Origin of the sequence: Micromonospora sp. NPDC000663, from assembly GCF_042898105.1 — a bacterium.
In the GTDB taxonomy this organism is placed as follows: domain Bacteria; phylum Actinomycetota; class Actinomycetes; order Mycobacteriales; family Micromonosporaceae; genus Micromonospora.
This window is the reverse complement of the sequence record NZ_JBIAYR010000006.1, coordinates 112,864-170,212: the sequence shown is the minus strand read 5'-3', so window position 1 is coordinate 170,212 and position 57,349 is coordinate 112,864. Positions and strand designations below refer to the sequence as shown.

The 57,349-nt window shown below is 71.4% G+C and carries 49 protein-coding genes, 1 tRNA gene and 1 pseudogene (2 of these 51 running past the window's edge); 16 read left to right on the top strand and 35 right to left on the bottom strand.

Translation table 11 applies throughout. The features are described from left to right. Window positions 1–1,832, bottom strand: partial view of a protein meaA gene (locus tag ACFY1S_RS21345; protein WP_387120671.1) — the 5' portion only. 169 nt of this gene lie to the left of the window's left edge; only the first 1,832 of its 2,001 coding nucleotides appear in the window; its start codon is at window positions 1,830–1,832; its stop codon lies beyond the left edge, outside the window. 150 nt (window positions 1,833–1,982) lie between these two features. On the opposite strand from ACFY1S_RS21345, the gene ACFY1S_RS21340 reads away from it, so the two are divergent. Both ACFY1S_RS21340 and ACFY1S_RS21335 read left to right on the top strand, forming a co-directional pair. Then, complete coding sequence (locus ACFY1S_RS21340; RefSeq protein ID WP_387120667.1) at window positions 1,983–2,834, top strand: ABC transporter ATP-binding protein; 852 nt, start codon at window positions 1,983–1,985, stop codon at window positions 2,832–2,834. Next, on the top strand, window positions 2,831–3,676 hold the full coding sequence (locus tag ACFY1S_RS21335; protein ID WP_387120664.1) for an ABC transporter permease: 846 nt from the start codon (window positions 2,831–2,833) through the stop codon (window positions 3,674–3,676). Before ACFY1S_RS21340 ends, ACFY1S_RS21335 begins: the two co-directional genes overlap by 4 nt. 39 nt (window positions 3,677–3,715) lie before the next feature. On the opposite strand, the gene ACFY1S_RS21330 is transcribed toward ACFY1S_RS21335, so the two are convergent. Next, window positions 3,716–4,564, bottom strand: coding sequence for a 3-hydroxyacyl-CoA dehydrogenase family protein (locus ACFY1S_RS21330; RefSeq protein WP_364373865.1), 849 nt, complete (start codon window positions 4,562–4,564; stop codon window positions 3,716–3,718). 444 nt (window positions 4,565–5,008) lie between these two features. On the opposite strand from ACFY1S_RS21330, the gene ACFY1S_RS21325 reads away from it, so the two are divergent. After that, window positions 5,009–5,419 (top strand): hypothetical protein, encoded by a 411-nt coding sequence (locus tag ACFY1S_RS21325; RefSeq protein ID WP_387120661.1) that lies wholly within the window; start codon window positions 5,009–5,011, stop codon window positions 5,417–5,419. On the opposite strand, the gene ACFY1S_RS21320 is transcribed toward ACFY1S_RS21325, so the two are convergent. Next, window positions 5,410–6,843 (bottom strand): serine/threonine-protein kinase, encoded by a 1,434-nt coding sequence (locus ACFY1S_RS21320; protein ID WP_387120658.1) that lies wholly within the window; start codon window positions 6,841–6,843, stop codon window positions 5,410–5,412. The genes ACFY1S_RS21325 and ACFY1S_RS21320 overlap by 10 nt on opposite strands. A 44-nt stretch (window positions 6,844–6,887) precedes the next feature. Between ACFY1S_RS21320 and ACFY1S_RS21315 the strand changes: the two genes are divergently transcribed. Next, window positions 6,888–7,436 (top strand): RNA polymerase sigma factor, encoded by a 549-nt coding sequence (locus tag ACFY1S_RS21315; protein WP_387120655.1) that lies wholly within the window; start codon window positions 6,888–6,890, stop codon window positions 7,434–7,436. Window positions 7,437–7,456: 20 nt separating this feature from the next. Here the strand turns inward: ACFY1S_RS21315 and murA are convergent, their stop codons facing one another. Then, complete coding sequence (murA, locus tag ACFY1S_RS21310) at window positions 7,457–8,899, bottom strand: UDP-N-acetylglucosamine 1-carboxyvinyltransferase (RefSeq protein ID WP_387120652.1); 1,443 nt, start codon at window positions 8,897–8,899, stop codon at window positions 7,457–7,459. Between murA and ACFY1S_RS21305 the strand changes: the two genes are divergently transcribed. Both ACFY1S_RS21305 and ACFY1S_RS21300 read left to right on the top strand, forming a co-directional pair. Then, the gene (locus ACFY1S_RS21305) at window positions 8,898–9,470 is read left to right on the top strand and encodes a cob(I)yrinic acid a,c-diamide adenosyltransferase (RefSeq protein WP_387120649.1); all 573 of its coding nucleotides are present in this window, start codon (window positions 8,898–8,900) and stop codon (window positions 9,468–9,470) included. The genes murA and ACFY1S_RS21305 overlap by 2 nt on opposite strands. Next, complete coding sequence (locus ACFY1S_RS21300) at window positions 9,467–9,871, top strand: VOC family protein (protein WP_387121099.1); 405 nt, start codon at window positions 9,467–9,469, stop codon at window positions 9,869–9,871. Before ACFY1S_RS21305 ends, ACFY1S_RS21300 begins: the two co-directional genes overlap by 4 nt. A gap of 133 nt (window positions 9,872–10,004) precedes the next feature. Here the strand turns inward: ACFY1S_RS21300 and ACFY1S_RS21295 are convergent, their stop codons facing one another. From ACFY1S_RS21295 to glyA, 13 genes are all read right to left on the bottom strand, one after another. Beyond that, on the bottom strand, window positions 10,005–10,460 hold the full coding sequence (locus ACFY1S_RS21295; RefSeq protein ID WP_364373881.1) for a DUF2550 domain-containing protein: 456 nt from the start codon (window positions 10,458–10,460) through the stop codon (window positions 10,005–10,007). A 12-nt stretch (window positions 10,461–10,472) separates the two neighbouring features. Then, on the bottom strand, window positions 10,473–10,754 hold the full coding sequence (locus ACFY1S_RS21290; RefSeq protein WP_112584025.1) for a F0F1 ATP synthase subunit epsilon: 282 nt from the start codon (window positions 10,752–10,754) through the stop codon (window positions 10,473–10,475). 88 nt (window positions 10,755–10,842) lie between these two features. Continuing rightward, window positions 10,843–11,985 carry an LCP family protein gene (locus ACFY1S_RS21285; RefSeq protein ID WP_387120644.1) on the bottom strand — a complete coding sequence of 381 codons (1,143 nt, stop codon included), beginning with the start codon at window positions 11,983–11,985 and terminating at the stop codon, window positions 10,843–10,845. Window positions 11,986–12,208: 223 nt separating this feature from the next. After that, on the bottom strand, window positions 12,209–13,645 hold the full coding sequence (gene atpD / locus ACFY1S_RS21280; RefSeq protein WP_387120641.1) for a F0F1 ATP synthase subunit beta: 1,437 nt from the start codon (window positions 13,643–13,645) through the stop codon (window positions 12,209–12,211). Further along, on the bottom strand, window positions 13,645–14,574 hold the full coding sequence (locus ACFY1S_RS21275; protein ID WP_364373889.1) for a F0F1 ATP synthase subunit gamma: 930 nt from the start codon (window positions 14,572–14,574) through the stop codon (window positions 13,645–13,647). The genes atpD and ACFY1S_RS21275 overlap by 1 nt, the downstream gene beginning before the upstream one ends. A gap of 4 nt (window positions 14,575–14,578) precedes the next feature. After that, a complete protein-coding gene (atpA, locus tag ACFY1S_RS21270; protein WP_387120638.1) occupies window positions 14,579–16,231 on the bottom strand; it encodes a F0F1 ATP synthase subunit alpha in 1,653 nt (550 codons plus the stop codon). Window positions 16,232–16,348: 117 nt separating this feature from the next. Then, window positions 16,349–17,170 (bottom strand): F0F1 ATP synthase subunit delta, encoded by an 822-nt coding sequence (locus ACFY1S_RS21265; protein WP_387120635.1) that lies wholly within the window; start codon window positions 17,168–17,170, stop codon window positions 16,349–16,351. Beyond that, window positions 17,170–17,709, bottom strand: a complete 540-nt coding sequence (locus ACFY1S_RS21260) for a F0F1 ATP synthase subunit B (RefSeq protein ID WP_364373897.1) — start codon at window positions 17,707–17,709, stop codon at window positions 17,170–17,172. Before ACFY1S_RS21260 ends, ACFY1S_RS21265 begins: the two co-directional genes overlap by 1 nt. 26 nt (window positions 17,710–17,735) lie before the next feature. Continuing rightward, window positions 17,736–17,969 carry an ATP synthase F0 subunit C gene (locus ACFY1S_RS21255; RefSeq protein ID WP_030488047.1) on the bottom strand — a complete coding sequence of 78 codons (234 nt, stop codon included), beginning with the start codon at window positions 17,967–17,969 and terminating at the stop codon, window positions 17,736–17,738. A 67-nt stretch (window positions 17,970–18,036) separates the two neighbouring features. Continuing rightward, on the bottom strand, window positions 18,037–18,834 hold the full coding sequence (atpB, locus tag ACFY1S_RS21250; RefSeq protein WP_357989463.1) for a F0F1 ATP synthase subunit A: 798 nt from the start codon (window positions 18,832–18,834) through the stop codon (window positions 18,037–18,039). Window positions 18,835–18,845: 11 nt separating this feature from the next. Continuing rightward, on the bottom strand, window positions 18,846–19,082 hold the full coding sequence (locus ACFY1S_RS21245; RefSeq protein ID WP_387120630.1) for a hypothetical protein: 237 nt from the start codon (window positions 19,080–19,082) through the stop codon (window positions 18,846–18,848). A 192-nt stretch (window positions 19,083–19,274) separates the two neighbouring features. Beyond that, window positions 19,275–19,700, bottom strand: coding sequence for a hypothetical protein (locus ACFY1S_RS21240; RefSeq protein WP_364373902.1), 426 nt, complete (start codon window positions 19,698–19,700; stop codon window positions 19,275–19,277). Continuing rightward, window positions 19,693–20,982 (bottom strand): serine hydroxymethyltransferase, encoded by a 1,290-nt coding sequence (gene glyA / locus ACFY1S_RS21235; protein ID WP_387120626.1) that lies wholly within the window; start codon window positions 20,980–20,982, stop codon window positions 19,693–19,695. The genes ACFY1S_RS21240 and glyA overlap by 8 nt, the downstream gene beginning before the upstream one ends. Window positions 20,983–21,017: 35 nt before the next feature. On the opposite strand from glyA, the gene ACFY1S_RS21230 reads away from it, so the two are divergent. Continuing rightward, window positions 21,018–22,481, top strand: coding sequence for an SDR family oxidoreductase (locus ACFY1S_RS21230; protein WP_387120623.1), 1,464 nt, complete (start codon window positions 21,018–21,020; stop codon window positions 22,479–22,481). A gap of 115 nt (window positions 22,482–22,596) precedes the next feature. On the opposite strand, the gene ACFY1S_RS21225 is transcribed toward ACFY1S_RS21230, so the two are convergent. The 4 genes from ACFY1S_RS21225 to prmC form a co-directional block, all read right to left on the bottom strand. After that, window positions 22,597–24,711 carry a transglycosylase domain-containing protein gene (locus ACFY1S_RS21225; RefSeq protein ID WP_387120620.1) on the bottom strand — a complete coding sequence of 705 codons (2,115 nt, stop codon included), beginning with the start codon at window positions 24,709–24,711 and terminating at the stop codon, window positions 22,597–22,599. 106 nt (window positions 24,712–24,817) lie between these two features. Beyond that, complete coding sequence (locus ACFY1S_RS21220; protein WP_364373914.1) at window positions 24,818–25,429, bottom strand: phosphotyrosine protein phosphatase; 612 nt, start codon at window positions 25,427–25,429, stop codon at window positions 24,818–24,820. Further along, window positions 25,430–26,077: an L-threonylcarbamoyladenylate synthase gene (locus ACFY1S_RS21215; RefSeq protein WP_139582721.1), complete on the bottom strand. Its 648-nt coding sequence runs from the start codon at window positions 26,075–26,077 to the stop codon at window positions 25,430–25,432. Then, entirely contained in the window at window positions 26,077–27,024 is a 948-nt protein-coding gene (prmC, locus tag ACFY1S_RS21210; protein ID WP_387120617.1) for a peptide chain release factor N(5)-glutamine methyltransferase, read from the bottom strand. Before prmC ends, ACFY1S_RS21215 begins: the two co-directional genes overlap by 1 nt. Before the next feature lie 73 nt (window positions 27,025–27,097). Here prmC and ACFY1S_RS21205 point away from each other — a divergent pair, with 73 nt between their 5' ends. Next, entirely contained in the window at window positions 27,098–28,645 is a 1,548-nt protein-coding gene (locus ACFY1S_RS21205; protein ID WP_387120614.1) for a diguanylate cyclase domain-containing protein, read from the top strand. An 18-nt stretch (window positions 28,646–28,663) separates the two neighbouring features. On the opposite strand, the gene prfA is transcribed toward ACFY1S_RS21205, so the two are convergent. Together prfA and rpmE are read right to left on the bottom strand one after the other, a co-directional pair. Next, window positions 28,664–29,752 carry a peptide chain release factor 1 gene (prfA, locus tag ACFY1S_RS21200; protein ID WP_387120611.1) on the bottom strand — a complete coding sequence of 363 codons (1,089 nt, stop codon included), beginning with the start codon at window positions 29,750–29,752 and terminating at the stop codon, window positions 28,664–28,666. A 114-nt stretch (window positions 29,753–29,866) separates the two neighbouring features. Then, window positions 29,867–30,091: a 50S ribosomal protein L31 gene (rpmE, locus tag ACFY1S_RS21195; RefSeq protein WP_007464546.1), complete on the bottom strand. Its 225-nt coding sequence runs from the start codon at window positions 30,089–30,091 to the stop codon at window positions 29,867–29,869. A gap of 275 nt (window positions 30,092–30,366) precedes the next feature. Here rpmE and ACFY1S_RS21190 point away from each other — a divergent pair, with 275 nt between their 5' ends. Beyond that, a complete protein-coding gene (locus tag ACFY1S_RS21190) occupies window positions 30,367–31,263 on the top strand; it encodes an AAA family ATPase (RefSeq protein ID WP_387120608.1) in 897 nt (298 codons plus the stop codon). A 50-nt stretch (window positions 31,264–31,313) separates the two neighbouring features. Here the strand turns inward: ACFY1S_RS21190 and ACFY1S_RS21185 are convergent, their stop codons facing one another. The 10 genes and pseudogenes from ACFY1S_RS21185 to argS all read right to left on the bottom strand — a co-directional run bounded on the left by ACFY1S_RS21185 (window position 31,314) and on the right by argS (window position 49,834). Beyond that, window positions 31,314–34,826: a phosphodiester glycosidase family protein gene (locus tag ACFY1S_RS21185; protein WP_387120605.1), complete on the bottom strand. Its 3,513-nt coding sequence runs from the start codon at window positions 34,824–34,826 to the stop codon at window positions 31,314–31,316. A gap of 285 nt (window positions 34,827–35,111) precedes the next feature. Beyond that, window positions 35,112–37,229, bottom strand: a complete 2,118-nt coding sequence (rho, locus tag ACFY1S_RS21180) for a transcription termination factor Rho (RefSeq protein ID WP_387120602.1) — start codon at window positions 37,227–37,229, stop codon at window positions 35,112–35,114. Between the two features lie 295 nt (window positions 37,230–37,524). After that, window positions 37,525–38,469 carry a homoserine kinase gene (thrB, locus tag ACFY1S_RS21175; protein WP_387120599.1) on the bottom strand — a complete coding sequence of 315 codons (945 nt, stop codon included), beginning with the start codon at window positions 38,467–38,469 and terminating at the stop codon, window positions 37,525–37,527. A gap of 64 nt (window positions 38,470–38,533) precedes the next feature. Next, window positions 38,534–39,778, bottom strand: a complete 1,245-nt coding sequence (locus tag ACFY1S_RS21170; protein ID WP_387120595.1) for an MFS transporter — start codon at window positions 39,776–39,778, stop codon at window positions 38,534–38,536. Window positions 39,779–39,789: 11 nt separating this feature from the next. Further along, entirely contained in the window at window positions 39,790–40,605 is an 816-nt protein-coding gene (locus ACFY1S_RS21165; protein WP_387120592.1) for a polysaccharide deacetylase family protein, read from the bottom strand. Between the two features lie 360 nt (window positions 40,606–40,965). Further along, window positions 40,966–44,071, bottom strand: a pseudogene (locus ACFY1S_RS21160) (efflux RND transporter permease subunit); the annotation flags it as partial. Between the two features lie 142 nt (window positions 44,072–44,213). Further along, entirely contained in the window at window positions 44,214–45,263 is a 1,050-nt protein-coding gene (gene thrC, locus ACFY1S_RS21155; protein WP_387120589.1) for a threonine synthase, read from the bottom strand. A gap of 138 nt (window positions 45,264–45,401) precedes the next feature. Further along, window positions 45,402–46,712: a homoserine dehydrogenase gene (locus ACFY1S_RS21150; RefSeq protein ID WP_387121095.1), complete on the bottom strand. Its 1,311-nt coding sequence runs from the start codon at window positions 46,710–46,712 to the stop codon at window positions 45,402–45,404. Between the two features lie 8 nt (window positions 46,713–46,720). Further along, window positions 46,721–48,106, bottom strand: coding sequence for a diaminopimelate decarboxylase (lysA, locus tag ACFY1S_RS21145; protein WP_387120586.1), 1,386 nt, complete (start codon window positions 48,104–48,106; stop codon window positions 46,721–46,723). Between the two features lie 60 nt (window positions 48,107–48,166). Then, complete coding sequence (argS, locus tag ACFY1S_RS21140; protein WP_387120583.1) at window positions 48,167–49,834, bottom strand: arginine--tRNA ligase; 1,668 nt, start codon at window positions 49,832–49,834, stop codon at window positions 48,167–48,169. A gap of 98 nt (window positions 49,835–49,932) precedes the next feature. Between argS and ACFY1S_RS21135 the strand changes: the two genes are divergently transcribed. The 5 genes from ACFY1S_RS21135 to ACFY1S_RS21115 all read left to right on the top strand — a co-directional run bounded on the left by ACFY1S_RS21135 (window position 49,933) and on the right by ACFY1S_RS21115 (window position 54,013). Next, the gene (locus ACFY1S_RS21135) at window positions 49,933–50,748 is read left to right on the top strand and encodes a DUF3105 domain-containing protein (RefSeq protein WP_387120580.1); all 816 of its coding nucleotides are present in this window, start codon (window positions 49,933–49,935) and stop codon (window positions 50,746–50,748) included. 8 nt (window positions 50,749–50,756) lie between these two features. After that, window positions 50,757–51,425, top strand: a complete 669-nt coding sequence (locus ACFY1S_RS21130) for a DUF305 domain-containing protein (protein ID WP_387120577.1) — start codon at window positions 50,757–50,759, stop codon at window positions 51,423–51,425. 231 nt (window positions 51,426–51,656) lie between these two features. Continuing rightward, window positions 51,657–52,352, top strand: a complete 696-nt coding sequence (locus ACFY1S_RS21125) for a winged helix-turn-helix domain-containing protein (RefSeq protein WP_387120574.1) — start codon at window positions 51,657–51,659, stop codon at window positions 52,350–52,352. An 81-nt stretch (window positions 52,353–52,433) separates the two neighbouring features. Beyond that, window positions 52,434–52,508, top strand: a tRNA-Arg gene (locus ACFY1S_RS21120). A gap of 161 nt (window positions 52,509–52,669) precedes the next feature. Beyond that, window positions 52,670–54,013 (top strand): carbohydrate-binding protein, encoded by a 1,344-nt coding sequence (locus ACFY1S_RS21115; protein WP_387120571.1) that lies wholly within the window; start codon window positions 52,670–52,672, stop codon window positions 54,011–54,013. A 24-nt stretch (window positions 54,014–54,037) separates the two neighbouring features. On the opposite strand, the gene ACFY1S_RS21110 is transcribed toward ACFY1S_RS21115, so the two are convergent. Together ACFY1S_RS21110 and ACFY1S_RS21105 are read right to left on the bottom strand one after the other, a co-directional pair. Beyond that, window positions 54,038–54,997, bottom strand: coding sequence for a DNA polymerase domain-containing protein (locus ACFY1S_RS21110; RefSeq protein ID WP_387120568.1), 960 nt, complete (start codon window positions 54,995–54,997; stop codon window positions 54,038–54,040). Next, entirely contained in the window at window positions 54,994–56,511 is a 1,518-nt protein-coding gene (locus ACFY1S_RS21105) for an MFS transporter (protein WP_387120565.1), read from the bottom strand. Before ACFY1S_RS21105 ends, ACFY1S_RS21110 begins: the two co-directional genes overlap by 4 nt. Before the next feature lie 79 nt (window positions 56,512–56,590). On the opposite strand from ACFY1S_RS21105, the gene ACFY1S_RS21100 reads away from it, so the two are divergent. Both ACFY1S_RS21100 and ACFY1S_RS21095 read left to right on the top strand, forming a co-directional pair. Then, entirely contained in the window at window positions 56,591–57,025 is a 435-nt protein-coding gene (locus ACFY1S_RS21100) for a winged helix-turn-helix transcriptional regulator (RefSeq protein WP_387120563.1), read from the top strand. Between the two features lie 100 nt (window positions 57,026–57,125). Further along, on the top strand, window positions 57,126–57,349 hold the start of the coding sequence (locus ACFY1S_RS21095) for a helix-turn-helix domain-containing protein (RefSeq protein WP_364373980.1). It continues 364 nt past the right edge of the window; the window shows 224 of its 588 coding nt (coding positions 1–224); its start codon is at window positions 57,126–57,128; its stop codon lies off the right edge, out of view.

The following is a 57,349-nucleotide window of genomic DNA, read 5'->3' as shown; positions in this document are numbered from 1 at the left end:
GCGGCGCGCAGACCGTCGAGCACCGCGGGTACGGCGGCGAGGTGCGAGCCGGACAGCACGGAGAGCCCGACCAGGTCGACGTCCTCCTCGACGGCGGCGGCCACGATCTGCCCGGCGGTCAGCCGGATTCCCTGGTAGACGACCTCGAAGCCGGCGTCGCGGGCGCGTACCGCGATCTGCTCGGCGCCGTTCGAGTGCCCGTCCAGGCCGGGCTTGCCGACCAGGAGCCGCAGTCGTCCGCTGCCGAGTTCCCGGGCGGTGGCGGTGACCCGTTCACGGACCGCAGCGAGACCCGGGTCTCCGCCGGTCCCGGTGGCGCCGGCCAGGCCGGTGGGTGCCCGGTACTCGCCGAAGACCTGGCGCAGCGCGCCGGCCCACTCGCCGGTGGTCACCCCGGCCCGCACGCACTCCAGGGTGGCCGGCATCAGGTTGGTGGTGGTCGCGGCGTCCGCGCGGAGCCGGGTCAGGGCCGCGTCGACGGCAGCCGTGTCCCGTTCGGCCCGCCACCCGTGTACGGCGTCCGTGGCGGAGGCCTCGACCGCCGGGTCGACCTGCTCGACCGCCTCCGCGCCGGCCGCGGTCAACGGGGACGGCTCGGTCTCGGCGAAGCGGTTGACCCCGACCACCACGTCGGCGCCGGACTCCATCCGGCGGCGGCGCTCGGCCAGCGAGGCGACGAGCGCGCTCTTGAGGTAGCCGGTCTCCACGGCGGCCACGACGCCGCCCAGCTCCAGCACCTTGTCCAGTTCCACGCGGGCGCCGGTGACGATCTCGTCGACGAGAGCTGTCATCACGTACGAGCCGGCGAAGAGGTCGGGATATTCGAGCAGGTCCGACTCGTACGCCAGGACCTGCTGCATCCGCAGCGACCACTGCTGGTCCCAGGGGCGGGGCAGGCCGAGCGCCTCGTTCCAGGCGGGCAGTTGCACCGCGCGGGCGCGGGCGTCGCGGGACAGCGTGACGCCGAGCATCTCCAGCACGATGCGCTGGATGTTGTTCTCCGGCTGCGCCTCGGTCAGGCCGAGCGAGTTGACCTGCACGCCGTAGCGGAAGCGGCGCTGCCGGGCCTCGGTGACGCCGTACCGGTCCCGGGTGATCTCGTTCCAGAGCGCGCCGAACGCGCGCATCTTGGCGATCTCCTCGACGAAACGCACACCGGCGTTGACGAAGAACGAGATCCGCTGCACCACGTCACCCATCCGCTCGGCCGGCACCTGGCCGGAGTCGCGGACCGCGTCGAGGACGGCGACGGCGGTGGCAAGCGCGAATCCGACCTCCTGCACGGGCGTCGCGCCGGCCTCCTGGAGGTGGTACGAGCAGATGTTCACCGGGTTCCACCGGGGCATCTCGCGCAGCGTGTACGCGACCACGTCGGCGGTCAGTCGCAGGGACGCGGCCGGCGGGAAGATGTACGTCCCCCGGGACAGGTACTCCTTGATGATGTCGTTCTGCGTGGTGCCGGCGCAGCGGGCCAGCTCGGCGCCCTGCTCCGTGGCCACCGTGCCGTAGAGGGCGAGCAGCCACATTGCCGGAGCGTTGATGGTCATCGAGGTGTTCGTGTCGGCGAGCGGGAGGCCGTCGAAGAGCGCCCGCATGTCCCCGAGGTGGGCCACCGGGACGCCGACCCTGCCGACCTCGCCGGTGGCCAGCTCGTGGTCCGGGTCGTACCCGGTCTGGGTGGGCAGGTCGAAGGCGACCGAGAGACCGGTCTGCCCCTTCGCCAGGTTGCGGCGGAAGAGGGCGTTGGTCGCGGTGGCCGACGAGTGACCGGCGTAGGTGCGCATCACCCACGGGCGGTCCCGCTCGGGCAACCGGCTCGGCGTCTCATCCATGGCCGGAGTCTAAGTTACCGTTCAGTAAAAGGAGCTGTGGAAAACCACACAGGTCCATGTCGGGGACGTCCGGGTACCAAGCGCCCGCAGTGGCGGGGACCGCCACACCCCGGGCAGCGGTCCCTGGTAGCAAGGACGCACACTGGACTCATGGATGACGAGCTGGCCATCTCCGTCCGCGGGCTGCGCAAGGCGTACGGCGACAACGTGGCGGTGGCGGGCGTGGACCTCGACGTCCACCGCGGTGAGGTGTTCGCGTTGCTCGGGCCGAACGGGGCCGGCAAGACCACCACGGTGGAGATCCTGGAGGGCTACCGACACCGCGACTCGGGCGAGGTGACGGTGCTCGGCACGGACCCGGCCCAGGCCGATCCGGACTGGCGGTCCCGGGTGGGCATCGTGCTGCAGGGCACCGGGGAGTTCGACGAGCTGACAGTGGCCGAGGTGGTCCGGCACTTCTCCGGCTTCTATGCCGACGCCGACGACCCGGACAAGGTAATCGAACGGGTCGGGCTGGCCGGCAAGGCGAAGGCCCGCACCCACACCCTCTCCGGCGGCCAGAAGCGCCGCCTGGACGTGGCGTTGGGCATCATCGGCCGGCCTGAGCTGCTCTTCCTCGACGAGCCGACCACGGGTTTCGACCCGGAGGCCCGCCGAGAGTTCTGGGAGCTGATCCGCGACCTCGCAGCGGCCGGCACCACGATCGTGCTGACCACGCACTACCTGGACGAGGCGGAGGCCCTCGCGGACCGAGTCGGCGTGATCGCCGGCGGGCGGCTGGTCGAGGTGGCCGCACCGAACCGGCTCGGCAACCGACAGGAGGCCCTCGCGACTGTCTCCTGGCGTACCCCGGAAGGGACGCTGGAAAGCGCGCAGAGCGCGACGCCGACGGCCTTCGTGGCCGACCTGGCCGCAAGTTACGGGGGCGAGGTCCCCGGCCTCACGGTGACCCGGCCGACCCTGGAGGACGTCTACCTCACGATGATCGGACACGCGCGATGACGACCACGACGAAGCCGGCGACGCCTGTCACCGCGAGCCGCGGCCGTCGGCCCGGCGCCGGCACGCTCGCCCTGCGCCAGGGCCGGCTGGAGATCACCCAGTTCCTGCGCAGCAGGGAGTCCGTGGTCTTCACCATGGGCTTCCCCATCATCATGATCCTGATCTTCGCGTCGATCTTCAGCGGGGAGATCGGCGGCGGGGTCAAGTACACCCAGTACTTCATCACCGGCATGATCGCGACCGGCCTGATGACTGTGAGCTTCCAGAACCTGGGCATCTGGATCCCGGTCGAGCGGGATCGGGGGGTGCTCAAGCGCTACCGGGGCACGCCGATGCCGAAGTGGGTCTGGTTCGCCGGAAAGGTGATCATGGTGGTGGCGATCGGCATCGCCGAGACCGCGCTCCTGCTGGCCGTCGCGGTGGCGCTGTTCGACCTCGACCTGCCGGGCACCGCCGGGAAGTGGTTGACCTTCGGCTGGGTCGCCGGGCTCGGGGTGACCGCCTGCACCCTGTGCGGCATAGCCATCTCGTCGCTGGCCCGCAGCGCCCGCAGCGGCTCGGCGGTGGTCACCCCGGTCGCCCTGGTGCTCCAGTTCATCTCCGGGGTGTTCTTCATCTTCACCGACCTGCCCACCTGGATGCAGCAGGTGGCCGCGCTGTTCCCGCTCAAGTGGATGTGCCAGGGACTGCGCGCGGTCTTCCTGCCGGAGAGCTTCGGCGCCCAGGAGCCGGGCGGCTCGTTCGAGCTGGGCCGGACCGCGCTCGTGCTCGGCCTGTGGTGCGTGATCGGTCTGGTGCTCTGCCTGACCACGTTCCGCTGGACCACCAAGCGCGACGGCTGACCGGCCGGCCGGGGCGGGATCCGCCCCGGCCGTCGTCGCTCAGTACGTGTAGAAGCCCTTGCCGGTCTTGCGGCCGAGGTCACCGGCGGTGACCATGCGCTGGAGCAGCTCCGGCGGGAAGAACTTCTCGTCGGCCGTGTCGGTGTAGATGTTCTTCGAGGCGTGCAGCAGCACGTCCACCCCGGTCAGGTCCGTGGTGGCCAGCGGGCCCATGGCGTGCCCGAAGCCCAGCCGGCAGGCGGTGTCCAGGTCCTCGGCGGACACCACGCCGGACTCGACGAGCTTGACCGCCTCCACCACCAGGGCGGAGATCAGCCGGGTGGTGACGAAGCCGGCGATGTCCCGGTTGACCACCACGACCGTCTTGCCGATCTCCTCGGCGAAGGCCCGCACGGTGGCCAGCGTGGCGTCGCTGGTCTTGTAACCGCGTACCAGCTCGCAGAGCTGCATCATCGGCACCGGCGAGAAGAAGTGGGTGCCGACGACGGCCTCGGGCCGCTCGGTGACCGCGGCGATCTGGGTGACCGGGATGGCCGAGGTGTTGGTGGCGAGCACCGCGTCCGACTTGCAGATCTTGTCCAGCGCGCGGAACACCTCGTGCTTGATCTCCAGCCGCTCGAAGACCGCCTCGACCACGATGTCCGCGTCCGCCGCCGCCTCCAGGTCGGTGGTCGGGGTGATCCGGGCCAGCGTCGCCTCGACCTCGGACGCCTCGATCCTGCCCTTCTCGGCGAACTTCTCCAGGGACTTCCGGATGCCGCCGAGCCCTCGCGTGGTGGCCGCGTCGTCCAGGTCGCGCAGCGTCACCTGCCAGCCCGCCTGCGCCGCCACCTGGGCGATGCCGGAACCCATCAGCCCAGCCCCGACGACCGCGAGTCGACCCGCCATCTACTTCTCCCTCGCTGCGATTGAGTGCCTTCCTGCACCCTAGTCGGCGAGCCTGAACGACCGCTAAGGGCTCCTGACGACAGGACGTCGGGCACGGGTCGTGACATGATGCCGCACTGGTGTGACGGATTCACGACTCCGCGCGGCGAACAAACGTCCGCGCCAGTGCATCGAACCCTACGACAACCCGATGGAACGAGCCAGGAGTCAACGATGCGTGCAATGCCTGTGGTCGGAACAATCACCTGCCTCCTGCTCGTGGGGGCGTGCGCGTCACCCACGCACCGGAGCGGTGACGCGGCACCGGCCGGTTCGCCGGATCAGACGACCGCCGCGCCCACCGCGCCCACCACCGGGACGCCGACGGCGCCCCCGCCGACGTCGGCCACGCCGCCCTCGCCGTCCGCCCGGCCGTCCAGCAGGCCCACCACCACCGCCCCGCTCGTGCTGGGCCCGAACGGCCTTGGCTCGCTGAAGCTCGGGATGTCCCGTCAGCAGGCCACCGCGACGGGAATGCTGCGCCCGTTCCCCACCAAGGGGGACGGCTGCGCGTCGGCACATCTGACGTCCGCCCCGACCGATCGAGGGCTGGTGATTTTCTCCGGGACTCTGGGGCTCGCCGTCATCGACGCGTACGGCAGCATCAAGACGCATGAAGGAGCGCGAATCGGCATGTCCAGCGCGGACATGCTGCGGATCTACCCGACGTGGAAGGCGGCCGACGGGGACGCCACCAACGGTCGCGGCTACGCAAAGACCCCCGGCAACGACAAGGCCGTTTACCGCATCGCGACGCGAAACGGCACTGTCACCGCGCTGACGCTTCAGTACTCGAACCAGAACTGCTACGAGTAGACGGAACCGACCCGGCCGGCCTGCGGTGCCAGTGAGCTGGACAACCGCAGGCCGGCAAGGATGTCGTCGGTTAGGTCGGCGTCGCCGACCTGCTTGATCTGCAGATAGACGCCATAGCCGCGCCGCGGCACGGAGAGCACCACCTCGCTGAACGAGACCGAGTCGCCACACGATGTCCATCGACGTACCCGTGCCTGGTTGCCGCCGACGTCCACGGTCCGCTCGGGCTGTTGGACGCAGGCAGTGTGGCTGGGCAACGCGGGCGCCGGGCCGCCGGCGAGCAGGGCCTTGCTCGCTCCGACGAAGACACCGGGTATCGCGCTCGCCGGATCCGGCCAGGCGGTGAGGTCCGGGGCGACCACGAGACCCGGGGCGCGGCCGGCGGGAAGTCGCAGCGCCAGAGGATTCCAGCCGGCGTCCTTCACCTCGCCGGCCCAGCTCGCCGGCACCGCGACGGAGAGAGCACCAGAGGCGTCGTCCACGCGTACCCAGCCTGATCGTGCCGGCACCGTGGAGCTGGACCCCGCCGTGGCCAGGAGCGCGACCAGTGCGACCCCGACGCCGACGACCCGTGCCGACCGCCGCACGAACCGGCCGCGACCCGTGTCCCGTTCCATCGACGCGATGACCCGGTGCAGCTCCTCGAGCATCACCGCGGCGGACGCCCAGCGTTGCCGGGGGTCGTGGTGCAGCGCACGTCGCACCAGGTCGTCCACGGTGGACGGAATGCCGGGCCGCACCTGGGACGGCCTGGGCAACGCCCGCCCACCCCTGCCCGCCCGGCCGGCCTGCTCGGGAGGGCTCCCGGTCAGCATGTGGTACGTGGTCGCGCCGATCGCGTACACGTCGGCACGGATGTCCAGACCTCCACCGGGTGTGGCCTGCTCGGGTGGCATGTAACCGGGTGTGCCGGCGGCGATGGTGAAGCCCGACGCGTTGGCGAGCGCCTTGGCCAGGCCGAGGTCGGCGACCAGCACCCGGTCCCGGCCCGGGGCCGGCTGAAACAGCACATTGGACGGCTTGAGGTCGCGGTGCAGCACACCGGCCTCGTGCAGCACCGTGACGGCGCTGGCGATGTCCGCCGCGACGAGCAACGCCTCTCGTACCGGCATCGGCCCCGAGCCGAGCCGATCCGCGAGGGTGCCACCGGCCGCGTACGGCATGACGAGATACGGCCGTCCGTCCGGCAGCTCACCGACGTCGAGCACACGGACGAGCAGGCTGGAATCGGTCCGCCGCATGATCCGTGCTTCCTGCTCGAACCGCTCCCGCAGATCGGCATGGTACGACCAGTTGTCTGCCAGCACCTTGATCGCGACGGAGGCATCCAGCGCGTCGTCGGCGCCGAGCCACACCGTGGCGAACGCTCCGGAGCCGATACGCCGCACAACGCGGTATCGACCGATCTTGTCGGGCACTGACACGCCCGTATTATGTCCGACAAGACGCTGAGGAACGGGGCCTGAGCATGTCAGAGGATCTTGCGATCGAGGAGCTGGCCGATCGCGCCGCGACGGGCGACGCCGCCGCTCTTGACTCGTTGCTGACGAAGATCGGTCCGCAGGTCCTACGGCAGTGTCTCCGCCTCCTCCCCTGCCGGCAGGACGCCGAAGAGGCGTGCCAGGACGCCCTTCTACAGGTCGCCCGCAACATTGGCGGTTTCGCGGGACGGTCGAAGTTCTCCACCTGGCTGTACGTCATCACTGCCAACTGCGCCCGGCAGACGTACCGGAGCCTCAAGCGCCGGGCCGACGAGCAGTCCACGCCGCTGCTCCCGCTCGATGCCCCCGACCCACGCACCACGAGCGTGATCGCGGGTTCCCGACTCGACCTGCTGGACGCGCTGGAACGACTGGAGGCGCACCGACCCGAGCTGGTCGCCCCGCTGGTGCTCCGTGACGTGTGCCAGTTGGCCTACGACGAGATCGCCGAGCATCTCGCGATTCCGGTCGGCACCCTGAAGTCCCGCATCCACGACGCGCGAAAGCACGTACGCGCGTCGCTGCACGCCGCCTGACCGGAAGGCAGGCTGCGGCGTCAGATCTCCAGCGACGGTTCCTCCGGCGCGGTACCCCGCTCCACCGCCACCCCCAGCGCCCGCAGGTCGGCCACGAAGTCCGGGTAGCCCCGGTCGACGTGGTGCACGTGGGATACCTCGGTGACCCCGTCCGCGCAGAGCCCGGCGATGATCAGCCCGGCGCCGGCGCGGATGTCGGTGGCCCGCACCGGCGCGCCGGACAACCGGTCCCGACCCCTGACCACCGCGTGGTGCCCGTCGGTCTTGATGTCCGCACCGAGGCGCATCATCTCGTTGGCGAACATGAACCGGCCGTCGAAGATGTTCTCGGTGATCAGCGAGGCGCCGTCGCTGACGGCGGCGAGCCCGATCGCCATCGGCAGCAGGTCGGTGGCGAAGCCGGGGTACGGCAGGGTCACGACATCCACCGCGCGGGGCCGGTCGTCCATCCGTACCCGGAAGCCGTTCCCACGCGTCTCGACCAGGCCGCCGGCCGCGACCACCTTGTCGAGCGCGACCTCCAGGAAGGCCGGGTCCAACCCGGTGACAGTCACGTCTCCTCTGGTCATGGCCGCGCCGAACGCCCACGTGCCGGCGACGATCCGGTCCCCCACCGTGGCGTGGCGCACCGGGCGCAGCCCGGGGACGCCGGTGATCCGCAGCGTGGACGTGCCGGCGCCGGCGATCCGCGCGCCCATCTGGTTGAGCATCGTGCAGATGTCGACGATCTCCGGCTCCCGGGCCGCGTTGTCGATCATCGTGGTGCCCTGGGCGAGCACCGCGGCCATCACCAGGTTCTCGGTCGCGCCCACGCTGGGGAAGTCCAGCACGATGTCGGCGCCACGCAGCCCGTGCGGCGCCGACGCGATGACGAACCCGTGCTCGCCGGAGATCTCCGCACCCATCCGGGTCAGCCCGGAGATGTGCATGTCCAACCCACGGGAGCCGATGGCGTCGCCGCCGGGGTGGGCCACCCGCACGTACCCCCGGCGGGCCAGCAGGGGACCGAGCACGCAGATCGACGCGCGCAGCCGGCGGACCAGGTCGTAGTCCGCGTCCGCCCCCGGCTGCTCGGGCACGTCGATGGTCACCGAACGGGACCGGGCGACGCCCCCTCGGGCGACCATCGGGTCGACCGGATCGTCGGCGTCGAACTCGACGTCGCAACCCAGCCGGCGTAACACCTCGCCCATGATCGCGATGTCGGTGATCCGGGGGACGTTGGTGATGACGCTGCGGCCCGGAGCGAGCAGCGCGGCGGCCATCAGCTTCAACGCCGAGTTCTTGGCACCGACGACGTGCACGGTGCCGGTCAGCCGGGCGTCACCGCGCACCCGGATGACGTCGACGTCGCTGACCGCCGGATCGCCGGCGTCGCCGGGACCCACCACCGCCGGCCAGGCGGTCGTGGCGTCCGGACGCGCCGGGATCGTCAGGTCCGGTATCCGTAGGCTGTGCGTCATGGCCGTCCACCTCACGCGCATCTACACCAAGGCCGGCGACGCCGGCATGACCAGGCTGAGCAACAACGAGCAGGTGCCGAAGACCGATCCACGGATCGCCGCGTACGCCGACGTCGACGAGTGCAACGCGGCGATCGGCGTCGCGATCGCCCTGGGGCAGCTCGACGAGGAGCTGCGGGGCGTGCTGGGGTCGGTGCAGAACGACCTGTTCGACGTCGGCGCCGACCTGTCCACCCCTGTCGAGCCGGACCCGAAGTACCCGCCGCTGCGGGTGACCGAGGAGTACGTCGAGCGCCTGGAGGGCTGGTGCGACGAGTACAACGCACGCCTGAGCAAGCTCGACTCCTTCATCCTCCCCGGCGGCACCGCGGGTGCGGCACTGCTGCACGTGGCGCGTACCACTGCCCGGCGTGCGGAACGAGCGGCGTGGGCGCTGGTCAGCCACGATCCGGACCGGACCAGCCCGCTCCCGGCAAAGTATCTCAACAGGCTCTCCGATCTGCTCTTTATCCTGTCAAGAACGGCAAATCCGGCGGGAGATGTGCTATGGGTCCCGGGCGGTAAGCGCTGAGCGTGGGCGCCCTGCACCACGTGGAGGTGTGGGTTCCCGATCTCGCCGCCGCCACGCGTAGTTGGGGCTGGCTCCTCGGCGAGTTGGGCTGGACGCCCTACCAGGAGTGGCCGGCCGGCCGCTCCTGGCGCCTGGGCGGGACCTACCTGGTGCTGGAGCGGTCACCGGCGCTCTCCGGGCCGGTGCACGACCGGCTCGCCCCGGGGCTGAACCACCTGGCATTCCACGCCGGCCCGCCGGCCGCCGTGGACCGTCTGGTCGCGGACGCGCCGGCGCACGGCTGGTCGCTGCTCTTTCCCGACCGCCACCCGCACGCCGGCGGCCCGGGCACCTACGCCGCCTACCTCACCGACAACCAGGGCTACGAGGCGGAACTGGTCGCCACCAGACAACGGCAGTAGATCAAAAAGCACGTCAGATCGACGCACAGGGCCCAGGACGGGGTTTCCGGGGGGAGCCCGCCCGGCGCAGGGATCAAGCTTGACCGCCCGGAGCCGGGTGGGCTCCCCCCGGAAACCCGAAAAGCGACGAGCCTCAGGCGGCCGGCCAGTCCTGGGAGGCCATACGCGGCGAGACCGCCCCCGGAGGGGCGGCCTCGAGCCAGGAGAGAAATCCGGTCACTGTCGACCGCGCCATGGCGATCTCGACAGGTGCGTGGTGACTGGTACACCGCAGGATCACCCAGTCGGCAGGCATGGAGAGCCGCTCCTGCCCTTCGGGCAGCCGTCGGCGCTCGACGGCGAGATCCTTGCGGGACAGCACCCGCTTGGGGCGCAGGGCGAAGCTGAACATCCGGTACCAGCGCAGCTCGTCACCGCAGAACCGGCCGAAGCCGGGTGACCAGCCACGACCGTCGAGGACTGTGGTGACCCGGACGCTGAGCCGGATGATGCCACCGCTGCGGGTGACCACGGCCCGCCTGACGAAGAGGACGAGGACGGCGACGAGGATGACGGCGACGCCGATCCCGATCCCTTCGACGATCTCCATCCCCGGTATGGCTCAGCGGCTCTGCGCGGAAACCGGGGTAGCGCTCTCGGCCAGCACGGTGACGCCGTCGGCGCTCACCGAGAGGAAGCCGCCGGCCACGTCGTACGCGACCTGCTCACCGCCGGCCAGCTTGATGCGGACCTGGCCGGGCTCGGCGAGCTGGCCGAGCAGCGGAGCGTGCCCCGGCAGGACACCAAGCTCACCCTCGGTCGTCCGGGCGACTACCATTTCGGCGTCACCGGACCAGACCTTCTCCTCGACGGCGACGAGCTCGACGTGAAGCTGCTGTGCCACGCTGTCTCCTTGCTGCGGCGGCGGATTGCCGAAAGTCTAGCCGTGACTCCGGCGCGCTCCCCACGCGGGTGGGAAAACAACGCCCCGCCTACTTGGTCTTGTTCTGGAATTCCGGATGCTCCAGGAGGAACGGGTCCAGTTGCTCGTTGTGCAGGGCCGTGAAGAAGTCCGGGACGCCCTCCTGGAACTGTTCCCCCAGGTACTTTTTGCCGTCGTACACTCCCCCGCCAGGCAGCTTGATCATTTGAATGGTGTTGGGGCGGATGTCCTTCAGCGCGAGCCCGAAGTCGACGACGCTGTTGCCCCGACCATTGAAGATCAACGACTGTCCGGCCGCGCGGAGCACCTTGTCCAGCTTGATCGGGTTGGCCACCACGTCGGCGCTGAACGCCTGACCCACCGTGGCCTTGACGAACTGCTGCTGGTGGCGCTGCCGACCGTAGTCGGCGTCCGGGACACCGTTCTTCGGGTAGCGCTGCCGGACGTAGTCCAACGCCTGCCACCCCTTGAGGTGGTGGGTGCCCTTCGTGTAGACCGCCTGCGGCCCGACGTAACCCTCGCCACGCGTGTTGCCCGGCCGAGGCTTGCCGTCCGGCTGCTTGTGCTCAGACCGCACCTCGCGCTCGATGTACATGTCGACGCCACCCATCGCGTCGACGATCTTCTGGAAGCCGGTGAAATTGATGATCGCGCCGGCGTCGAACCGCTTGATGCCCGTCACGTTCTGCACGGTCGTGGCCAGCAGTTCGAAGCCGCGTGCCGCGTCGGGGTTGGCGCCGGGCACCCGGCTGCCGAACGACATCGCAGCGTTGATCTTCGTCTTCTCGCCGTGGAAGTTGGCCTTCTTGAACGCGGGGATGTCGACGTAGAGGTCGCGTGGCAGCGAGAAGAGATACGCCCGGTCCATCGAGGCCGGCACGTGCAGGATCATGATCGAGTCGGCCAGCGGCGCCGCCGTGGGCGTACGCGGGTCGATGCCCACCAGCAGGATGTTCAGGGGGCCCTTGATGTCGCTCTTCTTCTCCTTGGCGCCCGCCGCCTGGTCGCCGAAGAGGTCGGCCTTGCCGACCGCGCCCTCGTAGCGGGCCATCAGCACCTCGGTGCCGACCAGCGCCGCCCCGCTGAGCAGGGTCAACACGGCGCCGAAGACCGTGCAGACCCTGGCCCAGCGTGGGACGCCCCGCCACACGGACTTCCTGCGGCCACTCTTGCCGGCCTTAGCCACGAGCATCTCCGTTCGTTACGCCCACGTGGGAAAGACGGGCGCACGTCGCCGAAAGGTTGCAAAGATGAACGCTCGTGTCACATGAGCGCGCGGAACGACCGTAGCGCGGCCGACGCGGGAGCGACGACCACGAGGAACGGACCGCGACGATGGTAGGGCGCGAAGGTGAACAAAAGACTGCCCCGGCATGGCCGGGGCAGTCTTTTGGTGACGAATCCGATCGGGCTGGTCAGCCCTTCATCAGCTCCTCAGCCTTACGCTCCAGGTCCTCGAGACCGCCGCACATGAAGAACGCCTGCTCGGGGAAGTGGTCGTACTCGCCCTCGCTGATCTTGCGGAACGCCTCGATGGTCTCCTTGATCGGGACCGTCGAGCCCGGCACACCGGTGAACTGCTCCGCGGCGTACGTGTTCTGCGAGAGGAAACGCTCGATCCGCCGCGCGCGCTGCACGGTGATCTTGTCTTCCTCGGAGAGCTCCTCGATGCCGAGGATGGCGATGATGTCCTGCAGGTCGCGGTAGCGCTGCAGGATCCGCTTCACCTCGGTGGCGACCTGGAAGTGCTCCTGGCCGACGAACTCCGGGGCGAGGATCCGGGACGAGGACGCCAGCGGGTCCACGGCCGGGTAGATGCCCTTGTCGGAGATCGACCGCTCCAGGTTGGTGGTCGCGTCGAGGTGGGCGAACGTGGTGGCCGGGGCGGGGTCGGTGTAGTCGTCCGCCGGCACGTAGATCGCCTGCATCGAGGTGATGGCCTGGCCCCGGACGGAGGTGATCCGCTCCTGGAGCTCGCCCATCTCGTCGGCGAGGGTCGGCTGGTAACCCACCGCGCTCGGCATACGGCCGAGCAGGGTGGAGACCTCCGAACCGGCCTGGGTGAAGCGGAAGATGTTGTCGATGAAGAGCAGCACCTCCTGCTTCTTCACGTCCCGGAAGTACTCCGCCATGGTCAGCGCGGAGAGCGCCACCCGCAGACGCGTGCCCGGCGGCTCGTCCATCTGGCCGTAGACGAGCGCGGTCTTGTCGATGACGCCGGACTCGGTCATCTCGGCGATGAGGTCGTTGCCCTCACGGGTCCGCTCACCCACGCCGGCGAACACCGACGTACCACCGAAGTTACGGGCAACACGGGTGATCATCTCCTGGATGAGCACCGTCTTGCCCACGCCCGCGCCGCCGAACAGGCCGATCTTGCCGCCCTTGACGTACGGGGCGAGCAGGTCGATGACCTTGATGCCGGTCTCCAGCATCTCGGTCTTCGGCTCCAGGTCGGCGAAGGCCGGGGCCTTGCGGTGGATGCCCCACCTGTCGTCCGCCTGGATGGTCTCGCCCTCGGTGAGGTTGAGGCACTCGCCGATCGCGTTGAACACGTGGCCCTTGACCGCGTCGCCCACCGGAACGGTGATCGGCTCGCCGCGGTCCTGCACCTCCGCGCCACGGACCAGACCGTCCGTCGGCTGCATCGAAATGGCGCGGACCAGGTTGTCACCCAGGTGCTGGGCGACCTCCAGGGTCAGCGTCTTCTCACCGCCGGACAGGTTCACCGTCACGTTGAGGGCGTTGAACAGGGCCGGCATGGCGTCGCGCGGGAACTCGGCGTCGACGACCGGGCCGATGACCCGGACCACGCGACCCGTGGCCGTCTTGGTCTCTACTGGGGCAGTCATCACACTTCACTTCCCGACGCGGCCAGCGCGTTGGCGCCGCCGACGATCTCGCTGATCTCCTGGGTGATCCCGGCCTGCCGGGCCGAGTTCATCTCACGCGTGTACTTGTCGATCATCTCTTCGGCGTTGTCGGTGGCGCTCTTCATCGCCCGCCGACGCGACGCCGACTCACTCGCCGCCGACTCGATCAACGCCGCGTAGATCCGCGTGTTGATGTACCTCGGCAGGAGCGCGTCGAGCAGCGCCTCCGCCTCCGGCTCGAACTCGTACGCCGGCAGCAGCCCTTCGGAGCGCGGCCGGTCCTCCACCTGCATCGGACCGATGATCTTCGTGACCGGGGTCTGCGTCATCAGCGAGTGGAACTCGGTGTAGACGATGTGCAACTCGTCGACACCCAGCACGCCATCCGCACCGGCGCCACCGTCCACGTCGTCCGCGCCGGCCGTGAACGCCTTGATCAGCGTCTCACCGACGGTACGGGCGTCCTCGAACGACGGCTGCTCGCTGAACCCGGTCCAGTTCGCCTCCATCGGCCGGTCACGGAACCGGTAGTACCCGACACCCTTACGCCCGATGACGTAGAGCACCGGCTCCTTGCCGTCCGCCTTGAGCCGCGCGATCAGCGACTCCGCCATCCTGATCGCGTTGGAGCTGTAACCGCCGGCCAGTCCACGGTCGCTGGTGACCAACAGGACGCCCGCCCGCCGCACCCGCTCGCGCGGGGTGAGCAGCGGGTGGTCGATCCGCGCGTTGGACGCCAGCGCCGTGAGCACACCGGTGATGGCCTGGGCGTACGGCAGGGACGCCTCCACCCGGGCCTGGGCCTTGGCGATCCGGCTCGTCGCCACGAGCTCCATCGCCTTGGTGATCTTCTTCATCGACTTCGCCGAGCGGATCCGTTGACGAAGAACGCGTACCTGGGCCGCCATGGGATCAGCTCTCGGCCGGGCGGTCGGTCGCGCCGTCGCGGAAGCGGGTCACCGTCTCGCGGTTCTCGTCACCCTCCAGCGGGGCGGCCGGCGCGTCGTTGACCTTGCGCTCGTCCTCCTTGCCGAGGAAGACCTGCTTGAACTCGCCGATCGCGGCGTCCAGGGAGTTGATGATGTCATCGTTCCACTGGTTGTCGGCGATCCCGGCCAGGACGCCCTGGTGCTTGTGCCGCAGGTACTGGAGGAACTCCGACTCGAAGCGGCGCACCTCGCCCACCGGGATGTCGTCCAGCTTGCCCTCGGTGCCGGCCCAGACCGAGACGACCTGCTCCTGCACCGGGAACGGCGAGTAGTTCGGCTGCTTGAGCAGCTCGACCAGGCGCGAACCGCGGTCCAGCTGGGCCCGGGAGGCCCGGTCCAGGTCGGAGGCGAAGGCGGCGAACGCCTCCAGCTCGCGGTACTGCGCGAGGTTGAGCCGCAGCGAGCCGGCGACCTTCTTCATCGGCTTCACCTGCGCGGCGCCACCGACCCGGGAGACCGAGGTACCGACGTTGATCGCCGGACGGACGCCCTGGTTGAACAGGTCGGTCTCCAGGAAGATCTGGCCGTCGGTGATCGAGATGACGTTGGTCGGGATGAAGGCCGAGATGTCGTTGGCCTTCGTCTCGATGATCGGCAGGCCGGTCATCGAGCCGCCACCCAGCTCGTCGGAGAGCTTCGCGCAACGCTCCAGCAGACGGGAGTGCAGGTAGAAGACGTCACCCGGGTACGCCTCACGGCCCGGCGGGCGACGCAGCAGCAGCGACACGGCACGGTACGCCTCGGCCTGCTTGCTCAGGTCGTCGAAGACGATCAGGACGTGCTTGCCGCCGTACATCCAGTGCTGCCCGATGGACGAGCCGGTGTACGGGGCCAGGTACTTGAAGCCGGCCGGGTCGGACGCCGGGGAGGCGACGATCGTCGTGTACTCCATCGCGCCCGCCTCCTCCAGCTGCCCCTTGATCGAGGCGATGGTGGAGGCCTTCTGACCGATGGCGACATAGATGCAGCGGACCTGCTTCTTCGGGTCACCGGTGCGCCAGTTGTCCCGCTGGTTGAGGATGGCGTCCAGGGCGACGGTGGTCTTACCGGTCTTCCGGTCGCCGATGATCAGCTGCCGCTGGCCCCGACCGATCGGGGTCATCGCGTCGATGGCCTTGATGCCGGTCTGCAGCGGCTCGTCGACGGACTGCCGGGACATCACGTTCGGAGCCTGCAGCTCCAGCTCGCGGAAGCCCTCGTTGGCGATGTCGCCGAGGCCGTCGATCGGCTGGCCGAGCGCGTTGACCACGCGGCCGAGGAAGGCGTCGCCCACCGGGACGGAGAGAACCCGCTCGGTGCGCTTGACGCGCTGCCCCTCCTCCAGCTTGGCGGAGTCACCGAGGACGACGACACCGATCTCCCGGACGTCGAGGTTCAACGCCACGCCGAGCGTGCCGTCCTCGAACTCCAGGAGCTCGTTGGTCATGGTCGAGGGCAGGCCCTCGACGTGGGCGATGCCGTCGCCGGTGTCGGCGACGGTGCCGACCTCCTCGCGGGAGACGTCGGACGAGTAGGAGGAGACGTAGCGCTCCAGAGCGCCGCGGATCTCCTCCGTCGAGATGGTCAGCTCGGCCATCCTCTGCTTCCTTAAAATTCAGGGGCCCGGGATACCTAGTACCGACCGGTCCGAATGGCGTCTGTCAATCCGGGCGCTGCGCGGCGGAGCCGCCCCGGAACGGGACGGCGGAGCCGTTCAGCGCTTCGCGAGCGCGTTGCGGGTCTCGTTGAGGCGGCGAAGGATGGTGCCGTCGTACAGGTCGGAGCCGACCCGCACGCTCACGCCACCCAGGACGTGGGGGTCGACCGTCTGCTTGACGGAGACCTCTCGACCGTATATCGCGCTGAGGCTCGCACCCAGCCGACGCTCGTCCTCGTCACTCAACGGGGCCGCGACTGTCACGTACGCCACCTGCCGGTCGCGTCGCTCGGCGGCCAGCTCGACCAGCCGGGTGAGCGCCCCGTTGAAGGAACGCCCGCCGAACCCGGCGAGCGCCGCCTCGACGAGGCGGACGGTGATCGGGTGGGCCTTGTCGGCGAGCAGTTCCCGGACCAGGGCGGCCCGGTGCTCGATCGGAGCCGCCGAGTCGGCCAGCGCGTTGGAGAGCGCCGGCTGACCCACGACGACCTGACCGAAGCGGAACATCTCGTCCTCGACCTCGCCGAGGTCGCCAGCCGAGTCGGCGCTGGCGAGCAGCGCCTCCACGCCGAGCCGCTCGGTGCCGTCGAGCAGCTCCGACGGTGCCGACCAGCGGCCGGAGACAAGCGTGGCGAGCAGGTCCAACGCTCCCGCGTCGATCTTGCCGCGCAGCATGTCGCCCAGCAGGCCGGCACGGTCCGCGCCGGACCGGGCCGGCTCGGACAGCGCCCGACGCAGCCGCGGCTCGCGCCGCAGCAGGGTGGCGACGGAGAGGATCCCGGCGGCGGCGTTGGCCACCGCCAACGGTTCCGCTCCGCGGACGTACGTCTCCAGGTGCTCCGCCGCGGCCTTGTACGACTCCCGGCTGGCGGCCTGCATCAGCGGGCCCCCGTGCTCTCGAGACCGCTCAGGAACCGGTCGACGGTGCCCTTGCGCCGTGCCTCGTCGGCCAGCGACTCGCCGACGATCTTGCTGGCCAGGTCCACCGCGATCGTGCCGACCTCGGCACGCAGCTCACGCACGATGGTGGCCCGCTCGGCGGCGAGCTGGTCCTTGCCGGCCTGGATGACCCGGTCGGACTCTTCCCGCGCCTTGGCGAGGATGTCCTGCCGGATGCCCTCGGCGTCGGCCCGCGCATCGTCACGGATCTTGGCGGCGTCGGTCCGGGCCTCGGCGAGCTGGGCACGGTACTGCTCGAGCAGCTGGTTCGCCTCGGCCTGGGCGGCCTCGGCGCGCTTGATGCCGCCCTCGATCGCGTCGACCCGAGCCTGGAACGTCTGCTCCATGCGCGGGAAGACGAACTTCATCAGCACGAAGCAGAGCACGGCGAAGGCGACCGAACCGACCACGATCTCCTGCCAGAGCGGGATGATCGGGTTGTGGGTCGACTCACCACCCTCAGCGGCGAGGAAGTACATGGTTACCTCCCGGTCTAGGGGCGGGATCAGCCGGCCCAGATGAAGCCGAAGGCGATGCCCAGCAGCGCCAGCGCCTCGATGACGGCGAAGCCGATCCAGACGTACGGCAGAGTCATCCGGGACGACTCCGGCTGGCGGGCGGTCGACTGGATGTAGGCGGCGAAGACCAGGCCGACGCCGATGCCCGGGCCGATGGCCGCGAGGCCGTAGCCGATGGCGGCGGTGCTGCCCTCTACCGCGGCGAGAACGCTAGCGTCCATTGGTGTGGTTCCTCCTGGTTATCACGCGTGACTCTCACGCGGGACGACAAACGGTTGGTGCGGTGGATCAGTGCTCGTCGGCGAGCGCGCCCTGCACGTAGCTGGCGGTGAGGACGGTGAAGACGTATGCCTGCAGGCAGATCACCAGGAACTCGAGGAAGGTGAGCGCGATGGTCATCACCCAGGAGAGCACCGAGACCGGAGCCAGCCAGGCGTTGGCGCTCAGCATGGCGAAACCGCCGAGCGTGAAGACCAGCAGGAGCATGTGACCGGCGAACATGTTCGCGAAGAGACGAACCGCGAGCGAGAACGGCCGGACGATGAAGGTCGAGAAGAGCTCGATCGGGATCAGCAGCGGCAGGATGTACCAGGGTGCCGGCGGGATCAGCGAGTTCTTGAAGTACTTGACGAAGCCGTGGTGCCGGATGCCGATGTAGTTGAACAGCACGTAGCTGATGATCGCGAGGATCGCCGGGAAGGCGATGTGCGAGTTCGGCGAGATCTGGAAGAACGGGATGATCGCGAACGCGTTCGTCAGCAGCACGAAGCAGAAGAGCGTCGTGAAGTACGGGGCGAACCGCACACCCGCGTGGCCGATCATGTCGACGGCGATGTTGTTGCGTACGAAGCCGTAGATCGACTCGGCGAGCCACTGCTTCTTGGTCGGCACCAGCTGCGGCTTCCGGTACGTGGCCAGGAAGAAGATGATCAGGACGCCGACGGCGATCCAGACCATCGCAGTGATCTTGGTGAACCAGTACGAGTCGTGCGCACCCCAGGGCAGGATGCTGGGCAGGTAGAAGTCCTCCACCGTGGGTGGGAAATTCGCCTGGCCCGCCGCCAGGACGTTCGCCTGTCCGAACACCGCGTCCCTTCCTAAGTAGGCGTGCCGAGTCGGCGGACGACCAGGATGATTCCCCCGGCCATGCCGAGCACGACGCCGATCCCGGTGGCGACGCCACCGGTGTCGAGCCACTGGTCGACCAGCCAGCCGATGAAACCCCACACGAGCATGCCTCCGATGAGGTAGCTGAGCGCGGTCCAACCCTGACCGGCACCGGACGGAATGTCGTCCGGATCGCCGGCGGGACGGGGGGTTTGGTCACCAGCCATGACGGGGCGAACGATATCAGCCGGGAAGACGAGGCTGTGCCTCACCCCCCGCACAACCGTCGTTGTGTGGGCATCTCTGGGCTCGCGTCGTCTGTGGGCACGCTACTCCCCTTCCGCCCGTCGGAGAATGACCGGAGGCCGACACATTGCCGCGCGTCCGAAAGCTGGGACGAGGCCCGGCCGATCGCCAGGTCAGCTCCGCGGTCGGCGCGCATGCACCCTGGTCAGCCACCAGATGTGCACCGCCGTCCACACTGCCACCCCTGCGACGATGCCGAGGCAGAGCGGGACCAACCCGGGCCAACCGGTCGACGCGACCGCCACCATGACCACACCCAGGAGGGTGAACTTCAGGGCGTACAGGCCCAGCCCGAGCGGCAGCACCAACTGCGTGTTGATCTGGTCGGCCCAGGCCAGCACCACTGTCGTGAGGGTGTAGCTGAGCACCGTGACGCCGACGCCGGCCGCCGCGCCGAAGGCGGCCGTCACGCCGCCGGTCGCCCCGCCCACCACCGCGGCGACCGCGGCCAGCGCCACCGACGCGACCAGGAGCACAGGCAGGTGCCGCAGCCGCCACCGCCGGTCGGTGTCGGCCTCGACCACCCCGGGCTCAGCCACGGGGGTACGCCGGGAAGGCGGCGACCAGTTCGGCCACCTCGGCACCGACACGGGCCAGTTCGTCGGCGCCACCCGGGGCGCCCGGATCGGTGCGTACCGCGTGGGCGATCAGGGCGGCCACCTGTCGCAGCTCCCCCTCGCGCATCCCCTGCGTGGTGACGCTCGGCGTGCCCACCCGGATGCCGGAGGCCACCATCGGCGGCTGCGGGTCGTACGGGATGGCGTTCTTGTTCAGGGTGATCGACGCGGCGTCGCAGCGGCTCTCCGCCTCGGCGCCCGTGACGCCCACCTCCCGCAGGTCGATGAGGGCCAGATGGGTGTCGGTGCCGCCGGACACCGGGCGCATCCCCTCGGCGGCCAGGCCTGCGGCCAGCGCCTGCGCGTTGCGGACCACCTGCCCGGCGTACGTCTGGAACTCCGGCTGGGCCGCCTCGCGCAGCGCGACCGCCTTCGCGGCCACCGCGTGCATCAGCGGGCCGCCCTGGGTGAACGGGAAGACGGCCTTGTCGATCCGCTGGGCAAGCGACTCCCGGCACAGGATCATGCCGCCGCGCGGGCCGCGCAGCACCTTGTGGGTGGTGGCGCAGACGACGTCGGCGTACGGCACAGGCGACGGGATGGCCCGGCCGGCGACCAGGCCGATGAAGTGCGCGGCGTCCACCATCAGGTACGCGCCGACCTCGTCGGCGATCTCCCGGAACCGGGCGAAGTCGATCAGCCGGGAGTACGCGGTGGCGCCACAAATGATCATTTTGGGTCGGTGTGCCCGGGCCAGGTCCCGCACCTCGTCGTAGTCGATCATCTCGGTGTCGGGGCGGACCGTGTAGCCGACCGGGTGGAACCACTTTCCGGAGAAGTTCACCCGGCTGCCGTGGGTGAGGTGCCCGCCGTGCGGCAGGTCCATCGCCAGCACCGTGTCCCCCGGCTGCACGAGCGCGGCGTACGCGGCCAGGTTGGCGCTCGCCCCGGAGTGCGGCTGGAGGTTGGCGTGCTCGGCCCCGAAGAGCTCCCTGGCCCGGGCGATGCCGATCTCCTCGGCCCGGTCCACCTCGGCGCAGCCGCCGTAGTAGCGCCGACCCGGATAGCCCTCGGCGTACTTGTTGGTGAGCGTCGAACCGAGCGCGGCCAGCACCGCGGGCGAGGTCAGATTCTCGCTGGCGATCAGCTGAAGGCCACCCCGCAACCGGTCCAGCTCGCCGAGGACCACCTCGGCGATCTCCGGGTCGGTGGCCCTGAGCTGGGCGAAATCCGGCCCCCAGAAGGTGCTCGTCTCGGTCTCCACAGCGAACGAGTCTAGGGGGCCGCACACTGGGAGCCGTGAGATGCCTCGTCACCGGAGCCACCGGATACATCGGCGGGCGACTGACGCCGCTGCTGCTCGCCGACGGTCACACCGTCCGCTGCCTCGCCCGCAAGGCGGTGCGGCTGCGCGACGTGCCCTGGGCCTCGGCTGCCGAGATCGTCGAGGGCGACCTGAGCCGGCCGGAGACACTGCCCGCCGCCTTCGCCGACGTGGACGTCGCGTACTTCCTGGTGCACTCGCTGGGTCGGCCCGACTTCGAGTCCGCCGACCGGACGGCCGCGACCAACTTCGCGGCGGCGGCCCGCGCGGCCGGCGTACGCCGGATCGTCTACCTCGGCGGCCCGGAGCCGGCCTCCGACGCGGAGGTCCCCTCGCCGCACCTGCGGTCCCGGGCCGAGGTGGGCCGGATCCTGCTGGACAGCGGGGTCCCCTCGGCGGTGCTCCGCGCCGCGGTGATCATCGGGTCCGGCTCGGCGTCGTTCGAGATGCTGCGCTACCTCACCGAGCGCCTGCCCGCCATGGTCACCCCGCGCTGGGTACGCAACCGGATCCAGCCGATCGCCGTCCGCGACGTGCTGCGCTACCTGGCCGGCTGCGCCGCGCTCCCGCCGGAGGTCAACCGCGGCTTCGACATCGGCGGGCCGGACGTGCTCACCTTCCTCGACATGATGCAGCGCTACGCCCGGGTGGCCGGCCTACGTCGACGGATCATCGTGCCGGTCCGGCCACTGACCCCGTCGCTCTCCTCGCACTGGGTCGGCCTCATCACGCCGGTGCCGAACGCCATCGCCCGCCCGCTGGTGGAGAGCCTCATCCACGAGGCCGTCGCGCACGAGCACGACATCGCCCGGTACGTGCCGGACCCGCCCGGCGGGCTGACCGGCTTCGACGACGCGGTGGCGCTGGCGCTGGCCAAGGTACGCGACGCCCAGGTGGAGACCCGCTGGTCGAACGCGAGCGGCCCGGACGCGCCCGCCGAGCCGCTGCCCAGCGACCCGGAGTGGTCAGGTGGCACCACGTACACCGACATGCGTGAACGGGCGGTCGACGCCTCACCCGCGGCGCTCTGGCGGGTCATCGAGGGCGTCGGCGGCGAACACGGCTGGTACTCGTTCCCCCTGGCCTGGTCGATCCGTGGCTGGCTGGACCGGCTCGTCGGCGGCGTCGGACTGCGCCGGGGCCGACGCGACCCGCACCGCCTCCAGGTAGGCGAGGCGCTGGACTTCTGGCGGGTCGAGGAGATCGTCCCCGGCGAGCTGCTGCGGCTGCGCGCCGAGATGCGCCTGCCCGGCCGGGCCTGGCTGGAGATGCGGGCACTGCCTGCCGACGGGGGCCGCAGCCGCTACCAGCAACGTGCCGTCTTCCTGCCCCGCGGCCTCGCCGGGCACGCCTACTGGGGCTCGGTGGCCCCGTTCCACGCGGTGGTCTTCGGCGGAATGGCCCGCAACATAGCCCGCAACGCCGAGCAAACCCCCTAACCCCGCCCCGCCCCCGCCCCCGCCCCGCCCTCGCGATCTTGCACTTTCGGTCGGGATGAAAGGGACCTGGAGCGCAGAACGGCGACACAAAGTGCAAGATCGCGGGACCGAGGGGTCAGTTGCCTCCCCGAGGGCTGCTCTGCTGGAAGGCGGCCTGCTCGCTCGGGGGGACGAAGTCGCGGACCGGCTGGTCACGTAGGGCGACGGAGAGGACCTCACCCACCGCGTCCACCATCCGCGCCTGCACCGCCTGACCGACCGCGTCACGGGGGTCGTCCGGGTTCGCCGCCATCGACGCGACAGCGAGCTGCGGGGTGAACGCAACGACCGTCTCCGTCTCGTACCGCTCCGAACTGCCGGTCTTGCCGGCCACCGGCCGGCCCAGCCGGGCGCGCAGGCCGGGTGCCGTGGCGCCGTCGCAGCGCCCGTACATCGACTGGTCGCCGACCGGGCAGCGGGCGGCGTCGGCGGCCGCCCGGGCCACGTCGGTGTCGAGCACCTGCCGGCAGTCCGGCTTCGCGGCGTCGACCGGCCGGCCACCCGAGTCGGTGATCGAGACGACCGGCAGCGGCGCGCACCAGGTCCCCTCGGCGGCCACCGTGGCGTACGCCGTGGCCAGGTCCAGCGGGGTCGTCGCGGCCACGCCCAGGGTGAACGGACCCCAGTCCTTCGCGCCGTACCTGGCGAGCCGGGCGTCGGAGTCGGCACGCAGCACGATGCCGAGCCGCTCGGCCATCTCGACCACCCGGTCGGCGCCCACCCGTTCGGTGAGCCAGGCGAAGTAGGTGTTCACCGAGCGGCCGAACGCGGTCCACATGGTGCGCGGGCCGTCCATCGACGAAGGGCTGGCGTTGGCCGGGCACCAGCGGCCGTCGCAACTGCCCGGGCCGGTCACCGGGAAGCGGGTCAGCAGCTGGGTGGGCGCGACGAAGTCCGTCGACAGCGGCATCCCGGACTCCAGCGCGGCGAGCAGGGCGAAGAGCTTGAAGGTGGACCCGCCCTGGTACCCCTCGATCGCGCCGCCGCCGGCGACCAGCTGGTTGACCGTGTTCGGGTGGTTCTTCTGCCCGACCGGGTTGTCCTCGACGCTGTAGTTGCGGTTCACCGACATCGCCAGCACCCGGCCGGTGCCGGGCTGCACGACGACTGTCGGCACCGCCCGCGCCTCGGTCGGCCGGTAGATCCGCAGGACCTGCTCGGTGGTGGCCCGCTGCACCCCCGGGTCCAGCGAGGAGACGATGGAGAACCCGCCCCGGCGCAGCGTGCGTTGCCGCTCGTCGGCGGTCGACCCGAACGCCGGCTGGTCGCTCCACCACCTGGTGAACCAGTCGCAGAAGAACCCCCAGTCGTTGTTCCCGTCCGGTACCGCCGTGCAGTCGTTGGGGGTTTCGCTGGGCCGTAGCTGCAACGGCTCGGCCCCGGCCGCGGCCGCCGCCTCCGCCGACACCTGGCCGGTCTCCACCAACTGCTCAAGCACGTACGTCCGCCGGTTCAGGGCGCTGTCGGCGTCCCCGTTGATCGGGTCGTCGCTGTCCGGGGAGCGGACCAGGCCGGCCAGCAGCGCGGCCTGGGCGAGGGTGAGGTCGGCGGGGCTGCGGGAGAAGTAGCGCTTGCTGGCCGCCGCGATGCCGTACGCGCCGGCGCCGAAGTAGGCGATGTTCAGGTAGCGGGTGAGGATCTCCTCCTTGTTCAGCTCCCGCTCCATCGCCAGGGCGTACCGCATCTCCTGGAGCTTGCGGGCGGTGGTGACCTCGGTGGCGGCCCGACGCTGCCGCTCGGTCAGCCGCGGGTCGCTGCTCAGGACGTTGCGGACGTACTGCATGGTCAGCGTGGAGGCACCCTGCCGGGTCTGGCCGTCGCGCTTGTTCACAGTGAACGCGCGCACCACGCCGCGCAGGTCCACCCCGCTGTGCTGGTAGAACCGGACGTCCTCGGCGGCCACGATCGCCTGGCGCATCACCGGCGCCACCTCCCGCAGCGGCACGTCCCACCGGTCCTCCTGGTAGAAGGAGGTGATCAGGGTGGTGCCGTCGTTGGCGTAGAGGTTGGAGCGCTGCGCGGTGGGTGGCGTCCGCAGGGTGTTCGGCAGCTCGGAGTAGGGCGTGGACAGGGCGCTGAAGCCGATTCCGAAGACCAGGGCCGCGGGCAGGGCGGCCACGGCCAGCACCAGCCCGGCCAGTACGCCGGCGATCACCACGGTCAGCAGTTTGTCGAGATGGGCCCGGATCATCAGCTCTCCCCGCAGGAGCCGGTCACGCTAGGACCCGTTCAGAATGACCCGGAACGCCCCTTTCGCCCCGGGTTTTCACCAAACCCGGAGGAAACTCGCACGGCGCTCAGGGCAGCAGCGCGCCGACCAGCGGGTGGACCGTCTCCTCGATCTCGTCGGCGACCCGGCTGAAGCACTGGTCGCCACGACCCCACGGGTCGTCCAGATCGTCGGTCGGCAACGCCGAGACGCCCAGCCGGGCGTCCTGCGCCGCGGCCACCAGGGCCACGCCCCGGGCGTACACCGCCTCCGGGGTCGCCTCGGCCGGCGGCAGCGCGCTCGCGTCCACCGCCGCGAGCAACCGGCCGAACTCGCCGAGCACGAACGTGCGGGCCGCCGCGTCCGGCCGCAACGCCACCACGTACTCCTGCTGGTCGGCGGTCGCGGTCAGCACCAGGTCGGCCGCGTCGATGTGGTCCGAACGCAACTTGCGCGCGGTGAAACCCTCGACGTCCCCGCCGCGCCCGACGACCTGCCGCGCCGCCGGCGGGTTCATCTCCTCGCCCGCGTGCCAACCACCGGTGCCGGCGCTGTGGCTGAACAACAGCTCCTCCGCCCGCGCCGGGTCCTGCTCACGCCGCGCCAACCGCTCCCGCACCGCGAGGGCGAGCAGCCGCTCGGCCATCGGCGACCGACAGATGTTGCCCATGCAGACGTGCAGCACGGTGAACGGGGGCACTCAGGCCCCCTGGCTGTCGACGAGATCCGGAACCACGTCGCGCAGCTTCTCCAGCGGGATCGCCCCGGCCCGCAGCAACTGCGGCACCTCACCGGTCAGGTCCACGATCGTGCTGGGCACCGGATCCGGGCAGGGACCGGCCTCCAGGTACGCCCGCACCGAGTAGCTGAGCTGGTCGCGCGCCTCCTCGGCGGTCACCGCGGCGGGCTGACCCGTCTTGTTCGCCGACGACACCGCCATCGGACCGGTCTCCCGCAGCACCTCCAGGGCCACCGGGTGCAGCGGCATCCGCACCGCCACAGTGCCCGTCTTGTCGCCCAGATCCCACTGGAGGCTCGGCGAGTGCTCGACCACGATCGTCAACGCACCAGGCCAGAACGCCTCCACCAGGTCACGCGCGGCCGTGGGCAGCGAGAAGACCAACCCGTCCAGGGTGTGCCGGGACCCGATCAGCACCGGCGGCGGCATCTGCCGACCCCGGCCCTTCGCGTCCAGCAGCGCCTTGACCGCGTACGGGGTGAACGCGTCCGCGCCGATCCCGTAGACGGTGTCCGTCGGGAGGACGACCAGTTCGCCGTTCTTGACCGCCTCGATGGCCGCAGCGATGCCGCGGTCCCGATCGGCGGGCGACCGGCAGTCGTAGAGCATCACGAGGAGTCAGTCTGCCACGCCGCCGCGCCCGGGGCGTGCTGGCCGTCCGCCCGTCGGGACGCGGTGGCGTACCGGGGCCGGCCGGCGAGGTCCCGATGCTCCGCCACGGCGGTGAAGCGGCCGTCCGCGACGAACAGGCCGGGCACCGCCGCGCCGTGCGTGTCGTCGTGCTCGACGCCCACCACGCCGTCCGGGCGCAGCAGCGCCGCCGCCCGGCTGATCACCGGCCGGATCACCGCCAGGCCGTCCGCCCCACCGAAGACCGCCTCCGCCGGGTCGTGCGCGGCAACCTCGGGCGGCACCACCACCTCGACCGGTACGTACGGCGGGTTGCAGAGCAGCACGTCCACCCGACCGGCCAGTTCCGCCAGCAGATCCGGCGCGGTCACGTCCGCCTCGACAACCTCGATCGGGCGGTCCCCCGCCGCGGCCCGTTCCGCCGCGTTGCGCCGCAGCCACGCCAGCGCCTGCGGGGACCGCTCCACCGCCACCACGCGTGCCTCCGGCAGCTCCTGCGCCACCGCCAGCGCGATGGCGCCGGAGCCGCTGCACAGGTCCACCACAAGCGGGTCGAGTCGGGTCTGGGCCTGCTCGACGCCCCAGCCGGCCAGCAACTCCGTCTCCGGTCGGGGCACGAACACACCCGGGCCGACCGCCAGTTCCAGGTGCCGGAACGCGGCCCGGCCGGTCAGGTGCTGCAACGGCTCCCGCCCGGCGCGCCGGCGGACCAGTTCGTCGAGCCGCGCCAGCTCGTCGGCGCCCAGGTCGTCGGCGAGCGCCAGCCGGCCGCGCGGCACCCCCAGCACGTACGCCGCCAGCAGTTCCGCCTCCACCCGGGCCGGGCCCACCCCCGAGGCTTCGAGCGCCCGGGCCGCGCGGGCCACCGCGGCGGACGGACGGAGCCGCCCTGTCCCTTCAGGGGGGTGTTGCGGCAGAGTGGTCACGCGATAATCATGATGCGTCGCGGGCTACGTGACGAACGGGTGCGCCGAGACGCACACGACAGGAGGTCGGCGGGTGGGCTGGCTCGACCGGGTCGATGACCAGGTTGACGCCCTGACGCACGCCCGGGCGTTGCAGGAGGCCAGCCGCTCAGCGGAGGCGTACGGCCTGCTGGAGCGGGTGATCCGCACCACCAACGACCCGGCAGCGCGAGCGGACGCCATGGTGCAACGCCTCTCCGCGCTGATCAATCTCGGTCGGACGGCGGAGTTCACCAGGGCCATCGAAGAGGCGTCGGCGGCGGTCCGGGACCTCGCCGAGCCCTATCTGCACGGGCACCTCAACGCCCTTGCGGCGCTCGCCGCGCACCACCAGGGCGCACTGGACCGCTGCGTCACCCACCTGGTGAAGGCCGCCCGGGCGCTCAGCGCCGTGGAGGACCCGGACCGGGACACCGCCTGGGGCTGGCACGACCTCGCGATGGCCTACAGCTACCTCAGCTTCCACGGGTACGCCCTCGGCGCGATCGAACGCGCCCGGCAACTGGGCGTCACCTCCGGGATCCCCGAGGAGACGTTCGCCGCGCCGGGCATCCGGCTGCGCAACGCCGTGGCACTCGACCACAACGGCGACAGCGACGGCTGCCTGCGGGTGCTCCGCGACGTCGCCGCCGATCTGGCCCGGTTCGTGCACAACGGTCGCGCCGACCGGCTGCGCCCGAGCAGCCTCGCCGCGTACGGGTACGCGGCGGCACGGCAGGCCGCGCTCGGCGACCGGGTGGAGCCGACAGCCGACACCCACCCGTCCCACCTGCTCCAGAACGGCGGTGACAGCGCCCGGGCGCGGGACATGCGGCACCTCGGGCAGGTCTGCCTGGCCGTCGCCGCCGGCCGCCCGATCGAGGCGGTGGCCCGGCTGGACACCATCCGGGTCTCCACCGAGACCCTCGGCGCGGCGGAACCGGCCCGGCTGCGCAGCATCGCGCTGGCCCGCGCCGGGGACCACGTGGCCGCGCACCGGGCCGACCGGCTGGCGTTCCGGCTGGCCGCGCAGCGCAACGACCGGCTGCGCGACGTCTACATCGACGGCATCGCCGCCCGGATCGACCACGAGGAGATGCGCCGCGAGGCGGCCCGGTTCGAGGGTGAGGCACTTACCGACCCGCTCACCGGCCTGCCCAACCGCCGCCGACTCGAGCGGTACATCACCGCTGTGGTGACCCGCGGCGAGCGGGTGGTGATCGGCGTCTGCGACCTGGACGGGTTCAAGGCGGTCAACACCCGGCACGGGCACCACTCGGGCGACCTGGTCCTGCAACGCATCGCCGGGGTGATCAACCGGGTGATGCGCCGGGGCGACTTCGTGGCCCGCTACGGCGGTGACGAGTTCGTCGTGGTACTGCCGGACACCGGGATGGCCGAGGCTGCCGAGGTGGCCCGGCGGATCGAGGCGGCGGTGCTCGCCGAGGACTGGGAGTCGCTGGTGCCGGGCACCCCGGTCGGGGTGAGCATCGGCTTCGCCGAGGTCTCCGGCGGCGGCGGACTCCGCGACGCGCTGAGCGTCGCCTTCGAGGTGGCCGACCGGGAGATGCTGCGCGCCAAGTCCCGGCCCCGCGCCAGCTGACCGCCGGCGCCGGCCGGGTCAGCGGCGGGTCAGCTCGGTGTCGCCGGCCAGGCGGGCGGCGCGGTCGGCCTCGGTCAGGGCGTCCAGGACGCCGTCCAGGTCACCGGCCAGCGCCAGGTCCAGGTTGTACGCCGTGTAGCCGATCCGGTGGTCGGTGATCCGGTTCTGCGGGAAGTTGTACGTGCGGATCCGCTCCGAGCGGTCCACCGTGCGTACCTGCGCCTTGCGGGCGTCCGAGGCCGCGGCGTCGGCCTGCTCCTGGGCGGCAGCGAGCAGCCGGGCCCGCAGGATGCGCATGGCCTGCTCCCGGTTCTGCAACTGGGACTTCTCGTTCTGGCAGGACACGACGATGCCGGTCGGCACGTGGGTGATCCGCACGGCCGAGTCGGTGGTGTTCACCGACTGCCCGCCCGGCCCGGACGAGCGGAACACGTCGATCCGCAGGTCGTTGGCGTCGATGGTGACGTCGACGTCCTCGGCCTCGGGCAGCACCAGCACCCCGGCGGCGCTGGTGTGGATGCGGCCCTGCGACTCGGTGACCGGGACGCGCTGCACCCGGTGCACGCCGCCCTCCCACTTGAGTCGCGACCAGACGCCGTTACCACCCTCGGGCACGCCCTTGGTCTTGATCGACAGCGAGACGTCCTTGACCCCGCCGAGGTCCGAATCCTGCGCGTCGATCACCTCGGTGACCCAGCCGTGGCGTTCGGCGTACCTGGTGTACATCCGCAGCAGGTCACCTGCGAACAGCGCGGACTCCTCGCCGCCCTCACCGGCCTTGATCTCGACGATCACGTCCTTGGCGTCGTGCGGGTCACGCGGGATGAGCAGCTCGGCGAGGCGCTCCTCCAGAACCGGCAGGGAGGCCGCGATCGACTCCGCCTCGGAGGCGAAGGAGGGATCCTCGGCGGCCAGCTCGCGGGCCGCGGCCAGGTCGGCGCGCGCCTGCTCCAGCTCACCTGCGGCCTTGTGCAGCGGCACCAGCTCGGCGTACCGACGGCCGACCCGGCGGGCGGTGGCCTGGTCGGCGTGGATCGCCGGGTCGGCCAGCCGCTTCTCCAACTCGGCGTACTCGTCGAGGAGGCCGGCCAGACGCTCGCTGCTCATGCTGCGGATGCTCCTTCGAGGGTGCGGGCGCCGGCCGGGCCAGGCGAAAACCAGGTGGAACGCGGACGGCGCCCGCGTCCGGTGGAAAACCGGGCGCGGGCGCCGAACGGGGAGTTACTTGGCCTTCTTGGCCTGAACCTTGGCGTACTTCTGCTGGAACTTCGCGACCCGGCCGGCGGTGTCGAGAACGCGCTGCTTACCGGTGTAGAACGGGTGGCAGGCGCTGCAGGTCTCGACGTGGATCGCCCCGCCCTTGGCGGTGCTGCGGGTCGTGAACGTGTTGCCACAGGAGCAGCTGACCTCGGTGGTCACGTACTCCGGGTGGATGTTTGCCTTCATCTCGCCTCGGTCCTCTCGTTGGTGGTCGCCGGGTCGCCGTCACCGCTCGTCGCGCCGTACGCGACGGGCTCGGGCGTGAACCGGAACCGGTGGCCGACTGACCAGTGTGCCATGGGCCTGAGCCGACCCGGCAGTCGGGCCGCACACCTCGTCCGGCATCGTCAACACGTGCCCACCCGTCCGCATTCCCGACGCCCGGCGGGGCATTCGTGCACCCGACGAACCGCAGTCGCGTGCCCCGCCGGGGGTACGCCCGTCGAGCCCGAGGGGCGCCGATGACCCGACTGATCGCCACCCGTGGCCTGCCCGCCTCGGGCAAGACGACGTTCGCCCGCACGCTCCAGCCGTCGGTGGTCCGGGTGAACAGGGACGACCTGCGCCGGATGCTGCACGGCGAGCGGCTCTTCACCCAGTGGGCGGAGGCGCAGGTCACAGTCGTGCAGCGGGCCCAGGTGGAGGCGCTGCTGCGGGCCCGGGCGGACGTGTGCGTGGACGACACCAACCTGCGGGCACGGACACTGCGGGACTGGGCCGACCTGGCCGCCCGGCACGGGGCGGAGTTCGAGGTGCACGACTTCACCGACGTACCCCTCGAGGAGTGCCTGCGACGTGACGCCGGACGCCCGGCCGCCGAGCAGGTGGGCCCGGACGCCATCCGACGGCTGCACGACAGGTACCTGGCGGGGCGGGCCCTGCCACTGCCGGTGCCGCAGGCCCGCACCGGCCGGCCCGCCGCCGTGCACCCGCCGTCTTCCGAACCGCCGGAGATCGTCCTGGTGGACATCGACGGCACCGTCGCGCTTGCCGTGTCCCGCAGCCCGTACGACATGACCCGGGTGGGTGAGGACCAGCCGAACCCGGCGGTGATCGCGGCGGTCCGGGCCATGCACGTGGCCGGGTACGGGGTGGTGTTCTGTTCCGGGCGGGACGGCACCGCGCGGGCGGCCACCGAGGCGTGGCTGGCCCGGCACGTCCGGGTCCCCTACCTCGGGCTGCACCTGCGGGCCGTCGGCGACTCCCGCAAGGACTCGGTCGTCAAGCGGGAGATCTACGACCGGGAGATCCGGGACCGCTACCGGGTGGTGGGCGTGTTCGACGACCGGGTCCAGGTGGTGCGGATGTGGCGGGAACTCGGCCTCACCGTGTTCCAGGTGGCCGAGGGCGACTTCTGAGGTGTGTCCGGACGGGCCCCCGGGCGCACGGGGGGCCCGTCCGGGACGGTTCACCGGGTGAGCGTGACGGTGGCGTCGGCGAGGACGCCGTTGACGGCGACGGTGAGGCGTACCGGGGCACCGGGCCGCAGTGCCGTCAGGGTGCCGGTGGCCGGGTCGAAGCGGGCCGTGTGCCAGGGACGCACCCCGGCCGACCCGCCGACGTGCACCCCGGGCGAGGCGGACCAGTCGGCGCTGACAGGTGCGGCCACCGGGACCGTACGCCCGCCGGGTTGGGTGAGCGTGGCGGTGACCGTCGCCGGGACGCCGACCGCCACGCTGGCCGGGGCGTTCAGCGCGAGCCGGTCCACGTGGGCGTGGAACTCCGCGTCCACCCAGGGCGGCCCCTCGGCGAGCGGGTCGCGGCGGGCCCGGTCGGCCTCGGCCGGGGTGACCGGGTCGACGCCGAACTCCGTCCAGCCGGTGAAGCCGCCCTGTTCGGCGGGGGTGGACGGGGTCTTGCCCGAGTTGCCGTTGATCACGTACGGCACTCCGTCCACCCGGTCGGCGTGGAACGTGCCGACGTGCCCGCCCACGAACAGCGCACCCTTGCCGGTGCGGTGCTGGAAGTCGGCAAGCCACTGCTCCAGCAGCGCCGCCTCCTTGCGGTCGGTGAGCTGGCTGGCCTGCGCCGGACTGGGATCCCGCGCCGGGTGGTGGTGCAGGACGACGACCGAGCCGACGCGCCTGTCGGTGGCCGCCGCGTCAAGTGTCTCGCGCAGCATCCGCACCTGGTCGAAGCCGCCGCCGCGCAGCGTCCCGGTGGACGAGTTCAGCGTGACGAAGCGGGTGCCGTTGTGGTCGAACACCCGGGAGGTGGCACCGAACGCCGCCTCGAAGTTGCTGATCGGGGCACCCATGATCTCGTGGTTGCCCGGCACGTAGTACCAGGGCAGCGCGTCGCCCAGTTCCTCGTCGAGGATCCGTCTGGCCAGCGCGAAGTCGGCCGGGTAGGCGGTGTCCACGAAGTCGCCGTTGATCAGCAGGAAGTCCGGCCGGGCCACCTTCACCTCGCGCAGCGTCCGCCGGGCCTGGGCGACCAGGTCGCTGTCCGGGTCCGCGGCGACGAACTGCGCGTCGGAGAGCACCGCGAACCGCCACGGCGCGCCGTCCACAGTGCCGTCGCGGACCACCACCCGGTCGGTACGCGGGGCCACCGCCGGCACGTCGACCGTCGGGGGCACCTTCGCCACCAGGTCGTCGATGACCACCTCGCTGGTGTACTGCGCGGCGGCGTTCGTCTCGGCAACGTAGAAGCGGCGCACCCGCACCGGGTACTGCACACCGGCGGGCACCGCGAACTCCACGTACCGCCAGCCGGTCCAGGTGATCAGCGGGCCGCGCAGCACGTGCTGGGTGTCCTGTGCGTCGTGCAGGTGCAGGCTGGGCCACTCCCCGGTGCCGTTGCCGTGGATCCACATGCCGAACGCCTGCGGCTGGCCGGGCACCTCGATCCAGGCCGGCGGGTCGGCGTACGCGGCCCTGGTGCCTGTGGACTGGCTGAAGTCGTACGACATCTTCAGGCCGGTGCCGGTGTGCCCGGGGGCCGGCGCGACCGACCCGCTGGCCCGGGCCTGGCTGAACCGCCACGAGGCGACGTCGTCGAAGCCGGCGACCGGCACGTCGGTCAGCCCGACGGTGACCGGCAGGACCGCGCTGCTGCGTCCGACGTGGACGGTCACCAGGGCCGAGCCGGTGTCCCGCAGCGCGGTGACGGTCAGGTTGCCGTCGCCGGTGGGGGTGATCCGCAGCAGCTCCCTGTCGTAGTCCAGCGTCACGTCCCGCGGCTCGATCGGTGCGGTGTTGCCCTCGGCGTCGTACCCGACCACGCCTACCAGGGCGTTGCCGTCGCGGCCGGTGAGGCCGACCCGGGGCACGGTGGTGCCGACCCGGGCCAGCGGGCCGAGGACTGTGAGGTTCAGCGAGCCGGTGACGCGGCCCCGCGCGGCGGTGACGGTGCTGGCCCCCGGGGCGCCCGCGTGGAACACGCCGGCGCGGTCGACCCGGCCGCGTACCGCAGGGGTGGCCCGCCAGGTGGGCGCGCCGGCCGCCGGGCCGTACGTCTCGTCGTAGCCGGCCGCGGTGAGGGTACGGGTCAGTCCGGGGAAGACCCGGTCCGGCCGGCCACCGCGCACCGGCGAGACGCCCGGGGCGACCGTGGGGTCGCTTGCCGTCTCGACCCAGTAGCCGGTGAGCCGGCCACTGCCCTTCGGCGCGTAGATCGCCAGGCCGTTGGGCACGGCCCGCTCACTGCCGTCGGAGGGGCCGTTCTCCACCTGCACGGCCGACGCGCCCGGCTCGCGGGCCAGCAGCGTGGACGAGCCGCCACCGTCCAGGTTGAGCGCGTGGTGGGCGCCCAGCTCGGCCATCATCCGGCCCATCTCGGTCTGGGTGACGCCCCGGCTGTCGACCTGACGACCGTCCACCGTCAGCATGATCATTTTGCTTCCGTCGGCGCTGAACCCGACCGAGGTGCGCGGCGCCAGCGTGGGGTCGGCGATGCTCTGCACGACGCCGTCGCGGACGAGGACGCTCCCGCCACCGACAGCCGCGTGCAGGTCGCTGCCGTCGGACGACTTCGGCCGCCAGGCCACACTCACCTGGTCGCCGGGGCGGAGCCCCGCGAGGGCGGTCGCGCCGGCGTCGCGACCCAGCAGCACGGTGCTGCCGGCGACGATCGGGCCGCTGCCGGCCGCATCCGCCACCGCCGCCACCCGACCGCCGGTGACGGTGACCTCGACCACCCGGGCCGCGCCCTCGACGGCACGCTGCCGGGAGTACGTCCCCCACAGCTCGGTGAACGCGCCGATGCCGTCGGCCTGCACCAGGTTGTTGAACTGGGTAAGCGGGACCGGCCCGGTGGGCAGGGTCGCGGTGCCGTCGAAGTTCACCTCGATCACCCGGCCGAGCCCGTTCGCCGTGATCGCCGCCGCGTTGCGGTGACCGCTGACCGCCGACTGGATCAGCTCGCCGTCGCGGATCCCGACCCCCTGGGCGGCGCCCGAGTTGTTGATGTCGAAGAAGTCGCCGTTGACCGCGGCGACCGCGCGCGAGCCGTCCACCGCCGTCCGCAGTGGCTCGGCCCGGCTGACCGCCCCGGAGTTGACGTAGTCGACGGTGGAGCCACCGGCGAGGTCTGTGGTGAGCGCGTCGGCACGCAGCCAGCCGTCGGCGTCGTACCTGTCGAAGGAGGTGAGCTGCACGCCCGGCGCGACCGGCCGGGTGGCCTTCGTGGTCTCCAGGCCGCCGGCCGGCTCCAGACCGCCGGTGGCGGCGGCCGGCGCGGCCGCGGCGGTCGCGGCCGTCGGGTCGGCGGCGAGGCTTACCGAATCGGCCGGGTGGGACGACGCGTCAGGCGCGTCCTCGGCGGCGGTGGCCGGAAGCGCGGGCGGCGACGCCACGGGCCGGGCGGCCACGGACGGCGCCGGCGGCGCGGCGGTGGCCGGCGGCGACACGGCCAGGGCGAGCAGCGGCGTCAGCAGCAGGACACCGGTGCGACGGGCGGATCGTCTGCGTATACGCATGTACGACAGTCAACCCGGCAGTGAATAGAAGTTTCAAGACCTGTCGACTGAACCGAAGGAAAATTCCGCCACCCCTCGGCTCCTGGCCCCGCCGAACCCCCTCTGCTGGCGTGCGAGCAGGGCCGGCCGCCCCCCTTGTTCCCTTTGCTCTGCTTCAACGGACGCAACACAAAGCGCCCCGAAGTGTTGCGCCGGTTGAAGCAGAGCAAAGGACGGTGGGCGGACACGACGAAGGGGCACGGCCGCGATGGCCGTGCCCCTTCCTCGTCGGTCAACCGGAAATGGTTACTCCCCCGGCGTCGACTTCGCGATCTGCATCAGGAACTCGATGTTGGTACGGGACTGCTTGAGCCGGTCCAGCAGGAGGTCCATGGCCGCCTGCGAGTCCAGCGAGTGCAGCACCTTGCGGAGCTTGTGGATGATGGCCAGCTCCTCGGGCGCGAGCAGGACCTCTTCCTTACGCGTACCGGACGGGTTGATGTCGATGGCCGGGAAGGTGCGCTTGTCGGCGATCTTCCGGTCCAGCTTCAGCTCCGCGTTACCGGTGCCCTTGAACTCCTCGAAGATGACCGTGTCGGCCATGGACCCGGTCTCCACCAGGGCCGTGGCGATGATGGTCAGCGAGCCGCCGTTCTCGATGTTGCGGGCCGCTCCGAGGAAGCGCTTCGGCGGGTAGAGCGCGGTGGAGTCGATACCACCCGACATGATCCGGCCGCTGGCCGGCGCCGCCAGGTTGTACGACCGACCCAGCCGGGTCACCGAGTCGAGAAGCACGACCACGTCGTGCCCCAGCTCGACCAGGCGCTTCGCCCGCTCGATCGCCAGCTCGGCAACAGTGGTGTGGTCCTGCGGCGGACGGTCGAACGTGGCCGCGATGACCTCGCCCTTGATCGACCGCTGCATGTCGGTGACCTCTTCGGGCCGCTCGTCCACCAGCACCACCATGAGGTGGCACTCCGGGTTGTTGCGGGTGATCGCGTTCGCGATCGCCTGCAGCACCATCGTCTTACCCGCCTTCGGCGGCGACTGGATGAGTGCCCGCTGGCCCTTGCCGATCGGCATGACCAGGTCGATGACCCGAGTGGTCAGGATGTGCGGCTCGGTCTCCAGCCGCAGGCGCTCCTGCGGGTAGAGCGGCGTGAGCTTGTAGAACTCGGGGCGGCGACGCGCCTCCTCCGGCTCCATCCCGTTGATCGTGTCCAACCGCATCAGCGGGTTGTACTTGTCCCGCCGCTGGTCGCCACTGTTGCCACCCTCGCGCGCCGCGCGGACCGCACCGGTGATCGCGTCACCACGGCGCAGGCCGTACTTCTTGATCTGGGACATCGAGACGTACACGTCGTTCGGGCCGGCCAGGTAGCCGGTGGTCCGCACGAAGGCGTAGTTGTCGAGCACGTCGATGATGCCGGCCACCGGGACGAGCACGTCGTCCTCGCCGACCTGGGGCTCACGCCCACCGGTGTCACCACCGGTCTCGGCGCGCTCGCCACGCCCACGGCGACGGTCCCGGAAACGGCTCCGCCGGCCACGCCGACCGCCGCCCTCGCCGTCGTCGTCGTCGCTGTCCCGCTCGGCGCGCTGGCCACGGTCGTTACGGTCGCCCCGGTCGTTGCGCTCGGAACGGTCGCCGCGCTCGGCCCGCTCACCACGGTCGTTGCGCTCGGCCCGCTCACCACGGTCGTTGCGCTCGGACCGCTCACCACGCTCGTTGCGCTCGGAACGGTCGCCGCGCTCGGCCCGCTCACCACGGTCGTTGCGCTCGGAACGCTCGCCACGGTCGGAACGGTCGTTGCGGTCGGCACGCTCGCCGCGCTCGGAACGCTCCGGACGCTCGGCCCGATCCCGGCGGTTCTCGCCCCGATCGGTCCGCTCGCCGGCCTCGGCCTCGTCGGTACGAGCCTCGGAGCTGCGAGCCTCAACACCCCGATCCTCGGAGCTGCGAGCCTCGGAGCTGCGAGCCTCGGAGCTGCGAGCCTCGGAGCTGCGAGCCTCTGCCGTGGCGGTGCGGCTACGACGGGTACGACCCCGGCTCTCAGTCTCGGCCGCCGGCTCGGCGGGCGCCTGGTCGGCGCTGCGCCCTTCGGCTGCCGGCCGGTCGGCGGTCTCCCGCACGTCGGCGCGTACCCCCTCACGGGTCGGAGCGGCCGCAGCCGCGACCTCGGCCCGCGGTCGAGGGGTTCCGGCGGCGTTGCCGCCCTGCCGCTCGGAGATCGCGGCGATCAGCTCGCCCTTGCGCATGCGAGCCGTGCCGGAGATGCCGAGCGACGCGGCCAGGCTCTGCAGCTCTGGCAGCAGCATCGCCGACAGACCGGTGCCGCTACGCCGACGACGGGCGGGAGCGGCGGTGGTGGCATCGCCAGCGACGTTGGAAACATCCGACGTCACGTCGGTGGTGTCGCTCAATGGATTCCTTCCCTCGATAGGCCGGGACTGCCCGGAGTCGGAACTCAGGTGGCCGGGCGGCCTCGGTGCACCCGCCTCGCAAGGACGCGTCGCGGGAGTCTGTGACACAGCAGCCCGGCGGTATCCCGACTCACCAAGGGTCGGTGAGCAGGTCTCGCCGTCTGCGGCGACCTGTGGAAACTGCGGTGCGGCGTGGGCCTTGGCAGGGGTGACGGGCTGACCGCCGAGAGCTTCGGGGGTGCGCCGCCCCGCAGGAGATCGCGTGCTTCGCGGCTGTGCTAGGCCTAGAGCGTAATCAACTCTTCCGACCTGCGGCAACAGGGTCCCGCTCGGCGTGTCCAAGTCTACCCCGGGCAACCCGGGCGCCGCTGCCGTCTATCGGTAACTGCCAGATCTGCCAGTCTGTTCCCGCCGCGAAGCCCGGCGGCGGGTCGGTGAGCGCCAGCACGGTCGGCCCGGCCCCACTGACCACTGCCGCCACACCAACCTCTCGCAACGCGTTGACCAGGGCCGATGTGGCAGGCATCCCGGGTGCCCGGTAGTCCTGGTGGAGCCGGTCGACGGTGGCGGGAAGCAGCAGCGTCGGGTCCGTGGTGAGCGCGTGCACGAGCAGCGCCGCCCGTCCGGCGGTCAACGCCGCGTCGGCGTGCGGCACCGTGGCCGGCAACGCGGCCCGCGCGGCGGCGGTCAGGCCACGCTCGGCCGGCACGAAAACCATCGGTCGTACGTCGGCCGTGACCGGCAGGGACACCGCGCGGGCGCCGGACGGCTCGGACCAGGCCACCGTGAAGCCGCCGAGCAGGCAGGGAGCGACGTTGTCCGGGTGGCCCTCGATCTCGGCCGTCAGGCGCAGCACGCCCGCCGTGTCCATCCGCTGGTCGCCGTCGACGACAAGCGCGCGGGCCAGCAGCACACCCGCGACGATCGCGGCGGACGAGGAGCCCAACCCGCGCGCCTGCGGGACCCGGTTGACGCACTCCACGCTCAGACCGGCGGGCTGCGCGCCGAGCACGTCGAAGGCCGCCCGCATGGCGCGTACCACAAGGTGGCTGTCGTCGTCGGGCAGCTCGTCGGCGCCCTGCCCGGTCACCGCCACCCGGACCCCGGCCGGCGCCACCTCGGCCGCCAGGTCGTCGTACAGCCCGAGGGCGAGGCCCAGCGCGTCGTAGCCCGGGCCCAGGTTGGCACTGGTCGCGGGAACCCGGACGCGGACCGGCCCGGCGGTGAAGTTCGTCGGCACGCGCCCATGCTAGGGGTCGGCACCGACGATCCGGTCCGGTGCCCGCAGCATGGGACCGCCCGGGTCAGCGGGCCGGGTTCGGAACCGGCTCGGTGCTGGGGTCGGTGAGCGACAGCTTGCGGGTGGCGATCCGCCAGCCCACCGCGTAGACGACTGTGACCAGGCCGCACCCGGCCAGCACCACGCGCTCGTCCACCACGTCCACGACCAGGGCCACCGCCAGCTGGCTCACCGAGATGGCAAGCGTCGCAAGCATCATGTCGGTGGCGAAGACGCGACCGCGCAACCGGTCCGGCACCTCGCCCTGGAGGGCGAAGTTCGACATCACCCAGTTGCTGCCGCCCGCGAAGTGCGCCAGGAAGACCAGCAGCAGCACCAACGGGAACCACCTGACCACCGACGCGCCCAGGTAGGACACGCCGTAGAGCGACATGGACAGCGCGAGCCCGGGCAGCAGCCATGACCTGTTGGTCAGCACCCGACGCATCAGGATGGGCCCGACCAGCGCCCCCGCGCCGCGTACCGCGAAGAGCAGGCCGGCGCCCAGCGAACCGACCCCGTACACGCCGGCGAGCAGCGGGAACACGGTGAGCACCCCGTTGCCCAGGCCGACCGCCGACTTCACGGTGACCAACGCCAGCACGCGCGGCCGGTGGCCGATGTAGCCGAGTGCCTCGCGGACCGCCGCCCAGGTCCGCTGGGCCGGGCGGTCGCTGTCGCGGGGCGCCTGCAACGGCCGGCGGATCCGCGTGGCCAGGCCCGCGGCGAGCGCCAGGCCCACCGCCGCCACCCAGAAGCAGGCGTACGGGCCGGTGGCCGAACTGAGCACACCGCCGAGCGAGGCGCCCACCACGGTCATGGTGCCCCAGGCCGAGCCGGCCACGGCATTGCCGGCGGCGAGTTCGTGCGGCTCCAGGACATTGGGCAGGGCGGCCTGGGCGGCCGGCGAGTAGAACGCCTTGGCGACCGCGACGACGCCGATCGCCACGAGCGCCAGCCAGGCGGTGGCCCGGCTCCGTACGCCGAGAAGCAGCAGCACGCCCGCCAGCGAGGCCACGTTCGCGCCGATCATGATCTTCCGGCGGTCGAACCGGTCGGCGATCGTGCCTGTGTACGGCAGTAGCAGCGCCACGATGCCGGTGTCCACGGCGAGCACCAGCGCGCCCCACACGCCGCTGCCGGTCAGCTGCGGCAGCAGCACCAGCAGCGGCACCATGACGAACCAGTCGGCGCCGAAGACCACAAGCTCGGCGAGGAAGAGATTGCGAAAACTCCGATTGCCGGTAAGGACCGAAAGGGTGGACGCCACGGAGCGGCACCCTACCCAATCTGCGTGGGGGTCACACCCGCTCCCAGCAGCGCCGAGACCGTGACGAAGGTGTAACCACGCGCCCGCAGGCCGGTGATCATGTCGGGGAGGCCGCGCAGCGCCACCAGTCGCCGCAGGTCGCCGACGTCGTGCCCGAGCACGATCGTCCCCGGTCGGACACCTGCCACGATCCGTCGGGCGTGGCCGGCCGGGTCGCCCGGGTACTCACGCTCCACCATCTGCAACGACCAGAGCACCAGTCGGTAGTCCAGCCGTGCCGCCGCCTGCAGCACCGCGCCGCCCAGGTGGCCGTAGGGCGGGCGGACCAGCCGGGGCTGGCTCCCGGTCACGTCGGCGATCGCGTCGTGGCTGCGGCGCAGATCGTCGTACACCGCGGCGGTGTCCATCTGGGCCAGGTCCCGGTGCCGCCAGCTGTGGTTGCCCACCTCATGCTCGGCGAGCAGGCCGCGTACGACGTCCCCGTGCCGCCGGACCTGGGCGCCGACCAGGAAGAACGTCGCCGGCACCCGGTGCTCGGCGAGGGTGTCCAGCACCATCGGCGTCCACTGTGGTGCCGGGCCGTCGTCGAAGGTGAGCGCGACCAGCCGCCGCGTCGTCGACACCGACCAGACGACAGGCAGGGCGCCGGAGCCGACGTCCTGCTGGCCGTTGCCGATCGTGGCGCTCGCCGGACCGCCGGCCAGCGGCAGCCGGCGGTGGCTGAACCACGCGTCAAGGGCTCCCGCGCCGGCGATCGCCCCGGTCGTCACCAGGGCACCTCGGCGCAGCAGATCGCGCCGGGACCACCCGTGCGCGCTCTCGGTCATCCGCCCGTCCCGCTCGCCGACACCCCAACACCTACTAGGAGTATGCAATGTGTGACGCAAAGTGCCGCTTCCGTCGTCCCATCGGAGTGTCCGAATGGACGACGGCGAACGCCCCCGGCGGACCGAGCCTGCCGGGGGCGTTCCGTTCGATGTCGTCCGACTACTCGGTCGGCTCCGACGGGGGCAGCGGCGAGGTGCGGCTCCGGGGCAGTCGCAGCACCTCGAACTGGTCCGTGCCGTCCACCAACGCGCCCGACGGGGCCTGGCGTGTCGCCGCCGGCTGCGAACCCTCAGGGGAAGCCGAGCGAGACGTACCGGCCGACGTGGACGCGCCGGTCGGCACCGCCACCCGGTTCGGGCCGTCCGGCTCGGCGGGCGCCGGGGCGGTCGGCTCGGTCGTCGCCGACCCGCCGTTACCCCGACCCCGCCGCTCGCGCAGCGACTCCTTTGTGTGCTCCACCATCGTGTACAGCGTCGGCACCAGGATCAGCGTGAGCAGCGTCGAGCTGAGCAGACCACCGATCACCACGACCGCCAGCGGCTGCGAGATGAACCCGCCCTCGCCGGTCAACCCGAGGGCCATCGGCAGCAGTGCGAAGATCGTCGCCACGGCGGTCATCAGGATCGGACGCAGTCGGCGCCTGCCACCCTCGACCACCGCCTCCCGGACCCCCATGCCCTGGGCGCGGTACTGGTTGATCAGGTCGAGCAGCACGATGGCGTTTGTCACCACGATGCCCACGAGCATCAGCACACCGATCAGCGCCGGTACGCCCAGCGGCGTTCCGGTGACCAGCAGCAGGCCGATCGCGCCGGTCGCCGCGAACGGGATGGAGATCAGCAGGATCAGCGCCTGGGTGAGGCTACGGAACGTGGCCACCATGATCAGGAACACGATCGCGATCGCGGCCAGCACCGCGAGCGCCAGGTCACCGAAGGCGTCCGCCTGGTCGGCGCTGACCCCGCCGATGGTGAAGGTCGCCCCCGGTACGTCGATGCCGTCCAGCCGCTTCTGCAACTCCTGGCTTGTCGCGCCCAGGTTCGAGCCGGTCGCCGTGCCCGTCACCGAGACGCTGGGCTCACCGTCGATCCGGGTGACCTGCTGCGGCCCCTCGGCCTGGGTGATGTCCGCGATGTCGTCCAGCTTCACCGGTCCCACCGGAAGGGCACGCAGCTCCTCCAGCGACACCGGCGGCTTCGCGCTCAACCGCAGAACCACGTCCTGCTGGCGGCCGTCGAGCGCCACCTGGCCCAGCGGCGCGCCACGGAACGCCTGCGACACGAGCTGACCCACGGCGGCCTCGGTGAGCCCGACCCGTCCGGCGGCGACCCGGTCGACGGCGACGTCGACCCGCGGCACCCGCTCGGCCAGGCTCGTCGTCACATCCTCGACGTACGGCACCCCGGCCATGGCCGACCGGGCCGCCTCGGCGGCGCGGGTCAGCACCTCCGGGTCGCTGCCCTGGACGATCACCTCCAGCTGGCTGGTCGAGGCGTCCTGCCCGCCCCCGAAGGTGATCTCCTCCTTGTCGATGCCAAGCTTGTCGAACTCCGCGCGCAGCTTCTCGCGCATCTGCTTGGCATCGGTGTCACCGTCCAGCGCCAGCGACCAGGTCGCGACGTTGTTGCCGCCGCCGCCGAACGGGTTGTCCCCACCACCTGCGCTCACCTGGTACGTCTCGACACCGTCGAGACGCCCGAGCACCGCCTCGACCTTCCTGGCCGCCTCGTCGGTGGCCGCGAGGCCGGTGCCCGCCGGCAGCTCCTGGCGGAAGCTGAGCGTGTCCTGACCGGAGTCGTCCAGGAAGTTGGTCTCCAGCTTCTGTGCCAGTCCGAAGGTGCCGAAGAGCACCAGCAGGCCGAGCCCCACGGTGATCCAGCGGGTCGACCGCTTGCGGGTGGCGAACCCGATCACCGGCAGGTACGCCCGCTGCAACGGGTTGCGCAGCTCCTTCTCCTCTGCGGCGCGCCGCACGGCCTCGTCGTCGGCGGTGCCGCCGCGCGGCTTGAGGAACCAGTACGCGAGGATCGGGATGACGGTCAGCGACACCAGCAGGGACGCGAGCAGGGCCACCGTCACGGTGATCGCGAACGGGGCGAAGAGCTGCCCCACGAACCCGCCGACCAGTGCGATAGGCGCGAACACCGCCACCGTCGTGAGGGTGGACGCGGTCACCGCGCCAGCCACCTCACGGACACCTGTGATGATCGCGTGCTGCTTCTCCTCGCCGTACTCCAGATGCCGTTTGATGTTCTCGAGTACGACGATCGAGTCGTCCACCACCCGGCCCACCGCGATGGTCAACGCGCCGAGGGTGAGCAGGTTGAGCGAGTAGTCACCGATCCACAGGGCGATGAGCGCCACCAGCACGGAGAGCGGGATCGAGACGGCGGTCACCACCGTCGACCGCACCGACAGCAGGAAGACCAGGATGACGATGACCGCCATCAGCAGGCCCAGCAGGCCCTCGGTGGTCAACGACTCGATCGACTTCTCGACGAACGGCGCCTGGTCGAAGACCACTGTCAGCTCCGCGCCGGAGGCGTTCTTGAGGTCGGCCAGCTGGTCCCGGATCTCGTGCGAGATCTCCACCGCGTTGCCGTCCGGCGCCGCGGTGACGGCGATGCCGAGGCTCTCCTTGCCGTTGGTGCGGGTGATCGCGGTGGCCTGCGCGAGCTGCTGCTCGACGGTCGCCACGTCACCGAGGCGGACCGGGGTCGCGCCCGGCGTGATCACGATGCCGCGCAGGTCCTCAAGGGTGGCGACGGGCGTACCTACCTGGACCGGCAGGGCGAGGCCGCTGCCGTCGGTCACCGCACCGGCCGGTACCGACACGCCGTTGGTCTTCAGCGCGGCGCCGATCGCGGTGGGCTGCACCTTCGCCGCGGCCAGCTTGGCCGGGTCGGGGGTGACCACCACGACGTCGTCGCGGGCCCCGGTCACCTCGACGGCGCGAACCCCGTCGATGGCCTCCAGCTCCGGCACCACAGTCGCGCGCAGCTTCTCGGCGAGCGCCCGCTCGTCACCGGTGCCGGCCGCGGCCAGCACCACCGCCGGCAGGTCGTCGGTGCTACCCGCGATGACCTGCGGGTCGACGTTCTCCGGAAGCTGGGAGTCGATCCGGCTCAGCGCGGTCTGCATCTTGTTGACCACGTCGTCCAGGTCGGTGCCGAACTCGTACTCCACCTGGACGGTGGTCGATCCCTCGCGGGAGGTGGAGGTGACCTTGTCCAGCCCGGGGATGCCCTGCAGGGCGTTCTCGATGGGCTCGGTGACCTGCGACTCGACGATCTCGGGTCCGGCACCGGGGTAGGCGGCCACGATGAACGCGGCAGGGAATTCGAGCGACGGCAGCAGTTGCTGCTTCAACGACGGCACGGCGAACGCGCCGAACGCCGTAATCACCACCGCGATGAGGGCCACGAGCCCTCGGTTGGCGAGGCTGAATCTGGCGAGCAGCGACATCGGCCTGGCTCACTCCTGAACGAGAATGCGGGCGGGGATACCCGAAAGTGTGCCCGACTCGCCTACCTCGACCCCGGCCGCCCCCACACCGTTCCGGAGGCCTCCCGCCCGCCGCCGGCGACCACCGCAAGCGGTGGCGCGGTCAGGCCAGGTCGAGGGCGCGGGCCGCCGCCATCGGGTCGTTCGCGATGGTCAGCGGCGATGGCGCGGTGGAAATCGCCCACTCCGGGTCCTTCAGGCCGTGGCCGGTCACCGTGCAGACCACTGTCGAGCCGGACGGCACCATGCCCGCCGCGGCCTGCTGGAGCAGGCCGGCCACGCTTGCCGCGCTGCCCAGCTCGACGAAGACCCCCACCTCGCGGGCGAGCAGACGGTACGTCGACAGGATCTCCCGGTCGGTCACCGCCGCGATCAGCCCGCCGGAGGTGTCCCGCGCGTCCAACGCCCTGGTCCAGCTCGCCGGGTTGCCGATCCGGATGGCGGTGGCGATGGTCGACGGCTCCGGTACGACCTGGCCTGTCACGATCGGCGCGGCACCGGCGGCCTGGAAGCCGTACATCTTCGGTGCGCGGGTGGTGCTGCCGGCGTCGCGCTCCTCCGCGTACCCCATCCAGTAGGCGGAGATGTTGCCGGCGTTGCCGACGGGCAGGCAGTGGATGTCGGGCGCGTCACCGAGCGCCTCGACGATCTCGAAGGCGGCGGTCTTCTGGCCGTGCAGCCGGTCGATGTTCACCGAGTTGACAAGCGCGACCGGGTGGTCCTGGGCGAGCTTGGCGGCGAGCGACAGGCAGTCGTCGAAGTTGCCGCTCACCTGGAGCAGCTTCGCGCCGTGTACGAGTGCCTGGGCCAGCTTGCCCAACGCGATCTTGCCCTGCGGCACCAGCACAGCGCAGGTCAGCCCGGCCCGCGCCGCGTACGCGGCGGCCGAGGCGCTGGTGTTGCCGGTGGAGGCGCAGATGATGGCCTTGTTGCCGGCCTCGACCGCCTTGGAGACGGCGAGGGTCATCCCCCGGTCCTTGAACGAGCCGGTCGGGTTGGCGCCCTCCACCTTGAGGTAGACGTCACAGCCGAGCCGGCTGGAGAGCACGGGTGCCGGCAGCAGCGGGGTGTTCCCCTCGTGCAGCGTGACGACGGGCGTGGCCGCGGTGACCGGCAGCCGATCCCGGTACGCCTCGATCAATCCCCGCCACATGTCGTTCTCCTCGCCTCTACCGCTGTCTCGACCCCAGCACCTGGTCACCCTGGACCACCCTGCCGAATGCTCCGATGGCACACCCCGGGTTACCCACCTGGCGGGACGCGGGAAGCGTCCCATCGATGGTCCAACGAGTCAGGCGCCGCCCTCGACCCGCAGCACGCTCGTCACCGACCGGACAGTATCCAGCCCACGCAGCTCCTCCACGGTCGCGGCGAGCGCGGCGTCCGGTGCTACGTGGGTGACGATGACCAGCTCGGCGTCGCCGCTGCGGCCCGGTGACCCACTCGCCGAGCCCTGCCGCACGGTCGCGATCGACACGTCGTGTCTGGCGAACACGCCCGCCACCGAGGCCAGCACACCGGGACGGTCGGCCACGTCCAGGCTGACGTGGTAGCGGGTCAGCGCCTCGCCCATCGGCCGGACCGCAAGGTCCGCGTACGCGCTCTCGCTTGCCGCGCGGACCCCGGCGAGCCGGTTGCGGGACACCGCGACCACGTCGCCGAGCACCGCGCTGGCGGTGGGAGCGCCACCCGCACCCCGGCCGTAGAACATGAGCTGACCGGCCGCGTCCGCCTCGACGAAGACCGCGTTGAACGCGTCGCCGACGCTTGCCAGCGGGTGGCTGCGCGGGATCATCGCCGGGTGGACCCGGACGCTCACCGTCTCCCGGCCGGTCGGGTCGACACCCCGGGCCGCGATGCACAGCAGCTTGATGGTGCACCCCATCGCGCGGGCGCTCGCCACGTCCGCGGCGGTGACCTCGGTGATGCCCTCACGGTGCACGTCGGCGGCGGCGACCCGGGTGTGGAACGCCAGGGAGGCGAGGATCGCCGCCTTTGCCGCCGCGTCGAAGCCCTCCACGTCGGCCGTCGGGTCGGCCTCCGCGTACCCCAGTTCGGTCGCCTCGTCGAGGGCCTCGGCGAAGCCGGCCCCGGTGGCGTCCATGGCGGAGAGGATGAAGTTGGTGGTGCCGTTGACGATGCCGGTGACCCGGGTGATCCGGTCGCCGTGCAGGGACTCGCGCAACGGGCGCAACAGCGGGATGGCACCGGCCACGGACGCCTCGTAGTAGAGGTCGGCGCCACCCTCGGCGGCCGCGTCGTGCAGCGCCGCGCCGTCCTCGGCGAGCAACGCCTTGTTGGCGGTGACCACGCTCTTGCCGGCGCGAAGCGCCTCGACCAGCCAGCTCCGGGCCGGCTCGATGCCACCGACGACCTCGACCACCACGTCCACGTCGTCGCGCTTGATCAGGCCGAGCGCGTCGGTGGTGAACAGGTCGTCGTCGACCGGCAGGTCACCACGGTCACGGCCGAGCCGGCGGACGGCGATGCCGGCGATCTCCAGCGGGGCGCCGATGCGGGCGGCCAGGTCCGTCGACTGCTCGTGCAGCAGCCGGACCACCTCCTGGCCGACAGTGCCGCAGCCGAGCAGTGCCAAGCGCACAGGTGACGTCATCCAACATCCAATGCGAGCAGGTCCTCTTCGGTCTCCCGCCGGACGATCAGCCGCGCGTGGCCGTCACGTACCGCGACCACCGGTGGCCGAGGCACGTGGTTGTAGTTGCTGGCCATGCTCCGGCAGTACGCGCCGGTGCCGGGCACTGCGACAAAATCTCCGGGCTGCACGTCGGCGGGCAGGAATTCATCCTTCACCACGATGTCCCCGGACTCACAGTGCTTTCCCACCACGCGGGCGAGCAACGGCTGCGCGGTAGACGCCCGGGAGGCCAGTGTCGCCGAGTACGACGCGTCGTACAGCGCGGTACGGATGTTGTCGCTCATCCCCCCGTCGACGCTGACGTACGTCCGGATGCCGTCGAGGTCCTTGACCGTGCCGACCTCGTAGAGGGTGAACACGGCCGGCCCGACGATGGCCCGACCCGGCTCGATCGACAGGTGCGGCACGGCCAGGTTCTCCGCCGCGCACTCCGAGTCGACGATCTTGCGCAGTCGCTTGGCCAGGTCCTGCGGGGTCGCCGGGTCGTCCTGGGTGGTGTACGCGATGCCGAAGCCGCCGCCCAGGTCCAGCTCGGGCAGCTCCACCCCGCGCGCGTCGCGGATCTGCGCCTGGAGGGCGAGCACCCTGCGGGCGGAGACCTCGAAGCCGCTGGCGTCGAAGATCTGCGAGCCGATGTGCGAGTGCAGACCGCGCAGCTCCAGGACGCCCTCGTCGAGGATCTTGAAGGCGGCGTTCGCGGCGGCGCCGCCGGCCAGCGAGAAGCCGAACTTCTGGTCCTCGTGGGCGGTGGCGATGAACTCGTGGGTGTGCGCCTCGACGCCGACCGTGACCCGGACCAGCACGCGGGGCCGGACCCCACGCTCGCGGGCCAGCGCGGTGAGCCTGTCGATCTCGGTGAACGAGTCGACGATGATCCGGCCCACCCCAACGTCCAGCGCCCGGGACAGCTCGGCGACCGACTTGTTGTTGCCGTGGAAGCCGATCCGCTCCGGCGGCATCCCCGCCGACAGCGCGGTGGCCAGCTCACCTCCGGTGCAGACGTCCAGGTGCAGGCCCTCCTCGGCGATCATGCGGACCACGGCGCGGCAGAGGAACGCCTTGCCGGCGTAGTAGACGTCCTCGGTCGGGAAGGCCGCCCGGAAGTCGCGGCAGCGCGAGCGCAGGTCGGCCTCGTCCAGGACGTACACAGGAGTGCCGAACTCGGCCGCGATGTCGCGGACGCTCAGGCCCGCGACGGCGACCGCGCCGTCGGCGCCGCGCGTCACGCTGCGCGGCCACAGCGCAGGCACGAGTGCGTTGACGTCGGCGGGGGTACGCAGCCAGGCCGGCCCCTGGTTGCTGATGTCCGCGTGCAGCGCACCAGCCTCGTGAGCCCTCATCACCTGTCTCCGCTTCGCGACTGCCGGGCTCGCAAGCTCACTCCTCGCGCTCGCACGCGATCACATCCTCTCGGGTGCGGAGACGCCGAGCAGGTGCAGACCGTTGGCGATCACCGTGCGGGTGGCGTTGTTGAGCCAGAGCCGGGCGCGGTGCAGGTCGGTGACCTCCTCGTCGCCCAGCGGCAGCACCCGGCAGTTGTCGTAGAACCTGTGGAAGGACGCCGCGACGCTCTCCTCCAGGTAGCGGGCCACCCGGTGCGGCTCGCGCAGCTCGGCGGCCGTGGCCACCACCGCCGGGAACTCGGCGAGCGCCTTGAGCAGCTCGTTCTCCTTCTCGTGCTCGAGCAGCTCGGGGCGGAACGCGTCGGCGTCGCCCGGCACGAGCCCCACCTCGGCGGCGTTACGGGCCACGCCCGCCGTCCGGGCGGCCACGTACTGCACGTAGTAGACCGGGTTGTCGCGGGTCGCCCGGGTCCACAACTCGATGTCGATGTCGATGGGCGAGTCGCTGGAGTAGCGAGCCAGCGCGTACCGGGAGGCGTCCACGCCGATCGCGTCGACCAGGTCCTCCAGGGTGATCACGGTGCCGGCCCGCTTGCTCATCCGCATCGGGGCGCCGTCGCGCACCAGGTTGACCAGCTGGCCGATGAGGATCTCCAGGTTGCGCTCCGGGTCGTCACCGAAGCAGGCGGCCATCGCCTTCATCCGGCCGATGTAGCCGTGGTGGTCGGCGCCCAACATGATCACGACCCGCTCGAATCCGCGCTCGCGCTTGTCCAGGTAGTAGGCGCAGTCCGCGGCGAAGTACGTCCACTCGCCGTTGGACTTGCGCAGCACCCGGTCCTTGTCGTCACCGAAGTCGGTGGTCCGCAGCCAGGTGGCACCCTCGGACTCGTAGAGGTGCCCCTGCTGGCGCAGCCGGGCCAGGGCGAGGTCCAACTCGCCGCGGTCGTGCAGGTCCTTCTCGTTGAAGTAGGTGTCGAACTCCACACCGAAGTCGCGCAGCGAGGAGCGGATCTCGTCGAACATCAGCGCGACGCCCTCGACCCGGAACACCTCCTGGGCGGCGGCCTCGTCCAGGGTCAGCACGTCGGGCCGGCGGGCCTGCACCTCGGCCGCGATCTCGGCGATGTACGCACCGCCGTAGCCGTCCTCCGGCGCCGGCTCACCCTTGGCGGCGGCGAGCAGCGAGCGGGCGAACCTGTCGATCTGCGAACCGGCGTCGTTGAAGTAGTACTCCGTGCCGACCTGCGCGCCGGTGGCCCGCAGCAGCCGGCTCAGCGCGTCGCCGACGGCCGCCCAGCGGACCCCGCCGATGTGCACCGGGCCGGTCGGGTTCGCCGAGACGAACTCCAGATTGATCTTCTCCCCGGCGAGCCGGTCACTGCGGCCGTACTCGGCGCCGGCCTCGACGATCACCCGGGCGAGCTGGCCGGCGGCGGCGGCGTCGAGCCGGATGTTCAGGAAACCCGGGCCGGCGATTTCCACCGATTTGACGCCCGCCGCCCGGCTCAGCTCGTCGGCCAGCGCGGTCGCCAGCTCGCGCGGCGGGACCCCCACCTTCTTGCTCAACTGCAGAGCGAGCGTGGACGCGTAGTCGCCGTGCTCGGGGTTGCGCGGCCGCTCCACCACGGTGCGCTCCGGCAGCGCCGCGCGGTCCAGGCCACGCTGCTCGAAGACGGCGTGGGCGGCGGCAAGGACGACCGAGGCGAGTTCTGCAGGAGTCACCCAACCATGTTATCGGGGGTAGACTCGGCCACTCGGCGGCTACCCTGCGCGTCAACCGGCCCGCCATCTCCCCTGACCGACCGACTTGACGAGGCACGATGAGCATCAGCACCCCGGGCGGCCCTGAGCGCCGCCCGACCGTGGTCAGCACCGGCAAGAAGCCGGCCGCGGGCCGGCCGGCGTCCGGCGCCAAGGCCGCCTCCGGCAAGCCGGCGGGTAAGCCGGCGGGCACGCCCCGGGCAGGTGGCAAGGGCCCCCGCAAGCCGGTCACCCCGGTCAAGGTGAGCCAGGGCCGGGCCTGGGGCCCGATCGCGCTCTTCGTGGCCGTCGGCGTGCTCGCGGCCGGCATCATCGGGTACGGCGCCTGGGCGTCGTTCCAGGGCTCCAAGCCGTGGGACAAGCGGGCCAACGCCATCGAGGGCATCGTCAACATCCGCAAGTCGGACCCGGACAGCCTGAAGTACGAGTCGCACAAGTCCGGCCCGCTGACCTGGAACTACTCGCCGCCGGTGGGCGGGGTGCACAACGCCTCCTGGCAGAACTGCATGGGTGACGTGTACGACGCCCCGATCGCCAACGAGCACGCGGTGCACAGCCTGGAGCACGGCGCGGTGTGGATCACGTACCGCCCGGACCTGCCGAAGGACCAGGTCGACAAGCTCGCCGGCAAGGTGCGCGGCGTCGAGAAGATGCTGATGAGCCCGTTCGAGGGCCTCGACAAGCCGATCTCGCTCCAGGCCTGGGGCTACCAGCTCAAGGTCGACAACGCCGACGACAAGCGGATCGACGACTTCATCAAGGACCTGCGGGTGAACGCCTCGGTCGAGGGTCCGACGGCCCTGTGCAACCAGGGCGTGACCGCCACCGGCACCACGCCGCGCGACCTTCAGCCGCAGCAGCCGACCCAGCAGTAAGGACCGCCATGACTGCCCCCGCCGCCACCGACAGCGAGAACGACGAGGTCGAGGCCGCCCCACAGGAGGGCGGGCGGGCCCCGGCGCGACGCTACGGCGTGCCCGCGCTGGCCGCCCTGCTGGTGGTGGGGCTGCTTCTCGGGTACGCCGGGGGTCTGCTCACCCCTCGGCTCACCCGACCAGGTGACACCTCGGTCGAGGCGGGCTTCGCACGGGACATGACGACGCACCACGCCCAGGCGGTGGAGATGAGCCTCATCGCATACCGGTCGGCGACCCTGCCCGAGGTGCGCCAGATCGCCGTCGACATCGCCACCGGGCAGCAGGGGGAGATCGGCGCCATGCAGACCTGGCTGCGCGAGTGGGGCCTCAGCCCCACCGCGTCGCAGCCGCCGATGTCGTGGATGTCCGACGGAGCCACGGTCAAGAACGGGCTGATGCCCGGCATGGCCACCCCGCAGCAGATGACCGCCCTGCGCGACGCCAAGGGCATCGAGGTGGACCGCCAGTTCCTCGCCCTGATGTACGACCACCACCTGGGCGGCATCCACATGATCGACGCCGCACTCGACGGGACCGACAACGACGAGGTGGTGCGGGTGGCGCAGACCATGAAGTCCACCCAGCAGACCGAACTGAACAACCTGCGGCAACTCCAGGCGCAGGCCAAGGGCTGACTCACTCCCACACGGGCACACCGGGCCCGCGTCACCGCCACACCGGCGGGGCGCGGGCCCGGATCGTCTTCGTGCCGGCCAGGCGCACCCGCCCCCATCAGGTCGAACCCTCCCGCCGGACGGACACTCGTCCCTTGTGGGTGTTTTGCGCGGTCCAGGCGATTACGTTGCTTAGAGAGTTTTCTCCCCACATATCGTGACCAGTTGCGATTCGGGCTCGTTGCCCAAGACGTGGGGGTTGCACTCAGAGACGCACGGCGCTCGGTCACCAGTTGGTGCCGACGCCACACCATCGGCGGTGACGGGGCGGTGGCAGCCGTCCGTCGCGGACAGCGGCAGGGCGAGCCGGGAATGCTCAGCCGCGAACAGGAACTCGAACTGATCGACGCACTGCGGGGCGTCCACCCCGACGAGTTCGGCCTGGACGAGGAGTTGTGGACGCGGCAGAGCCTCACCACGCTCATCCAGCGCCGCTTCGACCTGCCGCTGGACGCGGGCGCGGTCGGGGCGTACCTGCGGGCCTGGGGGTTGGGTCCGCGTGAGCCCCGCGAACGGGCCTGCGGGCTCTGCGTCAGCGCGGTCGAGCGGTGGGTACGCAGCGAGTATCCGGCGATCACCCGGGCCGCCCAGGAGCACCTCGCCGAGGTCTACTGGATCGGGCGGGTACGACTACGCGGGACCATGCCGGCGGCCGACGTGATCTCCGCCGTGTCGTCCCGCGGCCGGGTGCGCTTCATGATCACCACGCCGACCGTGGACCCGCCGCTCCCCCGCGACTTCGTGCTGCGACTCAGCGGCGAGGAAGAGCGCACGGTGCACCTGATCGTGGACGGCTCCTGGCCGCGCAACGAGTGGCCGCGCCGGCTCCCACGACGGATCGTCCTGCACCCGCTGCCCAGCTGCGGCCGGGTGATCGCCGCCGCCTGACCGGGCCCAGCGACACGATCGGGGCACCGATACCGATTCGGTGTTCCAGGAGGAGGTTTGCTAGTCTTCTCCAGTCGCTGAGCCCCCGTAGCTCAGGGGATAGAGCACCGCCCTCCGGAGGCGGGGGCGCAGGTTCGAATCCTGCCGGGGGCACCAGACACGATCGGCACGACAGAGGCCTCTGACCGGGAACACCGGTCAGGGGCCTTGTTCGTGCGCGCGTCCACTTCCCCGGATCTGTAAACAACCCTTGCTAATAGCCGTCACGAACGTCAATATGTGGAGGTCGCGGGACGTCGAAGCCTGGGGAGTGAGCCATGAGAAGCCGTCGGATCTTCGCAATGGTGGCCGGGGCGGCGATGACCGTCGCGGCCGCCGTCGCCTTCGTCCCCAGCAGCATGGCCGCCGTGTCCTCGGCGGACGCCGCCCCGATGGTCGCCTGCACGGCGCCGGGTTGGGCCGAGGGCACCACCTACCAGGCGGGCACCCAGGTCACCTACGGCGGCCGGCTCTACCAGGCCCTGGTCACCCACACCGCCCACCCCGGCGCCGGCTGGAACCCGGCCTCGACCCCGTCGCTGTGGCGTGACCTGGGCGCATGCTCCGGCAGCACCCCACCGCCCACCACCCCACCGCCGCCGACCACGCCGCCACCCACCACCCCACCGCCGACCACTCCCCCGCCCACCACGCCCCCGCCGACCGGCGGGACCTGCGCGGTGAAGTCGCGACCGACCGGCAAGGTGCTCCAGGGCTACTGGGAGAACTGGGACGGCGCCTCCAACGGCGTACACCCCGGCCTCGGCTGGATCCCGATCACCGACAGCCGGCTCGGCCAGCACGGCTACAACGTGATCAACGCGGCCTTCCCGGTGATCCGCTCGGACGGCACGGTGCTCTGGGAGAACGGCATGGACGCCGGCGTCAAGGTGGCCACCCCGGCCGAGATGTGCCAGGCCAAGGCGGCAGGCGCCACCATCCTGATGTCGATAGGCGGGGCCGCCGCGGGCATCGACCTCAGTTCCAGCGCGGTAGCCGACCGGTTCATCGCCACGATCGTGCCGATCCTGACCACCTACCACTTCGACGGCATCGACATCGACATCGAGACCGGCCTGACCGGCAGCGGCAACATCAACACCCTGTCCACGTCACAGGCCAACCTGATCCGGATCATCGACGGGGTGCTGGCCCGGATGCCCTCGAACTTCGGCCTGACCATGGCGCCGGAGACGGCCTACGTCACAGGCGGCAGCGTCGTCTACGGCTCGATCTGGGGGTCGTACCTGCCGATCATCAAGAAGTACGTGGACAACGGCCGGCTGTGGTGGCTGAACATGCAGTACTACAACGGCAGCATGTACGGCTGCGCCGGCGACTCGTACCCCGCCGGCACGGTGCAGGGCTTCACTGTGCAGACGCAGTGCCTGAACAACGGCCTGACCATCCAGGGCACCACCATCCGGGTGCCGTACGACAAGCAGGTCCCGGGCCTGCCCGCGCAGATCGGCGCGGGCGGCGGCTACCTGTCGACGTCGCTTGTCACGCAGGCGTGGAACTCCGTACCCGGCCTCAAGGGTCTGATGACCTGGTCGGCGAACTGGGACGGGTCGAAGGGCTGGACGTTCGGCGACAACGTGAAGCGCCTACAGGGGCGCTGACCGGGTCGGGCGCCGGGCGTAACGTCAGCCGGTTTCCCGGCGGGCGCGGGCCCGGCGCTTGCCCTCGTGCATGGCCTGCACCCGGGCTACCGGGATGGTCCGGCCCTCCGCCACCAGGTCTTCGGGGAGCGGCTGCGGCGCCGGCATCGCGGCCGCCCACCGGTCGGTGCCGGCCAGCAGCGACGGCACGGTCCGGATGGTGAAGTCGGCAGGGGTCACCCCGGGCAGGTCGGCCCAGTCGACAGGGAAGGAGACCGGCACCCCGGGGCGCAGCCGTGGGCTGTAGGCGGCCGCCACAGTGGCGCCGCCGGCCCGGGTGGCGTCCACGAAGACCCGGCCGCCGCGCTCCTCCTTGATGTACGCAGTGGTGGCCAGCGCGGGGTCGATCCGTTCGGCGCGGACGGCGAGCGCCCGGGTGGCGGCGGCCACCTCCTCGGCGCCGGGGTCGCCGGCCAGCGGGACGAAGACGTGCACGCCCTTGGCCCCGCTGGTCTTGACCGCCCCGGAGAGGCCGGCGTCGGCGAGCGCCTGGCGGACCAGCAGCGCGGCGGCGACAGCGGCGGAGAATCCACCACCCTCGGGTGGGTCCAGGTCGAGCACCAGGTGGGTCGGGCGGTGCTGGTCCGCGACGGTGTTCAGAGTCGGGTGGTACTCCACAGCCCTCTGGTTGGCGAACCAGAGCAGGGTGCGCCGGTCGTCGCAGAGGGCGTAGGAGATCTCCCGGTGCGACGCCTCCGCCCAGATCGGCACCCGACGCACCCAGTCGGGGGTGTACCGGGGAAGGTTCTTCTGCATGAACGGCGGCTGGCCGGGGCGGACCCGGATCACCGACAGCGGCCGGTCCCGCAACTGGGGCAGGATCTGGTCCGCGACCGCGTCCAGGTAGTCGACCAGGTCGCGCTTGGTCGCGTCGGCGGTGTCGGACAGGGGCTGGTCCAGGTTGGTCAGGGCCACCCCGTCGCGGGTCTCGTCAGCCTCGCTCATCCGATCACCCTCTCGGCCCCGGCGTCGTCGGTCAACCGGGCGCGTTGTTCCGAGCCGGATTGTTTCCGGTGCCCGCCGTCGCCGGCCGGCGCATCGGCGTCGGTCAGCGGGCCGGCCTGCCGTCGCGGCAGCGTGCCCAGCGCCACCAGCAGCGCGGCGACCACCAGCGCGGCGGCCACGGCGAACGCCGTCCGGTAGCCGGCCGCCAGGGCGGCCGGCTCGGCCGAGCCACCGGTCCGCAGGACGTCGGTGCGGGCGGCGGCGAGGGTGGCCAGCACGGCCAGTCCGACGGCCCCGCCGACCTGCTGGGTGGTGTTGGCGAGCCCGGACGCGAGACCGGCATCCGTATCGGTGGCACCGGCCATGGCCAGCGTGGTGACCGCCGGCAGGGTCAGGCCGCCGGCCACCCCGAAGATCACCATCGCGGGGAGGACGTCGGCCAGATAGCGGCCGTCGGCGGGCAGCCGGGCGAGCAGCAGGAAGCCGACTGTCGCCAGGCCGAGCCCGGCCAGCAGCACGCTGCGGGCACCCCAGCGGGCGATGAGCCGCCCGGCCAGCCCGAGCGAGATCACCGCGATCACCACGGGAGTGGGCAGGAACGCCCAGCCGGTCGCCGCAGCGTCCAGCCCGAGCACCAGTTGCAACTCGACGGCGAGCAGGAACTGGAAGCCGAAGAACGCGGCGACCATGAGGAACTGCACGGTGTTCGCCGCGACCAGCCCCGGCACGCGCAGCACCCGGCCCGGCAGCAGCGGTGTGGCCGCCGTCCGCTGGCGTACCGCGAAGCCGCCGAGCAGCAGCGCCGCGAGCGCCGCCGCGCCGAGGGTCTGCGGGCTGGTCCAGCCGTGCTCGCCGGTGCCCACGATGGCCAGTACGGCGGCCATCAGGCCGGCGGTGGCGAGCAGCGCGCCGGGCACGTCGAGGCCCGACCGCAGGCCGATGCCCCGTTCGGCGGGGAGCCGGCGGACGGCGAGGAGCAGGATCGCCGCCCCGATCGGGAGGTTCACCAGGAAGATCGAACGCCAGCCGGCGAGTTCGGTGAGCACCCCTCCGGCCACCGTGCCGACCGACGCGCCGGCCGCGCCTGTGAAGCTGAAGACGGCGATGGCGCGGGCCCGCTCGGCCGGTTCGGGATAGAGCCGGACGATCATGCCGAGGCTGACCGCCATGGCGAGCGCGCCGCCGACGCCCTGCCCGAAGCGCGCGGCGATGAGCTGCGCCGGACCGGTTGCCGCCGCGCAGGCCAGTGAGGCCAGGGTGAACAGGGCGACGCCGGCGAGGAAGACGTGGCGCCGGCCGAGCAGGTCGCCGAGGCGTCCGGCGAGCAGCAGCAGCCCGCCGAACGCGACCAGGTACGCGTTGACCACCCAGGCCAGTCCTGCGGCGGTGAAACCCAGGTCGCGTTGGACGGCGGGCAGCGCCACCGAGACGACACTGCCGTCCAGGATGATCATCAGGCTGCCGGCGCAGAGCACGAGCAGGGCCGGCCAGCGGGCCGGGGCGGTACGGTCCATCGAGAATCCTCCTCCTTGGTGCACGCTTTGTTACTGACGCCATCGTCTGTGACCATGAGGCGGAGCGGAAGGAGGCACTGTGATGTCCCAGAGGAACAGCGATGTGTCCGCGCAGGTCGGGGCGGAGTTCACCTGCGCAGCCGGGAACGTGCCGTTCACCCCCGGGCAGGCCCGGGCGTGCACCGTCCGCGAGGTGCTGGACCGGGTCGGCGGCAAGTGGAGCATCGGCATCCTGGTGGCCGCGTCGAACGGCCCGGTGCGCTTCACCGAACTGGAGCGGCACATCGAGGGCATCAGCCGCCGGATGCTCACGCTGACCCTGCGCAACCTGGAGCGCGACGGCCTCCTGCACCGCACGGTCTACCCGACCGTCCCCCCGAAGGTGGAGTACACGGCGACCCCGATGGCGATGGAGCTGTACGAGTCGCTTGTCGCGCTGACGAGCTGGGCCGAGCGGCACCGCCGGGCCATCGCCGAGGCGCGGACCAGGTACGACGCCGAACACGCCGGCTAAACCACTGGGTGGTGTGGGGAACGCCACCAGCCTTTTCTGACCGATCGGTCAGGCTCTGACCGATCGGTCAGGCATGCTGGTCCACGGAGGTGGACCAGTGATGGCAAGAGCGGTGTCCGAGACACACGGCGAGATCCTCGCCGCCGCGGCGCGACAGTTCGCGGTGACCGGCTACCGGGGCACCTCGTTGCAGGACATCGCCCGCGAGGTCGGCGTCTCCAAGGCCAGCGTTCTCTACCACTTCGCCAACAAGGAAGCCCTGCTCGCCGAGCTGATGGCCCCGGCCATCGCGATGTTGCAGTCCCTCGACGACAAGCTCGCCGG

What these genes read in the sequence shown, in the direction of transcription:
- ACFY1S_RS21315 (WP_387120655.1), top strand. Translation starts at nt 6,888, where the DNA reads ATGTCAGAGGATCTTGCGATCGAGGAGCTGGCCGATCGCGCCGCGACG.
- ACFY1S_RS21255 (WP_030488047.1), bottom strand. Translation starts at nt 17,969, where the DNA reads ATGGACGCTAGCGTTCTCGCCGCGGTAGAGGGCAGCACCGCCGCCATC.
- ACFY1S_RS21340 (WP_387120667.1), top strand. Translation starts at nt 1,983, where the DNA reads ATGGATGACGAGCTGGCCATCTCCGTCCGCGGGCTGCGCAAGGCGTAC.
- ACFY1S_RS21285 (WP_387120644.1), bottom strand. Translation starts at nt 11,985, where the DNA reads ATGCTCGTGGCTAAGGCCGGCAAGAGTGGCCGCAGGAAGTCCGTGTGG.
- ACFY1S_RS21305 (WP_387120649.1), top strand. Translation starts at nt 8,898, where the DNA reads ATGGCCGTCCACCTCACGCGCATCTACACCAAGGCCGGCGACGCCGGC.
- ACFY1S_RS21260 (WP_364373897.1), bottom strand. Translation starts at nt 17,709, where the DNA reads ATGTACTTCCTCGCCGCTGAGGGTGGTGAGTCGACCCACAACCCGATC.
- ACFY1S_RS21105 (WP_387120565.1), bottom strand. Translation starts at nt 56,511, where the DNA reads ATGGACCGTACCGCCCCGGCCCGCTGGCCGGCCCTGCTCGTGCTCTGC.
- ACFY1S_RS21225 (WP_387120620.1), bottom strand. Translation starts at nt 24,711, where the DNA reads ATGATCCGGGCCCATCTCGACAAACTGCTGACCGTGGTGATCGCCGGC.
- rpmE (WP_007464546.1), bottom strand. Translation starts at nt 30,091, where the DNA reads ATGAAGGCAAACATCCACCCGGAGTACGTGACCACCGAGGTCAGCTGC.
- ACFY1S_RS21295 (WP_364373881.1), bottom strand. Translation starts at nt 10,460, where the DNA reads ATGGAGATCGTCGAAGGGATCGGGATCGGCGTCGCCGTCATCCTCGTC.
- atpD (WP_387120641.1), bottom strand. Translation starts at nt 13,645, where the DNA reads ATGACTGCCCCAGTAGAGACCAAGACGGCCACGGGTCGCGTGGTCCGG.
- ACFY1S_RS21215 (WP_139582721.1), bottom strand. Translation starts at nt 26,077, where the DNA reads ATGCTCTACGACTGCCGGTCGCCCGCCGATCGGGACCGCGGCATCGCT.
- ACFY1S_RS21135 (WP_387120580.1), top strand. Translation starts at nt 49,933, where the DNA reads ATGAGCATCAGCACCCCGGGCGGCCCTGAGCGCCGCCCGACCGTGGTC.
- ACFY1S_RS21110 (WP_387120568.1), bottom strand. Translation starts at nt 54,997, where the DNA reads ATGAGCGAGGCTGACGAGACCCGCGACGGGGTGGCCCTGACCAACCTG.
- ACFY1S_RS21335 (WP_387120664.1), top strand. Translation starts at nt 2,831, where the DNA reads ATGACGACCACGACGAAGCCGGCGACGCCTGTCACCGCGAGCCGCGGC.
- ACFY1S_RS21130 (WP_387120577.1), top strand. Translation starts at nt 50,757, where the DNA reads ATGACTGCCCCCGCCGCCACCGACAGCGAGAACGACGAGGTCGAGGCC.
- ACFY1S_RS21245 (WP_387120630.1), bottom strand. Translation starts at nt 19,082, where the DNA reads ATGGCTGGTGACCAAACCCCCCGTCCCGCCGGCGATCCGGACGACATT.
- ACFY1S_RS21185 (WP_387120605.1), bottom strand. Translation starts at nt 34,826, where the DNA reads ATGCGTATACGCAGACGATCCGCCCGTCGCACCGGTGTCCTGCTGCTG.
- lysA (WP_387120586.1), bottom strand. Translation starts at nt 48,106, where the DNA reads ATGAGGGCTCACGAGGCTGGTGCGCTGCACGCGGACATCAGCAACCAG.
- ACFY1S_RS21165 (WP_387120592.1), bottom strand. Translation starts at nt 40,605, where the DNA reads ATGACCGAGAGCGCGCACGGGTGGTCCCGGCGCGATCTGCTGCGCCGA.
- ACFY1S_RS21265 (WP_387120635.1), bottom strand. Translation starts at nt 17,170, where the DNA reads ATGCAGGCCGCCAGCCGGGAGTCGTACAAGGCCGCGGCGGAGCACCTG.
- prfA (WP_387120611.1), bottom strand. Translation starts at nt 29,752, where the DNA reads ATGAGCAGCGAGCGTCTGGCCGGCCTCCTCGACGAGTACGCCGAGTTG.
- thrC (WP_387120589.1), bottom strand. Translation starts at nt 45,263, where the DNA reads ATGTGGCGGGGATTGATCGAGGCGTACCGGGATCGGCTGCCGGTCACC.
- ACFY1S_RS21275 (WP_364373889.1), bottom strand. Translation starts at nt 14,574, where the DNA reads ATGGCGGCCCAGGTACGCGTTCTTCGTCAACGGATCCGCTCGGCGAAG.
- murA (WP_387120652.1), bottom strand. Translation starts at nt 8,899, where the DNA reads ATGACGCACAGCCTACGGATACCGGACCTGACGATCCCGGCGCGTCCG.
- atpA (WP_387120638.1), bottom strand. Translation starts at nt 16,231, where the DNA reads ATGGCCGAGCTGACCATCTCGACGGAGGAGATCCGCGGCGCTCTGGAG.
- ACFY1S_RS21115 (WP_387120571.1), top strand. Translation starts at nt 52,670, where the DNA reads ATGAGAAGCCGTCGGATCTTCGCAATGGTGGCCGGGGCGGCGATGACC.
- ACFY1S_RS21190 (WP_387120608.1), top strand. Translation starts at nt 30,367, where the DNA reads ATGACCCGACTGATCGCCACCCGTGGCCTGCCCGCCTCGGGCAAGACG.
- ACFY1S_RS21330 (WP_364373865.1), bottom strand. Translation starts at nt 4,564, where the DNA reads ATGGCGGGTCGACTCGCGGTCGTCGGGGCTGGGCTGATGGGTTCCGGC.